The 55,264-nt window shown below is 65.3% G+C and carries 55 protein-coding genes and 1 tRNA gene (1 of these 56 cut by a window edge); 34 read left to right on the forward strand and 22 right to left on the reverse strand.

What is annotated here, in order from left to right; translation table 11 throughout:
- Positions 1 to 169: 169 nt before the first annotated feature.
- Positions 170 to 964, forward strand: a complete 795-nt coding sequence (locus D619_RS0109090; protein WP_017668274.1) for a hypothetical protein — start codon at positions 170 to 172, stop codon at positions 962 to 964.
- Positions 965 to 970: 6 nt separating this feature from the next.
- Entirely contained in the window at positions 971 to 2,821 is a 1,851-nt protein-coding gene (locus tag D619_RS0109095) for an AAA family ATPase (protein WP_017668275.1), read from the forward strand.
- Between the two features lie 33 nt (positions 2,822 to 2,854).
- Here the strand turns inward: D619_RS0109095 and D619_RS0109100 are convergent, their stop codons facing one another.
- A complete protein-coding gene (locus D619_RS0109100; RefSeq protein WP_017668276.1) occupies positions 2,855 to 8,359 on the reverse strand; it encodes a DUF4011 domain-containing protein in 5,505 nt (1,834 codons plus the stop codon).
- Between the two features lie 1,054 nt (positions 8,360 to 9,413).
- On the opposite strand from D619_RS0109100, the gene D619_RS0109105 reads away from it, so the two are divergent.
- On the forward strand, positions 9,414 to 10,961 hold the full coding sequence (locus D619_RS0109105) for a hypothetical protein (protein ID WP_152417392.1): 1,548 nt from the start codon (positions 9,414 to 9,416) through the stop codon (positions 10,959 to 10,961).
- Positions 10,958 to 11,575 carry a hypothetical protein gene (locus tag D619_RS0109110; protein WP_017668278.1) on the forward strand — a complete coding sequence of 206 codons (618 nt, stop codon included), beginning with the start codon at positions 10,958 to 10,960 and terminating at the stop codon, positions 11,573 to 11,575. Before D619_RS0109105 ends, D619_RS0109110 begins: the two co-directional genes overlap by 4 nt.
- Before the next feature lie 140 nt (positions 11,576 to 11,715).
- Here the strand turns inward: D619_RS0109110 and D619_RS0109115 are convergent.
- The 6 genes from D619_RS0109115 to D619_RS0109140 all read right to left on the reverse strand — a co-directional run bounded on the left by D619_RS0109115 (position 11,716) and on the right by D619_RS0109140 (position 17,620).
- A tRNA-Lys gene (locus D619_RS0109115) sits at positions 11,716 to 11,791 on the reverse strand.
- A 133-nt stretch (positions 11,792 to 11,924) separates the two neighbouring features.
- Positions 11,925 to 13,034, reverse strand: coding sequence for a rod shape-determining protein RodA (gene rodA / locus D619_RS0109120; protein ID WP_017668279.1), 1,110 nt, complete (start codon positions 13,032 to 13,034; stop codon positions 11,925 to 11,927).
- A 5-nt stretch (positions 13,035 to 13,039) separates the two neighbouring features.
- On the reverse strand, positions 13,040 to 15,043 hold the full coding sequence (gene mrdA, locus D619_RS0109125) for a penicillin-binding protein 2 (RefSeq protein WP_017668280.1): 2,004 nt from the start codon (positions 15,041 to 15,043) through the stop codon (positions 13,040 to 13,042).
- Positions 15,036 to 15,596 carry a rod shape-determining protein MreD gene (gene mreD, locus D619_RS0109130; RefSeq protein ID WP_017668281.1) on the reverse strand — a complete coding sequence of 187 codons (561 nt, stop codon included), beginning with the start codon at positions 15,594 to 15,596 and terminating at the stop codon, positions 15,036 to 15,038. Before mreD ends, mrdA begins: the two co-directional genes overlap by 8 nt.
- A gap of 4 nt (positions 15,597 to 15,600) precedes the next feature.
- The gene (gene mreC, locus D619_RS16225; RefSeq protein WP_020480444.1) at positions 15,601 to 16,557 is read right to left on the reverse strand and encodes a rod shape-determining protein MreC; all 957 of its coding nucleotides are present in this window, start codon (positions 16,555 to 16,557) and stop codon (positions 15,601 to 15,603) included.
- Positions 16,558 to 16,579: 22 nt separating this feature from the next.
- Positions 16,580 to 17,620 carry a rod shape-determining protein gene (locus tag D619_RS0109140; protein ID WP_026090887.1) on the reverse strand — a complete coding sequence of 347 codons (1,041 nt, stop codon included), beginning with the start codon at positions 17,618 to 17,620 and terminating at the stop codon, positions 16,580 to 16,582.
- Between the two features lie 155 nt (positions 17,621 to 17,775).
- Here D619_RS0109140 and mutL point away from each other — a divergent pair, with 155 nt between their 5' ends.
- From mutL to bfr, 3 genes are all read left to right on the forward strand, one after another.
- A complete protein-coding gene (mutL, locus tag D619_RS0109145) occupies positions 17,776 to 19,608 on the forward strand; it encodes a DNA mismatch repair endonuclease MutL (RefSeq protein WP_026090888.1) in 1,833 nt (610 codons plus the stop codon).
- Positions 19,609 to 20,010: 402 nt separating this feature from the next.
- Entirely contained in the window at positions 20,011 to 20,184 is a 174-nt protein-coding gene (locus tag D619_RS0109150; RefSeq protein WP_017668285.1) for a (2Fe-2S)-binding protein, read from the forward strand.
- 117 nt (positions 20,185 to 20,301) lie between these two features.
- Complete coding sequence (gene bfr, locus D619_RS0109155) at positions 20,302 to 20,781, forward strand: bacterioferritin (RefSeq protein ID WP_017668286.1); 480 nt, start codon at positions 20,302 to 20,304, stop codon at positions 20,779 to 20,781.
- A 77-nt stretch (positions 20,782 to 20,858) separates the two neighbouring features.
- Here bfr and D619_RS0109160 read toward each other — a convergent pair whose 3' ends face one another.
- A complete protein-coding gene (locus D619_RS0109160) occupies positions 20,859 to 21,956 on the reverse strand; it encodes a tetratricopeptide repeat protein (RefSeq protein WP_020480445.1) in 1,098 nt (365 codons plus the stop codon).
- A 294-nt stretch (positions 21,957 to 22,250) separates the two neighbouring features.
- On the opposite strand from D619_RS0109160, the gene fabD reads away from it, so the two are divergent.
- From fabD to D619_RS17900, 8 genes are all read left to right on the forward strand, one after another.
- Positions 22,251 to 23,189, forward strand: a complete 939-nt coding sequence (gene fabD, locus D619_RS0109165; protein ID WP_026090889.1) for an ACP S-malonyltransferase — start codon at positions 22,251 to 22,253, stop codon at positions 23,187 to 23,189.
- A gap of 13 nt (positions 23,190 to 23,202) precedes the next feature.
- Entirely contained in the window at positions 23,203 to 23,943 is a 741-nt protein-coding gene (fabG, locus tag D619_RS0109170; protein ID WP_017668289.1) for a 3-oxoacyl-[acyl-carrier-protein] reductase, read from the forward strand.
- Positions 23,944 to 24,204: 261 nt separating this feature from the next.
- Positions 24,205 to 24,441 (forward strand): acyl carrier protein, encoded by a 237-nt coding sequence (locus D619_RS0109175; RefSeq protein WP_017668290.1) that lies wholly within the window; start codon positions 24,205 to 24,207, stop codon positions 24,439 to 24,441.
- 214 nt (positions 24,442 to 24,655) lie between these two features.
- Entirely contained in the window at positions 24,656 to 25,918 is a 1,263-nt protein-coding gene (gene fabF, locus D619_RS0109180; protein WP_017668291.1) for a beta-ketoacyl-ACP synthase II, read from the forward strand.
- Positions 25,919 to 25,926: 8 nt separating this feature from the next.
- Positions 25,927 to 26,889: an endolytic transglycosylase MltG gene (mltG, locus tag D619_RS0109185; RefSeq protein ID WP_017668292.1), complete on the forward strand. Its 963-nt coding sequence runs from the start codon at positions 25,927 to 25,929 to the stop codon at positions 26,887 to 26,889.
- Positions 26,886 to 27,497 carry an ElyC/SanA/YdcF family protein gene (locus tag D619_RS0109190; RefSeq protein ID WP_017668293.1) on the forward strand — a complete coding sequence of 204 codons (612 nt, stop codon included), beginning with the start codon at positions 26,886 to 26,888 and terminating at the stop codon, positions 27,495 to 27,497. Before mltG ends, D619_RS0109190 begins: the two co-directional genes overlap by 4 nt.
- The gene (locus D619_RS0109195; RefSeq protein WP_020480446.1) at positions 27,497 to 28,222 is read left to right on the forward strand and encodes a lysophospholipid acyltransferase family protein; all 726 of its coding nucleotides are present in this window, start codon (positions 27,497 to 27,499) and stop codon (positions 28,220 to 28,222) included. The genes D619_RS0109190 and D619_RS0109195 overlap by 1 nt, the downstream gene beginning before the upstream one ends.
- Positions 28,219 to 29,199 (forward strand): hypothetical protein, encoded by a 981-nt coding sequence (locus tag D619_RS17900; protein ID WP_017668295.1) that lies wholly within the window; start codon positions 28,219 to 28,221, stop codon positions 29,197 to 29,199. The genes D619_RS0109195 and D619_RS17900 overlap by 4 nt, the downstream gene beginning before the upstream one ends.
- 57 nt (positions 29,200 to 29,256) lie before the next feature.
- On the opposite strand, the gene D619_RS0109205 is transcribed toward D619_RS17900, so the two are convergent.
- The 3 genes from D619_RS0109205 to hisC all read right to left on the reverse strand — a co-directional run bounded on the left by D619_RS0109205 (position 29,257) and on the right by hisC (position 32,377).
- A complete protein-coding gene (locus D619_RS0109205; RefSeq protein WP_017668296.1) occupies positions 29,257 to 30,225 on the reverse strand; it encodes a CsgG/HfaB family protein in 969 nt (322 codons plus the stop codon).
- 125 nt (positions 30,226 to 30,350) lie between these two features.
- Positions 30,351 to 31,262: a prephenate/arogenate dehydrogenase family protein gene (locus tag D619_RS0109210; RefSeq protein ID WP_017668297.1), complete on the reverse strand. Its 912-nt coding sequence runs from the start codon at positions 31,260 to 31,262 to the stop codon at positions 30,351 to 30,353.
- Positions 31,262 to 32,377, reverse strand: a complete 1,116-nt coding sequence (gene hisC, locus D619_RS0109215) for a histidinol-phosphate transaminase (RefSeq protein ID WP_017668298.1) — start codon at positions 32,375 to 32,377, stop codon at positions 31,262 to 31,264. Before hisC ends, D619_RS0109210 begins: the two co-directional genes overlap by 1 nt.
- Before the next feature lie 63 nt (positions 32,378 to 32,440).
- On the opposite strand from hisC, the gene D619_RS0109220 reads away from it, so the two are divergent.
- Genes D619_RS0109220 through D619_RS0109230 form a run of 3 tightly spaced genes read left to right on the forward strand, consistent with a single transcriptional unit; the run spans position 32,441 to position 34,531 of the window.
- The gene (locus D619_RS0109220) at positions 32,441 to 33,544 is read left to right on the forward strand and encodes a homoserine O-acetyltransferase (protein ID WP_017668299.1); all 1,104 of its coding nucleotides are present in this window, start codon (positions 32,441 to 32,443) and stop codon (positions 33,542 to 33,544) included.
- Complete coding sequence (gene metW / locus D619_RS0109225; RefSeq protein WP_017668300.1) at positions 33,541 to 34,134, forward strand: methionine biosynthesis protein MetW; 594 nt, start codon at positions 33,541 to 33,543, stop codon at positions 34,132 to 34,134. Before D619_RS0109220 ends, metW begins: the two co-directional genes overlap by 4 nt.
- Positions 34,135 to 34,147: 13 nt before the next feature.
- Positions 34,148 to 34,531, forward strand: coding sequence for a DUF1905 domain-containing protein (locus D619_RS0109230; protein WP_017668301.1), 384 nt, complete (start codon positions 34,148 to 34,150; stop codon positions 34,529 to 34,531).
- A gap of 144 nt (positions 34,532 to 34,675) precedes the next feature.
- On the opposite strand, the gene D619_RS0109235 is transcribed toward D619_RS0109230, so the two are convergent.
- The 4 genes from D619_RS0109235 to D619_RS16230 are packed head-to-tail and all read right to left on the reverse strand — an operon-like array spanning position 34,676 to position 37,846.
- A complete protein-coding gene (locus D619_RS0109235; protein ID WP_017668302.1) occupies positions 34,676 to 35,080 on the reverse strand; it encodes a PaaI family thioesterase in 405 nt (134 codons plus the stop codon).
- On the reverse strand, positions 35,080 to 35,613 hold the full coding sequence (locus D619_RS0109240) for a class I SAM-dependent methyltransferase (protein WP_017668303.1): 534 nt from the start codon (positions 35,611 to 35,613) through the stop codon (positions 35,080 to 35,082). Before D619_RS0109240 ends, D619_RS0109235 begins: the two co-directional genes overlap by 1 nt.
- A gap of 5 nt (positions 35,614 to 35,618) precedes the next feature.
- Positions 35,619 to 36,791: an acetyl-CoA C-acetyltransferase gene (locus D619_RS0109245; RefSeq protein ID WP_017668304.1), complete on the reverse strand. Its 1,173-nt coding sequence runs from the start codon at positions 36,789 to 36,791 to the stop codon at positions 35,619 to 35,621.
- A complete protein-coding gene (locus D619_RS16230) occupies positions 36,788 to 37,846 on the reverse strand; it encodes an alpha/beta hydrolase (protein ID WP_193743287.1) in 1,059 nt (352 codons plus the stop codon). Before D619_RS16230 ends, D619_RS0109245 begins: the two co-directional genes overlap by 4 nt.
- An 81-nt stretch (positions 37,847 to 37,927) precedes the next feature.
- Between D619_RS16230 and phaR the strand changes: the two genes are divergently transcribed.
- Positions 37,928 to 38,527: a polyhydroxyalkanoate synthesis repressor PhaR gene (phaR, locus tag D619_RS0109255; protein ID WP_017668306.1), complete on the forward strand. Its 600-nt coding sequence runs from the start codon at positions 37,928 to 37,930 to the stop codon at positions 38,525 to 38,527.
- 214 nt (positions 38,528 to 38,741) lie between these two features.
- Positions 38,742 to 39,230, forward strand: a complete 489-nt coding sequence (gene dksA / locus D619_RS0109260; RefSeq protein ID WP_017668307.1) for an RNA polymerase-binding protein DksA — start codon at positions 38,742 to 38,744, stop codon at positions 39,228 to 39,230.
- 54 nt (positions 39,231 to 39,284) lie between these two features.
- Here dksA and D619_RS17640 read toward each other — a convergent pair whose 3' ends face one another.
- Complete coding sequence (locus D619_RS17640) at positions 39,285 to 39,443, reverse strand: YdcH family protein (protein ID WP_017668308.1); 159 nt, start codon at positions 39,441 to 39,443, stop codon at positions 39,285 to 39,287.
- 223 nt (positions 39,444 to 39,666) lie between these two features.
- Between D619_RS17640 and D619_RS0109270 the strand changes: the two genes are divergently transcribed.
- Together D619_RS0109270 and D619_RS16235 are read left to right on the forward strand one after the other, a co-directional pair.
- Positions 39,667 to 39,864 (forward strand): DUF465 domain-containing protein, encoded by a 198-nt coding sequence (locus D619_RS0109270; protein ID WP_017668309.1) that lies wholly within the window; start codon positions 39,667 to 39,669, stop codon positions 39,862 to 39,864.
- 13 nt (positions 39,865 to 39,877) lie between these two features.
- Positions 39,878 to 40,435, forward strand: a complete 558-nt coding sequence (locus D619_RS16235; protein WP_017668310.1) for a tetratricopeptide repeat protein — start codon at positions 39,878 to 39,880, stop codon at positions 40,433 to 40,435.
- Here D619_RS16235 and D619_RS0109280 read toward each other — a convergent pair whose 3' ends face one another.
- Positions 40,436 to 40,921 (reverse strand): Hsp20 family protein, encoded by a 486-nt coding sequence (locus D619_RS0109280; RefSeq protein WP_033373350.1) that lies wholly within the window; start codon positions 40,919 to 40,921, stop codon positions 40,436 to 40,438.
- A gap of 124 nt (positions 40,922 to 41,045) precedes the next feature.
- Here D619_RS0109280 and D619_RS17300 point away from each other — a divergent pair, with 124 nt between their 5' ends.
- From D619_RS17300 to D619_RS0109320, 8 genes are all read left to right on the forward strand, one after another.
- The gene (locus D619_RS17300) at positions 41,046 to 41,444 is read left to right on the forward strand and encodes a DUF1465 family protein (RefSeq protein WP_193743288.1); all 399 of its coding nucleotides are present in this window, start codon (positions 41,046 to 41,048) and stop codon (positions 41,442 to 41,444) included.
- Complete coding sequence (locus D619_RS0109290) at positions 41,441 to 41,854, forward strand: VOC family protein (RefSeq protein ID WP_017668313.1); 414 nt, start codon at positions 41,441 to 41,443, stop codon at positions 41,852 to 41,854. The genes D619_RS17300 and D619_RS0109290 overlap by 4 nt, the downstream gene beginning before the upstream one ends.
- A gap of 71 nt (positions 41,855 to 41,925) precedes the next feature.
- On the forward strand, positions 41,926 to 42,672 hold the full coding sequence (locus D619_RS0109295) for an ABC transporter ATP-binding protein (RefSeq protein WP_017668314.1): 747 nt from the start codon (positions 41,926 to 41,928) through the stop codon (positions 42,670 to 42,672).
- Positions 42,672 to 45,212: an ABC transporter permease gene (locus D619_RS0109300; protein ID WP_017668315.1), complete on the forward strand. Its 2,541-nt coding sequence runs from the start codon at positions 42,672 to 42,674 to the stop codon at positions 45,210 to 45,212. Before D619_RS0109295 ends, D619_RS0109300 begins: the two co-directional genes overlap by 1 nt.
- Positions 45,212 to 46,243, forward strand: coding sequence for a carotenoid 1,2-hydratase (locus tag D619_RS0109305; protein WP_020480448.1), 1,032 nt, complete (start codon positions 45,212 to 45,214; stop codon positions 46,241 to 46,243). The genes D619_RS0109300 and D619_RS0109305 overlap by 1 nt, the downstream gene beginning before the upstream one ends.
- A 54-nt stretch (positions 46,244 to 46,297) precedes the next feature.
- The gene (locus tag D619_RS0109310; RefSeq protein WP_017668317.1) at positions 46,298 to 47,533 is read left to right on the forward strand and encodes a Coenzyme F420 hydrogenase/dehydrogenase, beta subunit C-terminal domain; all 1,236 of its coding nucleotides are present in this window, start codon (positions 46,298 to 46,300) and stop codon (positions 47,531 to 47,533) included.
- A 66-nt stretch (positions 47,534 to 47,599) separates the two neighbouring features.
- Positions 47,600 to 47,878: a type II toxin-antitoxin system Phd/YefM family antitoxin gene (locus D619_RS0109315; protein WP_017668318.1), complete on the forward strand. Its 279-nt coding sequence runs from the start codon at positions 47,600 to 47,602 to the stop codon at positions 47,876 to 47,878.
- Positions 47,875 to 48,216, forward strand: a complete 342-nt coding sequence (locus D619_RS0109320; RefSeq protein ID WP_017668319.1) for a type II toxin-antitoxin system RelE/ParE family toxin — start codon at positions 47,875 to 47,877, stop codon at positions 48,214 to 48,216. Before D619_RS0109315 ends, D619_RS0109320 begins: the two co-directional genes overlap by 4 nt.
- A 27-nt stretch (positions 48,217 to 48,243) precedes the next feature.
- On the opposite strand, the gene D619_RS0109325 is transcribed toward D619_RS0109320, so the two are convergent.
- Positions 48,244 to 49,215: a protochlorophyllide reductase gene (locus D619_RS0109325; protein ID WP_020480449.1), complete on the reverse strand. Its 972-nt coding sequence runs from the start codon at positions 49,213 to 49,215 to the stop codon at positions 48,244 to 48,246.
- A gap of 73 nt (positions 49,216 to 49,288) precedes the next feature.
- On the opposite strand from D619_RS0109325, the gene D619_RS0109330 reads away from it, so the two are divergent.
- From D619_RS0109330 to D619_RS0109340, 3 genes are read left to right on the forward strand one after another with little or no spacing between them, the layout of a single operon-like run.
- On the forward strand, positions 49,289 to 50,371 hold the full coding sequence (locus D619_RS0109330; protein WP_017668321.1) for an alanine racemase: 1,083 nt from the start codon (positions 49,289 to 49,291) through the stop codon (positions 50,369 to 50,371).
- Positions 50,368 to 51,243 carry an S-methyl-5'-thioadenosine phosphorylase gene (gene mtnP, locus D619_RS0109335; RefSeq protein ID WP_017668322.1) on the forward strand — a complete coding sequence of 292 codons (876 nt, stop codon included), beginning with the start codon at positions 50,368 to 50,370 and terminating at the stop codon, positions 51,241 to 51,243. The genes D619_RS0109330 and mtnP overlap by 4 nt, the downstream gene beginning before the upstream one ends.
- Positions 51,244 to 51,269: 26 nt before the next feature.
- Entirely contained in the window at positions 51,270 to 52,133 is an 864-nt protein-coding gene (locus D619_RS0109340; protein ID WP_017668323.1) for an alpha/beta hydrolase, read from the forward strand.
- Here the strand turns inward: D619_RS0109340 and lptA are convergent.
- Genes lptA through D619_RS0109355 form a run of 3 tightly spaced genes read right to left on the reverse strand, consistent with a single transcriptional unit; the run spans position 52,108 to position 53,883 of the window.
- Positions 52,108 to 52,596: a lipopolysaccharide transport periplasmic protein LptA gene (lptA, locus tag D619_RS0109345; RefSeq protein WP_017668324.1), complete on the reverse strand. Its 489-nt coding sequence runs from the start codon at positions 52,594 to 52,596 to the stop codon at positions 52,108 to 52,110. The two genes, D619_RS0109340 and lptA, sit on opposite strands and share 26 nt — an antisense overlap.
- A gap of 2 nt (positions 52,597 to 52,598) precedes the next feature.
- The gene (gene lptC / locus D619_RS0109350) at positions 52,599 to 53,243 is read right to left on the reverse strand and encodes an LPS export ABC transporter periplasmic protein LptC (RefSeq protein WP_017668325.1); all 645 of its coding nucleotides are present in this window, start codon (positions 53,241 to 53,243) and stop codon (positions 52,599 to 52,601) included.
- Between the two features lie 25 nt (positions 53,244 to 53,268).
- The gene (locus D619_RS0109355) at positions 53,269 to 53,883 is read right to left on the reverse strand and encodes a ribonuclease D (protein WP_017668326.1); all 615 of its coding nucleotides are present in this window, start codon (positions 53,881 to 53,883) and stop codon (positions 53,269 to 53,271) included.
- A gap of 62 nt (positions 53,884 to 53,945) precedes the next feature.
- Here D619_RS0109355 and D619_RS0109360 point away from each other — a divergent pair, with 62 nt between their 5' ends.
- Entirely contained in the window at positions 53,946 to 54,290 is a 345-nt protein-coding gene (locus D619_RS0109360; protein ID WP_243442632.1) for a ribose-phosphate pyrophosphokinase, read from the forward strand.
- Between the two features lie 3 nt (positions 54,291 to 54,293).
- Here the strand turns inward: D619_RS0109360 and D619_RS0109365 are convergent, their stop codons facing one another.
- Positions 54,294 to 55,264: the 3' portion of a DUF6600 domain-containing protein gene (locus D619_RS0109365; RefSeq protein ID WP_026090901.1), read on the reverse strand. The gene runs 400 nt beyond the window's last position; 971 of the gene's 1,371 nt are visible here — the last part of the coding sequence; its start codon lies beyond the right edge, outside the window; its stop codon occupies positions 54,294 to 54,296.

The raw sequence follows: 55,264 nt of genomic DNA on the forward strand, positions 1-55,264 counted from the left end.
ATCTTCTTGGCCTTCCATTCCCGCTACCGCCCCTCGCGGAACAACAACGCATCGTCGCCAAGGTCGATGAACTCATGGCCATCTGCGAGACCCTGAAAGCTCACATTGCAGACGCAGGCGAAACCAGCCGGCACCTGGCGGACGCGATCACAGAACGGGCGGCAGTCTAATGCCGTGGCCCGAATTCACCGAGCTTTCGTTCGGTTACTGCTTCCTTCGGGAGCTGGAAACCAAATACACAACCGGCGGGCGTTTTCCCAGGGCGCCCGATTTCATCAGCCAGTATGCTGAAAAGACCAAGGGCTACGACGTTGAAGTCGCCATGGACGGTGCCGTTCCTCTGTTCATCCAGCTCAAGCGGTCGATGGTGATACGCTCGGCCAACGCTCGCGAGTTCGCGTCGCCATTCTTCAAGAGCAAGCCGGCGCTCAGAATGAACCTGCACAGCAACGACAGTTTCGCGCAGCACATAGCTCTGCAGAAGCTGGAGCAGGCCGGAAACCATGTGATCTATGCGACCAGCCAGATCGAAAATCCGCAGGAGCTGGTCACGCACACCAAAAGTCGTACCATGGTCACCAAGGCCTCAGCCATCTTCAGCCCCTCGACCATCATGCTTCCGAACGTTCACGAACAGCACCATGTAAGCTTCTACGCAAACACCAATTGGGCGGTATTGTTCTCCGAAAAGGGGCAACGATTTGAGCGCAAGTGGGCCGACGGTGCCGTTTGGTTGGCCGAGCTGCTTGAGACTTCGCGAGGACGCGAGGAGAATGAAAGGGCGATGAAGCTAGCAGAGCAGGTGCTGATGGAGGCATTCGACAGAACTGCTGGCAGTCCGCCTGCCATGATCATGGATGCCGTTGGTAGCCTCGACGGCGCTGCGGCCAGGGTTTCGGTGCTGGCCCAATATATGCTTGATGCCCAGCTCACGTTTCTGAAGCCGCCAGTGGAAGGCGAGTAGAGCCTAATGCGTCTCCGCTCCGTCTGGATCAGCCAATACAAGAACCTGCGTGATTTCTCGATCGGGTTTGATGGCGATGGCTCGATCGATATCTTCGTCGGCAGGAATGGCTCGGGGAAATCAAACTTCCTCGAGGCCATTATCGAAATCTTTGACCACGTGTACGAGCCTGGAAAAGGCTCCGAACAACCAAGTTTCGACTATCAAATCGAGTTTTCCGTCAATGGCCAGGATGTGGCGTTGCGGTGGCAAGACGGGCAGCTTTGGGTGAATGGCAGGGCCCGCAGCAGCGTGCCCAAAGAACTGAGGCCCCAGAATGTCATTGTCTATTATTCAGGCCAAAACCCGCACGTGGCCAGCTTGGTTAAACGCTATGAGGATCGCTTTCGGAAGCGGTTGCGCGGCGTGGATCTGTCAGAAAGTCCGGCCTTCATTGGCATAGGACCGGAATACAAGAAGCTGCTGATCCTCCTGTTGCTGTTGCTGCCGGAGGACCGACCGGCCCGGCGCTTCCTGTGCGCCAAGCTGGGGATCCTGGGCACTCGAAATGAGGTGGTTCTAACGATCGGGCGGCCAATCACCGCTATGAGAAGGAACTTTGATCACCTCGATCCGGGCGATTTATTCTGGGGTTTGCTTGGCGTAACGCGGACCTTTCTGATGGACCTCATCGCGTGCATCGAGGACGGCGCCACTCCGGGGGCGCTGCACGACCGGCAAAGCGATCTCTACAGCATCCCAATTAGCGTTCCGCTGTTCCGCAGGGTATTTGATGGCCGGCCTCCACATGAATTGTTTCAGCTGTTCAGCAATCTGAAGATGCTGGGAATGCTGGACGATATTGCCATGACGGTTACGCTCAATGGCCTTGAGCTGTCCGATCTCAGTCTGTTCAGTGATGGCCAGTTTCAATCGGTATATCTCTTCGCCATTGCCGAACTGTTCAAGGAACGGGAAAGCATCACCCTGCTAGATGAGCCAGACGCGTTTCTGCACCCCGAGTGGCAGTTCGAGTTCCTCAATCAGACCAACGATATCTCGGAGGCCGCTGCCCGCTCCAATCACATCCTGATGAGCAGCCACAGCGCTGTGACGCTGATCAACAGTGTGTCGCCTCGGGTGAAGTTCTTCGAATTGCAGGATGGGGCGGCGCGTTGCTACCCCTTGCCGAAGCGGCTTGCGATCGAACGGCTCAGCAACGCGCTTATCCGGTACACAGAAAGTGAGCAGCTTCTCAGCATCCTGAATGCCATCCAGATCGAAAACAAGCCGGTGATGTTCACCGAGGGTAGCATTGATCCGATCATCATCAAGGAAGCCTGGTACCGGCTTTACCAGACCGAGCTGCCATTCATCCCGTTTTATGCTTTCAGCTGCACATACTTGTCGCAGCTTTTGCGAGACGATCGCATTATTAACGATATGGGCGGGCGGCCCGTTTTCGGATTGTTCGACTTCGATCAGGCCTTCAATCAATGGAATGGATTGGCAGGCGAAGTGATTGAAGCCAACTTCGTCAATGGCGCCTGCAAGCGATTGGGTAATCGCAATGCCTACGCCTTTCTTATCCCTGTGCCGCTGAATCCAGCTGTCCGCGCCCAGGTATTTGTGAACGGTAATGACGGCACCACCTTTGGCGATCAGTCGCTTTGTGAGATCGAGCATCTCTTCTTTGGAGATGCGTTAACAGCTCCATACTTTGAAAATCAGCGGGCGCCCGGTGGAGGTAACAAGATCGTCTTGAAGTCAGACGCCATGAAGGAACGGTTCGCCCGTGATGTTGTGCCTAGGCTTGATGATCGGTTCTTCGAAGTGTTTCGTCCTATGTTTGAACGCATTTGTGCGATCATAGGGTAAGGCTGATATTCTATTGCGTACTGGACGTAAGAATTATTGATTACCAACGCTGACCTTCGCGCGACGTGCGACCTCCCTTACGCAGGCATAGATGTCGTGGTTCCGGAACCGCTCGCCTGTACGTGCTACTTCCCCTTCAAACTCGGACTTCGTCACGATAAGAGCCCCGCCATAGATACGGGGAGCTCCCATGGCACGTGAGATCACTTCAACCGAGCCGGCGCGATCTCCATCGATGACAACGGCGTAGCGTCGGCCGGGCAAGACTTCATACCAGTCGATGCCATCAAGCGGTCGCATTTGCTTGCCGAGTGGTTCTTCGACCTCGGTCTCCTCGTCTGCGGTCATATTTTTTGACGGAGTGGCTACCGCGGCAGGTGCTTGCGCCTCGTTTGGCGGAGCGAGTTCGATCAGCTCCTGCTCGGGCGCCAAGTCTTCGGGCGACGGTTCAGTCCGGGGCCGGCTGGCAAAGGCTGCCGCGGCCTTGGCACGCCATTCCTCGAGATTGTGGAGCAGCTTCGCCATCTCGTGATCTGGATCAGCGAACCAGTCGGTCGACCAGATGCGATGGATCCGCCAGCCCATGTTTTCCAATATCGTCTGGCGGATCCGGTCGCGGTCGCGAACGCTCAGCCCAGTATGCCAGCGGGCGCCGTCGCACTCGACGCCAGCAATGAACCCAATCGGATAATCAGGATGGCGTACGCCCAGATCGATGCGGAAGCCTTCAACGCCGACCTGGGGGACCACATCATAGCCATGTGCCCGCAGCTTCTCGGCGACGAACATCTCAAAGTCGCTATCGAAGTCGCCGCCAACCTCACTGTCGGTTGCAGCGCCTTTCATAGCGTAGGTGAGGTAGGACTTGAGGGCCATCACCCCTTTGCTCGATTTCTCGGTGATCTTGATGTCGTTCGGGCGCAGGGAGGTGAACACGCGCGTCGACAGCTTCGCTCGGGTTACAAGCACATTCAGCCGTCGCCATCCCACCTGCTGGTTCATCGGGCCGAAGCGCTGCATCACCGTCCCGTTTTTGTCTGGCCCATACACGGTGGAAATCAGGATAATGTCGCGTTCGTCACCCTGCACATTCTCGAGATTTTTGATGAAGAACTCCTCAATTCCGTTGTTGTGGAAATCGATATAGGCGCGCACCTCGGGCTCTTCGAGCTGCAGGCGATTGAACTCATTCTGGATGAGTTCGGCCTGCTTGGCGTTCATCGTCGCGATGCCCAGCGATCGCTCCGGATAGGCGCGCATAAGGCGGAACGCCTCTTCAATGACTGCTTGGGCCTCCTCCTGGTTGATCGAGGCTTCATAGGTGCCGCCGACATATCGGGACTTGACCCCCAGTAGCTCGTCGTCGGTCGTAGGGCTGGGAAACACGATCAGGTCCCGCTCATAGAACTCGCGGTTCGAGTACTGGATCAGATCCTCGTGTTGGGACCGATAGTGCCAGCGCAGCCGACGCTTGCGGCGGAGGCGCTGATTGGCCAAATCGAGGATCGACTCCGAGTTCACGACGACGGTTTCGTCCATGTCTTCATCATCATCGGTACCGGAGGCCGAGAAAAAGTCGCTAGGCGGCAATTGGTTGGCATCCCCCACCACCACAATCTGTTCGGCCCGCATGATGGCCGAGACAGCGAATTCGGGCCGCATCTGGGAGGCTTCGTCGATCACCAGAAGGTCGAACGTTAGGTCGCCCGGCCGGATGAACTGGGCTGCCGAGGTAGGCGACATCATCCACACCGGCTTCAACGCCTTCAGGGCAGCCGCCGCCCGATGGGTGACCTCACGCAGAGACGTGCGTGGGCGACGCAGCCCTAATTCGTGCTGTAGCAGCGCTGCGTCCGTGAAACCGCCAACCGGACCGCTGTCCTTTCCGCGCGGCGGCTTATCTGAGAGGCGGGCGGCTACGATGGCCGCCGCTTCCAGGTTCTGGAGTTCCTTGTCGAGTGCCACAAACGCGCGACGGGCGCCATCCAGCGTAAGGCTGCCGAGCCGGCCCAATTCCGCGCCCGATCCGCCGACGTAGCTGCGCACGAGGGATCGCACCACGATCCATTCATAAAGATTTGCGAGCTCGTCGGGCGCGACGTCCCCAGCCACGGCCGAAAGCGCGTAGGCGTCGAGGCCAGCTTCACGCAAGGCAGAGCGATATTTCAGCAAGTTGGCACAGGCCCTGACGCCCGCTGCGTCACTGGACATCGACGCCAAATGGTCGGCTAGCTCCGACCAGCTTGTTGCCAGTTTCGTGGCATCAATCTCGGCCAAAATGGCAAACTTTGTAGCCTCGAAATCCCATTTGTTCTTAGCCTCCTCAATCAGAGGTGTAACTTCGGCCAGACGCGTTAGCAGTCCCAGCGGCTTATCTGCCCGGCGTGCCGCCTCAGCAATCGAAAGTGGTCCAGCCAATGCATTCAAAGCATCAACATGGTCCAACACTCGCTTCAGGGGGGCAGGATTACGCCTGACGGACGAGGCCCAGTCGAAGCCTGATTTCTCAGCTTGGAGGGCATGGTCGGCTTCCGCGCGCGCCAATTCGCCGATGCGATCGGCAAGTAGCTTGCCTCCGCGTCTGATCATCCCGTCTGCCCGCGCGCCAACCTTATGCAGGGCTTCTACCAGTCTTTCGGCCTTGCCTCGACTTTCAACGATGGTGTTTTCAAGCGCCGGCCAGGACAATGGCGCCGACAGCATGGCCAAGTGGGGGGCAGCAAGTTCGGTCACCCGGCCCGCGATGGCGGCTGCCCGCGAGCGGTCTGCAGCACCCAAACGCAACCAGCCTATAAGCATGTCTGCCGCACCGTGCGCCCGCAGTTGCTCTTCCGCGCGGACAAGTGCGCTAGACGCACCAAGGGCGGCCTCCCAATCTGCGTCGGCACCGGTCCACAGCAAGGCGGGAAACAGCGATCGCGCTGGGCTATCGTTACGAAAACTGCTTGTAGTTCGGTGATGCCGCGCAGCCCTACGCAGCATTTCAATGGCCTTCGGGCGCTCTTCGGTGCCCTTCAGCCACCGCCTTGATCGCCGATCGGAAGCCTTGAATGCGCCATCGAACAGGCGCGCAAACATGCCGGCCTGCTCCAACACGTCAGCCGTGCTGGTGAGCTCCGATGAGCCTGCCTCTAGTCCTTCGGGCGTCAGAAGCGCGGTAAGTGCCTCACGCTCGCGCCGGATCTCGGCTGCAGTGCCCGCTTCGCGCTCAAGGGCAAGACGGGCAACCGGTTCCAGCAACGTGGGACTGGCTATCGCGGCTGTCGCCGATGGCATCTCGCCCAAAATGCTCAGCGCTGCCATGACGGCTGGCGTCGAAGAGCTCAGCAGCTGCACGGGCAGGGGGATTATCTGGGAAAGCGCGCCTATTTCAGCCTGGATTCGTTCCACGGCTTCCTCAGCCGCCCGCAATTGCGCCAACTGATCATGGACCTGGGAGATGGCGTCCGGAATGTCATCCATGTCTGCCAGCGCGCTGCAAAGTGCCGCGACTGCATCGTTCGGAAGCTCGGCTGGTGCCTCGACATCAAGCTCCAACTGTCGTTTGCATTCATGCCAGCGGTCCATCAGCTCATGTAATGCTTTTAGTTCGCCATATTGGCGAAGTGCACTTTGCAGCAGAAGCTCGTCGAGGCCGGATGGAGCGGTGATATTTCGGAGCTGGTCAACGGCGGGCCCAACATTCGATCGCGGCCCGGGCCAAGTGATGCCCAACGATGTCAATTCTGCTTGAAGGTTCGCAAGTGTCCTTGCCGCCATCGCGGCTGTCCCTGCTGCGGCCAACTCATCTGCCTGATCAAACGGGTTCAGCCGCTCAGCCGCCATCCACAGCGTCTCGCCGTTGGAAGTGCGAAGCGCGGCAAGGGCGATGCCAAAATCCGAAAGGGCTTCGCGGCGTTCCTTCAGGGTCGCCGCATCAAGGCTTTCAATGTCTTTCGGCTCGAGGCCATTGGCGACTGTGTCGATCCCGGCGGGAAGCAAGCTACGAAGGCGGATTTCTCGCCACGAGAGTTGATAAGCCGTTTTACCGAGTGACCCCAGCGGCTCGCCAATCAGGGAAAGGTATCGCCGGATGAGGTCGCGCTTACGAGCAAGCTCTGCTCGTGTGTCCGATAGACGGGCTGGATCTGCAGAGGGTCTGGCGTTCAGGCGCTCCCGCAGGCCTGCATAGACCGTATCACGCTTGGCCGTGTCTCCATGGAGTTCCAACAGCAGGGGGCCCAAGCCGGACTGACGCAGGCGGCTCGCCACCACGGAAAGCGCAGCCTGTTTCTCGGCCACGAACAATACCCGCTTCCCGTCTTTCAACGCGCTGGCGATCATGTTCGTGATTGTCTGCGATTTGCCGGTTCCCGGTGGCCCCTCAATGGCCAGGGACTGGCCCTCCGCAACGTCGATAAGGGCGGCGTGCTGGGAAGCGTCGGCGGGCTGGATCAACGGCGGTGCCTTGCTCGCCAGCGGCTCGCGGTCGATATCCGGCGTTTCCAGCGGAGCCGGCTCACCGTCGAAAGACCGAGCATTGAGCAGGCCGGGCAGCAATGTGTGATTGGCAAAAGCCTGCGGCGGCCAGTTGCTCGGGTCCAGGTCCTTCCACAAGATCATGCGCGGAAACGGCAGGATGGCGACGGTGGCAAAGCGTCGAAGCGACAGCCGTCGGCCTTGGGCAAGAATCTCTTCGAGGCGCGCGAAATACTCCTCCGGGCTCTCGTCCTCGCCAAGTTCCGGTGTCTCCAGCCCCCAATGTTGGCGCATCTTCTCCTGGAGTGCGACATTGACCTCGAGGTCTTCGTCTCCTTCGACAAGCGTGTACTCGTAGCGGCCGCGTACCACCCTCTGCTCCAAGTGGACCGGAAGCGTCAAAATTGGTGCGTGGTGCTGCACGTCAGATGCATCATCCTCGTACCATTGGACGAATCCGAGGCAGAGAAACAGGGTATGCAGGCCGGTCTCACGCTGGTGGGAGCGGTACTTCTCGTAGATCGTCTTCAGACGCTTGCCGAGCTCCTTTGTCGTGAGCAGGACGCGAATACGGTTGTCTTCATGGTGTTCGGCAACATCATCGTCATCGGAGCCGCGGAGGTCGAAGGAGGGATCAAAGCCATGCGCCTTGGCCAATGCCTTTACGTCGAGAGCTTTGCCATAATCGAGAGCTGGTAAGCCGAGTTGGTGGCGAACCGCCTGTCTCAACAATCGCTCGGCTGACTGCCACTGGCGCATGTCCGCCTCGTCATCACCTAACTTTTCGGTTGCCGCCAGGAACAGTGGATCAGTTAGACGCGCGCGCTCATAAGCGATTTGAAATGCCGGCGTACGCTCGTCCTGGGGGGTAATGTCCTCGTCCGGCAATGGTTCGAACTGCAAAGGGCCTTCCTGAAGCGCTTTAAGCAAAAGGTCTGGCCGCTCATCGACAATGCGAATATGCGAGGTTGAGCGGCCTCCATGCTTGAATGCAATCAAAGGGTTGCGTTTCCCCAGGTCGATCAATTTGGTCCGGAGGCCGGCAACGGCCTCATAGGTCCATCTCTGCTCGTCTGTCATGGGTGGCGGTTCCGGCGTACTCTGCTTCGGACGGGCTGATGGTTCGTCCGTGTCGGACCGGTTGGACGATCTTGACGCGCTTGGGACAATTCTCGCCGTTACGGGAGCTTTGACTCGAGCGATTGCTGGCGAAGTGGGTGCTGACTTTACCGGAACGATCGTTTGAGTTGGGCGCTGCTGCAGCAAGATTTTCTCAACGCGTGCCATCAACGTGCGGGCAGCGAGTGTCTTCCGGTGTGCTAGCTCGGTCCTGATTAACTCAAGTTCAGACGCGCTCTTCAGGTTCCGCTCGGCCATCGCTTTCAATTCATCGGTCGTTTTACTGAGAAGTGGCCGAGCCATCCTTGCCTCACATCATGGCATTTTAGGTTCGACCTTATGGCCGTTCCGACGCCAGTGCCTAAAGTGTGTTGTATGGTCGCCGATTTTCCGTCTGATGACCATTTTCTTGCTTGCATGCCGCGCTTTTGAAGTGATGGCAACCTTGTCGAGAAATGAACTCCTATGTTTGCATCCCTTTACCGTGGCCCGGAGCACTTCCTCCTGCGTGAGGCACCTCGGTAACCGTTGGCAGAGCGACCCCGCCGTTGGGGACGCTCATTCCATCCCCAGTTTATCCACCAAAAATAATTACTGAATCTACCAAAAATTTTTCCAGATTTGGTTTGAAGTCACAGGCGCCTGCCGACACATTCCAGCCATCGAAAGGAGCCAACCATGTCGGATCGTCAGTTTCTCGGTGCAGGAGAAAACCTCACTCGTCATGCCCGTGAGCGCATGCAGCAACGCGGAGTACGGGACGTGGAACTCCACGCATTCCTGAATCTTTCCTTGCTAGTGAAGGGGTGCGGAGACGGCTGTGATGCACTGATGCTTGATCGCAGGGATGCGTGCAGCCTTATTCATGAGGGGTGTCCACCAAAGCTGGCTGAGAAGCTCTGTCGCCTTCGTGTGATCATCGCAGAGGACGGTGCGATCGTTTCTGTCATGCCGCGCTGGCGTCGTCGCCCAACTCGCCCCTCAGGTAGTCGCCCGCGCCAGGAGATGCATCGCCATGGATGACAATGTCTTACATGTTAGGTTCAATCGGCCTGAAGCCGATGCGAACGAGCGTCTACCCCGCGAGCAACGCGACAGGATTGCATGGCGCGAAACCTGGCTGAGGGCATGGCGTATGGAAACTGGTGTAGACCAGCGCAAGACACTCGATCGCATTGAGCGGGCCCACATGGCAGCCGCCTTCCGCAGTCTCGTTCTGAAACTGAAGACCGCTGATGGCAATCGGCTTGCGAAGGTGCAGGAAGCGCTCGAGAACGCATCTGAGAACATGAGTGATGTTAACTATCGTCGGGAAAGGGGCTGCCCGCAGGATCTTCTGACCCTTTTGGCCAAGGCTGGCAGCAAGCGCGAGCGGACCTATCGTCTCGAGCGATTTGACGGCCGTGACCCCGATAACCTGCGCGGGAAGCTGATCGATTGGCTTGCTGTCGTTGAGGCGATTGGGGAGCAACTTGGGGTTCCAAGCGAACAGCAGGTGGCCCAGTTTGTGGCCGAGGTGCAAGATCGCCAGCGTCGGAAGCCTGTGGACCGTCCGGTGACGGGGTTGGCGGAAGCCTACGCCGAACTGTATGCCGATCTGGCCGAAGACCTGCGCCGGATCTGCGCCGAGGTTGCACGGCAGCATGACATTGCCAGCTATTATCATCTTGCTGATCAGGCCGCAGCTTGGTGGCTCGATGCCAAGTTTCAGTTCAACGAAGGAGAAGCAGACGGGTTTGCGACTGAGAACTTCATGACTGGCAGTTGGCGCCCGTTATCTGATGATGCCCCTTTTTTCGAGAATGCTGGCCTCGGCCCACTGGGCGACATTCTAGTGTACGTGCCCCTTGGGGGGGTGGATTTCGGCCAAGTCGAGGTGACTGGCGAAGACAAGGGGCATTTCTATCTCGCCCCTGATGATGAACCCGTGCGGATCTCGCTGGAGTTCCACATCCATCTGGTTCTTAGGCCAGACATACCGGAAAGCGACCAAGTTGGCGGGCTCCTGCTTCAGCCCCACGTGGCCGCATGGCCAGACCAAGCGACAAACGAAATCGCAGATATGGGGCCGCATTATCCGTTGCCAACTCCGATTTGGGTGTCGGATGCAGGCAAGCAGTTCCTGGCGCGCAAGCTGCCGCGCCCGAGTAGCACCTATCTGCAGGCAATGCGCCGTCTTGCATTCGTGCACTGTGGTGAAATCCGCATCGAGCCTCTGACGGCTGAATCCTGTCAGGATTGGCTCTGTGCGATTACAGCCGAATCGAATCGCGAGTGCGACGAGTTCTTTCCCTGGCCCCGCGGCGAATGGTCTTGGCAACAGCCAACCGCGCTTCCCACCTTCACGTTGGGTGGCTCAATCCAGTTGAACCTCTTGATACCTGATCACTCCGACGAAGTCGGTCACCGCATCGATCAGTTGCTACGCCTTGAAGCCGCTCGGAAAGTCGCATCAGCCCGTGCAGCGCTCGAACAGCGCAAGGCCGCTTATCGCGCGCAGCGCAATGGCCCCGACAGGAGCAGCGCCCTGCCGCCCATTCCCGATGAAGGAGAAGTCCAATGAACAGTGCACAGATCGATGAGGCCGCTCGCCGGCTGGGCTACCGGCTTGGCTGGCGGTTCATGACCTGCCCGGCGGCTTGGCGGCATGAGGCAAAGCTGTTGCTCGTCACCCTCAACCCCGGCGGTGACCTGGTTCATGGGCCGTCTTGGTCGCAGGAGGAGGGGAGCGCCTATCTTGTCGAGAGCTGGGATGGCTGTTCGCGCGGCGCCAGCCCGCTGCAGCGGCAGGTGCAGGCCATGTTTGCATTGGCGGGCTGTGCGCCCGAGGAGGCCTTCTCGGCCCACCTGGTGCCCTTTCGCAGCCCGTCGTGGAGTGATCTCGAGCACCGACAGGAGGCTCTGAGCTTCTCTCGCGAGCTGTGGCGCTGGCTGCTGCCACAAGTGTCCGCCACGCGCGTGGTTTGCCTAGGCCAGGAAGCCGGGCGCGAGATCGCTGCGTTGACGGGCGCGCGGGACCTGGAAGCGATGCCAACCGGCTGGGGAAACATCCAAGCCTATCGTGGTCCAACAGCCGATGGCCGCGAACTCATCATCCTTCCGCACCTGAGCCGCTTCAAGTTGTTCAACCGGCCACAGTCGCAGCCCCTGCTGCGGCGGATATTCCGGGCGGAGTGATCGGCGAGGCAGGCTTTCGCAAGGCGCCATCCGCGCCGACTCCGAGCCGTCGCCGCGTGCTTACTATGTGCTTACTGGCGGCGTTTTCGGGGGCAAAATCGCCATCCGGATCGGGTCCAAAAAATTCAATGATTAGAGGGTGGTGGACGCACCAGGGCTCGAACCTGGGACCCGCTGATTAAGAGTCAGCTGCTCTACCGACTGAGCTATACGTCCAAACGCTGTGGAAGCGTGTGATCGGGCGGCGGGGCCGTCCGGTCGGGAGCGGGCGATTAGCAGGGGGGTGGGGGGTTGTAAACCGGTTTTTTGTGAAAAGGTGCCGGTTGCGGCGCCATGCGGCGAAGCATGTTCAATCAAAGCGGGGGCGATTGGCGCGGGCGATACCCATGATCAGCCCAAAAAGGATCATCACGGTCATCATGGCGCTGCCGCCCCAACTGATCAGCGGCAGCGGGATGCCCACAACAGGGGCAAGGCCCATCACCATCATCATGTTGATCGCCAGATAAAAGAACCAGGTGGCCGTAAGCCCCAAGGCCAGCAGGCGCTGGAATTGGCTGCGCGCATTGATCGCCGTGCGGATGCCCCAGGCCAGCACCAGGCCGTAGAGGATCATCACCAGCAAGCCGCCCATCAGGCCCCATTCCTCCGCCATCGTCGCGAAAGCGAAATCGGTGTGGAGTTCGGGGAGATAATCCAGGTGGCTCTGGGTGCCGCCCAGGAAGCCCTTGCCGGAAAGACCGCCGGAACCGATGGCGATCTTGCTTTGGGTGATGTGATAGCCGGCGCCGCGCGGATCGCTTTCGGGATCGAGGAAGATCAGCACGCGTTTTCGCTGATAATCATGCAGCATGGACCAGGCCACCGGCAGCATGGCCGCCACTGCCGCCGTTGCCGCACCGAACAGCCACAGCCGCACGCCAGCCAGGAACAGCACCACCACGCCGCCAAACAGGATCGAAAGCGCCGTGCCCAGATCGGGTTGCAGCATGACCAGCCCCACCGGCATGGCGATCAGCGCCAGCGCCGGGATCAGCACATCAGGTCGGCTTTCATAACCCTTTGGCACATATTGATAATAGCGCGCCAGCACCAGTACGATGGCCAGCTTCATCATCTCCGATGGCTGGAACTGCATGATGCCGATGTCGAGCCAGCGTTGGCTGCCGCCGCGCACAGCGCCGGCCAGTTCCACGCCAACCAGCGCCACCAGCAGGGTGAGATAGATGGGCCAGGCCAGGGCCAGCCAGCGTTCCGGTGGCACCATAGCCAGCGCCAGCGCCCCCACCAGCAGGATGGCAAAGCGCACGCCTTGTTTCAGCGCCCACGGGTTCAGCGAGCCGCCGGCGGCTGAATAGAGCACGGTGAGGCCGATGCCGGCCAGCGCGCAGACCAGCAGCACCACGCTCCATGGCAGATGCCCCAGTTCGCGGCGCCACGGTCCGTTGAGCAGATCCATCCGCCTTACTCTGGCTCGCGCGGCGGCTGCGGCGCGTCGGGATCGGCAATTTCGAATAGGGGCGGCTTGATGTCGAGTTTCAGCCAACTGGGCATCATCGCTCTGGTTTCGGTGGCGATGCTGTCGGCCGTTTCGCGAACCTCGCGGGCGGCGCGGGCGCGCGCGGCTTCGGCCTCGATCGGCGGCAGGATGGCCAGCGCGCGTTCGGGTTCAAACAGGAAGCTGAGCACGTCACGCGCGATGGGCGCGGCATAGCGGCCGCCGGCGATGCCATGTTCAAGGATCACGGAACAAGCGTACCGTGGCGCGCCGGCCGGCGCAAAGGCGACAAACAGCGCATGGTCGCGCTGCTTCCACGGCAGGGCTTCGTTGCGGATCACGCCGGTGCGGCGTTCGGCAGCGGAAATGCGGCGCACCTGGGCGGTGCCGGTCTTGCCGGCGAACAGCACGTCGCCAACCGGGCTGCGGGCGGCGCGCGCGGTGCCATGGCGGGCGTTGACGACGTCCACCATGCCCTGGCGCACCAGTTCCAGGTGCCATTCCGGGATGCCCAGCGACGGGAATTCGGCGGGAGATCCTTCGCCGATCAGGCGCGGCATCACGGCCTTGCCGCTGGCCAGACGGGCCGTCATCACCGCCAGCTGCAACGGATTGGTGATGATATAGCCCTGGCCGATGGCGGCGTTCAGCGTTTCGCCTTCGCGCCAGTTGCCCTTCCTGGGGTCGGGGCCAAAGCGGCGCTGCTTCCACGCCTTGTCGGGCACGATGCCATCGGCCTGACCGGGCAGCGGCAGGGGATATTCCTGGCCCAGCCCGAGCCGGCGCGCCATGTCGGCAATGGCGTCAATGCCCACCCGGCGCCCCATGGCATAGAAATAGGTGTCACAGCTGAGCGGTAGCGCGCGGGCCATGTCCACCGTTCCATGGCCGCGCCGGGCGTGGCAGTGCCAGGTGTTGTTGCCCAGCCGATATTTGCCGGAACAACCCACGCTTTCGGCTGGATCAATGCCGGCCTTGAGCGCCGCCAAAGTGGTCACCATCTTGAAGGTGGAGCCGGGCGGATAGAGACCCATGGCGCTCTTGTTGAGCAGCGGCGTGTGATCATCCTTTTGTAGGGCGTTCCACAGCGTTGCCGGGACGCGCCGCGAAAAGATGTTGGGATCATAGGCCGGCATCGAGACCATGCACAGCACATCGCCGGTGATGCAGTCCATGACGATCACGCTGGCCGAATTGTCCCCCAGCCGGCGCGCGGCATAATTCTGCAGATCGCGGTTGATGGTGAGGCGAAGCGTGTCGCCGGGTCGATCGGGCTGTGTCCCCAGTTCCCGCACCAGCTCGCCGCGGGCGGTCATTTCCACCTGCGCCGATCCGGCCTGTCCACGCAGTCGCTTGTCTTCGAAACGCTCGATCCCGTCCTTGCCGATGCGAAAACCCGGATAGATCAGCAGCGGGTTCTTCTCCTCGCGATATTGTTCGGGTGTCGGCGCGCCGACATAGCCGACCAGGTGCGCAAAGCGATCGGCCTCCGGGTAGAAGCGCGAAAAGCTCTGCACCGGGGTCACGCCAGGCAGGGTGGCGAGGCGCACGTTGCAGGCGGAAAATTCCGGCCAGGTGAGATTCTGGCGCACCACCACGGGCATGAAGCTGGGTTGGCTGGCGCAATCATCGCGAATCCGCTGTTCTTCGCCGACGTCGATGTCGATCACGGAGCGGATCGCGATCAGGGCCGCGTCAAGATCATCCACTTCAGCCGGGCGCAGCTCCAGCCGATAATCGGGGCGGTTGAGGGCAATCGGCTTACCGTTGCGATCGACGATCCAGCCGCGGCGGGGCGGGATCAGCCGATCCTGGATGCGGTTTTCCTGCGCGCGCAACTGGTAGCGTTCGCCTTCGAACACGGCCAGCCAGGCCATCCGCCCGGCCAGCAGCGCGCCGGTGCCGGCCATGCCCGCGCCCAGCAGCAGGGCGCGGCGCGAGAAGGCCATGCGGCGAACCGGATCATCCATGGCGCCAAAGCGGTGCGGTGGCCGCCAGCTTGCGTTGAATGGCAGCACACAGGCGCGCCACCAGCGGCCATGCCGCCACGCTGGTCAGCCATTGCCACAGCAGCGGCAGCGCCGGTGTCGGCCGCCCGGCCAGTGCCATCAGCGGCCCGGTGAGCAGCGCAAAGCCGAACAGTACGCCGGCCACCAGCAGCCAATCAAACAGTGACCCATGGCGCCCGAACAACTGGCCTGCCATGCGCATCACTCCGGTGGCCAGCGCGAATAGTGTGGCATTCACGCCCAAAGGCTGCCCGAACAGCAGATCGGCCAGCATGCCGATGCAGAAGGCCACCCATGGCGGCATCAGCCCCGGTTGCAGCATCGCCCAGACCAGCACCCCCATCAGCGCCAGGTGGGGCATGGCCGGCACGCTGATCGGCAGGGGCGCCAGCATCAATACCAGCAGTGCCACGCTGGCCAGTGCCGGCACCGCATAGCGCCACAGCGACAGCAGCCAGCGTCGGCGCTCTTCCGGGGTCATCAGCAGGGCTGGGGGTGGCGGGCTGGCGATCATGGGATCAGTTCGCCGGCGGTTCGTTGGTGCGCAGGCGCGGAGGTGGCGCGCCGCGGGTGCGGGCTTCCACTGGCACCGGTGCATCGAATACGGGGCCCTTTGGCTGGGTATCGGGGATGGGCAGCCAGGCGCGTTCCACCGTGATGAAACCGCCGCCCAGCGGGCTGGCCGCCAGACGGATCACCGGGCCATCACTGCGTGGATCCACCACCACGCCCACCGGTACGCCGGGCGGATAGACGCCACCATCGCCGGAGGTGACGATGCGATCACCGGCAACCAGCACCAGTTCCGGCCCGATGCGATCGGTGAGCAAGAGGGTCGGAAGGTTGCGCCCGACGGCAAGCCCGGCCTGGCCGGTGCGCTCGACAATCACCGGCACGCGGCTCAGCGGATCGGTCAGCAGCAGCACCCGGGCCGACTGGTGGCCCACTTCCAGCGTGCGGCCGACGAGGCCATCGGCGCCAATCACCGGCATGTCGCGGGTGATGCCGTCGTTGCTGCCCACGGCCAGCATGGCGGTGCGGGCAACGCTGCCCGACGTGGCCGCCGCGATGCGGGTGGTGGCCACCACCGTCCGCGTGGGCTCCCGTACGGCCATCAGCTGCTTCAGTTGGCTCAGTTCGCGCTGGCTGTTGCGCGCGGCGCGCAGCCGGGCATTGGCCTTGTCCAATTCGGCTTCGAGCTGGTCAGCGCGGCTGACGGCGCCGAAATAATCGCTGAAATCGCCCGCCAATTTGCCTGCGCCATCGATCGGCGCGCGCACCACCGACCACAGGGGCGCAACGATATCGGTGGCCGCCGCGCGCACGCCGCTGGCGGTTTCGGGATTGACCCGCGCCACCAGCAGCAGGATCAGCCCGGCCGCGATCACGCCGCCCGACACCACGGCCGAAACCAGCGCGAGATTCTGCTCCCGCCGGATGGCGGTGGGGCGGCGAGGGGCGGGAGTCCAGTCCATGGGTCCCCTGGGGCGAGCCGGCTCAGGCCGTGATCAGGACACCGCGATACATCGGATCTTCCAGCGCGCGGCCGGTGCCGATGGCAACGCAGGTGAGCGGTTCGTCGGCCACGCTGACCGGCAGGCCGGTGGCTTCGCGCAGCACGACATCCAGATCGCGCAGCAGCGCGCCGCCGCCGGTGAGCACGATGCCCTGATCGACGATGTCGGCTGCCAGTTCCGGCTGGGTGTTCTCCAGCGCGGCGCGCACGCCTTCGACGATGGTTGCCACCGGTTCGGCCAGCGCTTCGGCCACCTGGCCCTGGTTGATCTGGATCTCGTTGGGCACGCCGTTCATCAGGTCGCGGCCCTTGATGAACACCGTCTCGCCAATGCCATCGGCCGGCTTCTTGGCGGTGCCGATTTCCTTCTTGATGCGCTCGGCAGTGGCTTCGCCGATCAGCATGTTGAAGTTGCGGCGGACGTAGTTGATGATGGCTTCGTCCATCTTGTCCCCGCCCACACGCACGCTGGTGGTATAGGCAAGGCCCTTCAGCGACAGCACGGCGACTTCGGTGGTGCCGCCGCCGATATCGACGACCATCGAACCAATCGGTTCGGTGACGGGCATGCCAGCACCGATCGCGGCGGCCATCGGCTCTTCGATCAGATAGACCTGGGTGGCGCCGGCATTGTTGGCGGCGTCACGGATGGCGCGCTTTTCCACGCTGGTTGAACCCGACGGCACGCAGATGACGATTTCCGGGTAACGGCCGAAGCGGCTGGTCTGCACCTTCTTGATGAAGTGCTTGATCATCTGTTCCGCAACATCGATGTCGGCAATCACGCCGTCACGCAACGGGCGGATGCATTCGACGTTGCCGGGGGTGCGGCCCATCATCACCTTGGCTTCATTGCCGACGGCCTTGACGATCTTGTTGCCGCGGATGGTCTCGATGGCGACCACGCTCGGCTCGTTCAGAACGATGCCGCGGCCACGCACATAGACGAGCGTGTTGGCGGTTCCCAGATCGATGGCCATGTCCTGAGACAGGAAGGAAAACATCCGGCTGAAAGGCGACATATTGGGGGCTTTTACCAAGGCATGAGGATGGGATTCGCGAACCTGCGCGACCAATCTGCCGCCTTTGGCCCCGAATGGCCGATTCTGCAAGGGTGAAGGGCAAAGTGGAACGCGCGGGGCATGACAGTGCGCTCAACTGCCCCTATTACACGCCGGTGCCCATTCGCCGCCTGCCTGAAACCCTGATCAACCGCATCGCCGCTGGCGAGGTGGTGGAGCGGCCGGCAAGTGCCGCCAAGGAACTGGTGGAAAATGCGCTTGACGCCGGTGCCCAGCGCATCCGGGTGTCGCTGGTGAATGGCGGCATTGATGGCCTGGAAGTGGCCGATGATGGCATCGGCATGGCGCCTGACCAGTTGCGGCTGGCCGTGGAGCGTCACGCCACATCGAAACTGCCCGACGAGGACCTGCAAGCCATTCAAACCATGGGCTTTCGCGGTGAGGCGCTGCCGTCGATCGGCTCGGTCGCCACCCTGTCGCTGACCAGCCGGCCTGATGGCGGCGAAGGCTGGCGGCTGGTGGTGGACAATGGCCGCATCGTGCAGGATGGCCCGGCGAGCGCGGCGCCGGGCACGGTGGCGCGGGTGGACGGCCTGTTCGCCGCCGTCCCGGCCCGGCGCAAGTTCTTGAAATCAAACCGTTCTGAGCTGGCGGCCTGCCTTGATCATATCCGTCGGCTGGCGATGGCGCGGCCCGAAGTGGGTTTCGTGGTCGAGCATGAGGGCCGGCGCCTGCTCAACCTGCCGCCGCTGCCCGATGCTTCCCCGCAATCGACGCTGGCGCGGCTGGCGGCGATCATCGGCCCGGAGTTTGCCGGCAATGCCGTCGCGGTCGATCTGGCGCGCGAAGGGCTGCACCTTGCCGGCCTTGCCGGCATTCCGACGTGGAACCGGGGCGTTTCCGATCACCAATATCTGTTTGTAAATCAACGCCCTGTGAAGGATCGCCTGCTGGTGGGTGCCCTGCGCGGGGCCTATCAGGATCTGCTCGCCCGCGATCGTCATCCGGTGGTTGCGCTGTTCCTTGATGTCCCTTCCGACTTTGTCGATGTGAACGTCCACCCTGCCAAGACCGAAGTGCGCTTCCGCGACGCCGCCCAGGTGCGCGGCATGATCGTTTCGGGCCTGCGCCGCGCCCTGGATGAAGCCGGACACCGCGCCAGCACCCAGGTTTCCGGCGCGGCATTGGCGGCGTTCGTGTCGGAACCGCTGCCGACGGCTGCCGCTGCGTGGCCGCCCGCTGGCGGCGGTGATCCAGCGGCTGGCGGCATGATGGCTTTTGCTGGCGGCACAGCGCCGGGCGCCAGCTGGTCCGAAGCGCCGCGCCTGTTCAGCCAGTTGCCACCGGCTTTTGCCCCCGCACACCCCCCCGCACACACTCCCGCCGAACCCGCCCCGCCGCCGCAACAATTCCCGCTCGGCGCCGCGCGCGGACAGGTGGCGGCAACCTATATCGTCGCCGAAACCGACGACGCGCTGATCATCGTCGATCAGCATGCCGCCCATGAGCGCCTGACGCTGGAACGCATGAACCGCGCCCTTGCCGGCGGCGCGGTCGCGTCCCAGGCGCTGCTGGTGCCGGAGGTGGTCGAACTGGACGAGATCGCCGCCGGCCGTATCACCGATCGCGCCGACGAACTGGCCGAACTCGGGCTCGAGGTCGAAGCCTTTGGCCCCGCCGCCGTCCTGGTCCGCGCTACCCCGGCGCTGCTCGGCACATGCGACGTGAAAGGCCTGATCACCGATCTCGCCGACGATCTCTCCGCCTTCGGCCGCGCGCTGAGCCTGAAGGAACGGCTGGACGGCGTGGCTGCCACCATGGCCTGCCACGGCAGCGTGCGGGCTGGCCGGCAGCTTTCGATTGCCGAAATGAATGCCCTGCTGCGCGAAATGGAAGTCACCCCGCACAGCGGCCAGTGCAACCACGGCCGCCCGACCTGGGTAAAGCTGGCCAAGACCGACATCGAGAAACTGTTCGGGCGGCGCTGAAGGCGGCGCCGGCCGGCAAATGTCTATCCTGCTGCCCGGTCAAAGGCGGCGGCCAGCGCGTCGACCAATGTTCGTGCCTGCCGAAGGGTCTGGCGGCGCGGGTGGTAAAGCAACCCTATCGATCCGGTGTCAGCTTCGAGGTCAAAGCAGCGCGGCAGCCCTGCACTCTGCCTCGCATGAATACACGGCAGCAGCGCCGCCCACCGAAAGCCGGATTATCTGATCCTGCTCACGCCTGTCGTCGGCTTCCTGGTGCGGACGAGGTGCGCGCCCACGTCGTGGGACGGATGGGCGGGCACGCGCGCACCGCACCACTTCTGCGGATAATGCGAACCACTTGCATTAACAGCCGCGATGGTTGATAACGCTTCGCAACAACGTCACTTGATTCGCGAGACTGCCGTGTTCGTCTGTGTCTGCAATGCACTGAAGGAACGTGATGTGCGCGATGCTGCGCGCCTGGCCGGCAAGTCCTGCCCCAAGGCCGCCTATGCGCAACTGGGCCACAAGCCCAAGTGCGGCCAGTGCCTTCCCTTTGCCAAGGAAGTGATCGAGAACGCCCGCGCCTGCGGCTGATCCGGCATAGGCTGCTAATGCAAGTGCGTTGCAGTAATAAGTATCAGAAAAACAACGCTTTTTCTTGACCTGAATCAAGAACTGCGCCATGGCGATCCCAGCAAAGGGAGACTGGCCATGCGCGGTGACGCCAAGGTGATCGAATTTCTGAATGCCGTGCTCAAGGGTGAGCTGACGGCGGTGAACCAATATTGGCTGCATTATCGCCTGCTCGACAATCTGGGCATCAAGAAGCTCGCCGATTACGAGCGGCACGAATCCATCGACGAGATGAAGCATGCCGACAAGCTGATGGAACGCATCTTCTTCCTGGAAGGTCTGCCCGGCATGCAGGCGCTCAATCGCCTGCGCATCGGCGAGACGGTGGAAGAGGTGCTGCAGGCGGATCTGGAGCTGGAATTCGAAGCCATCGCCCTGTTGAAGGATGCCATCGAACATTGCGAGAAGGTGCGCGATTACGCCTCGCGCGATCTGTTCGCCGAAATCCTCAGCGCCGAGGAAGAGCATGTCGATTTCATCGAGACGCAGCAGGACATGATCCGCCAGATGGGCCTGGCCAATTATATCCAGCTGCAATCGCGGCCGGCGGGCGACTAAGCCGTTCGCTTCCGCCCAAAACGAAAAAGGGCCGCCGTGGCATGCCACGGCGGCCCCTTTTCCATGTCGAGGACTGATCAGCCGCGCGTGGCGGCGTACAGGCTCCACAGGCCGGCGATTTCGCCCATGCCGCTCTTTTCATTCACGCCCTTGAACGCGGCGATCGCGGCGGCCTTCTGGCCGCCCTTCACAGCGGCAATGCCCTTGAACACGCGGGCATAATCGGCATCCAGACCGTTGGCGGCAATGGCCTTGTCATAAGCGGCCATCGCCTTGGCATAATCGCCCAGGCCCAGATAGGCGTTGCCGCCCTTGAAGGCGGTGGCCGGCGAAGCGGACAACTTGAGCGCTTCCGGGCCCTCCTTGGCAACGCCGGCTGCCGCGGCAGCAGCAAGCTTCTGGCTCATCGGGTCGGTGCCGCCGCCGGTCTTGTCCAGCGCGGCCTTGGCCACGGCGGCCTGGCCGTTGATCAGCGCCAGACGGGCGAAATCCTGCAGATCGGTCGGGCGTTCCAGCGTGCCGGTGGTGAGCATCAGGTGATAAAGCGCCAGCTTGGCTTCCGAGCGCATGTTGTGGCCCTGCAGTTCGGTCAGCAGCACCTTCCAGCGCTTCGGCGACGGGTCCGACTTGATCAGGCGGTTGATGGTGGCGAGATAGCCCTTCTTGTCGCCCGACTTGAACTGGGCGCCGGCCAGATTTTCCAGATACACGGGCTTGGCGCCGTTGCTGGCGATCAGCTTGTTGTATGCAGCGATGGCGGCCTTGTGATTGCCCTGGCGGGTCATTGCCTGCGCCACCATGATCTGGCTGGCCTCACCGGGGCAGTTGCGGGCGATGGCGACGGCCTTGTCCATCTGGCCAGCGCGATAATAGAGCGGGCCGAGCTGGTTGCAGGGGGCGCCAACCTGTTCGAGAGCCGCCGCAGCCTGGCCAAATTGGCCGACAGCGGTGAAGGCGAAGCCGGCCATCTGAGCGGTCTTTTCGCGCTCTTCAGCGGTGGTGGCGGCGGCGCGGGCCTGGCCAATGGCGGCGGCGACACCGGCCGCATTGCGCGACTTGGCGGCGGCGGCGGCGGCGTTGAGCGCCTTGCCCACGGCAGGCGACACGGCGGCCACGGCCGGGGTGGCAACAGCCAACAGGCTGGCAGCGATCAGCAGGCGGGCATCAATCTTCATTGGCAATCCTTGGCTGTTCTCGTCCAAAATCCCAGAACCGGATGCCTGGGTGGCAACCGACCCGCGAAACAGAATGGTCTTGCCGGGGTTTCGGGCCGATGAATGGCCATCGCGAATCCCCCCCGGCCCCTCCCTGAGCGCGAATGGCAGCCCATAACGGAAGTTTTGTGCCATGCAACCGGGCAAAACGCCCCGGTTGGGCTTAGTGTCGCAGCCGTTCGGGCCGGGCGGTTGCATGGGCGCGATGAAGCGCCTAATCGGCGGCGCACAACGAGATCCATCGGGAGAGGGACCATTCGCGCTTTCATCTTTCCGGGCCAGGGCAGCCAATCGGTGGGCATGGGCAAGGGCCTTGCCGATGCCAGCCCCCATGCCCGCGCCGTTTTCGAAGAAGTGGATGATGCACTGGGCGAACGCCTGTCGCGCCTGATGTGGGAAGGGCCGGAAGACGAACTGACCCTGACGGCCAATGCCCAGCCAGCGATCATGGCGGTGGGCATCGCCTGCCTGCGCGTGCTGGAAAACGAGGCTGGCGTGCGGCTGGCGGACAAGGCGGCGTTCGTGGCCGGGCACAGTCTGGGCGAATATACCGCCCTGTGCGCTGCCGGCAGCCTGGGCCTTGCTGATACGGCCCGCCTGCTGCGGCTGCGCGGCACGGCGATGCAGGCCGCGGTGCCGCCGGGCGTTGGCGCCATGGCGGCGCTGCTCGGCCTCGATTTCGAAACCGTGCAGGCGATCGCCGCAGAGGCGGCGCAAGGGCAGGTGTGTGCGGCGGCCAACGACAATGCCACCGGGCAGGTCGTGGTTTCCGGCCATGTCGAGGCCGTGGCCCGCGCCATGAACCTGGCCAAGGGCAAGGGTGCGCGTCACTCCGTGCTGCTGCCGGTGTCGGCGCCATTCCATTGCCCGCTGATGCAGCCGGCCGCCGATGCGATGGCCGCAGCATTGGCCGCAGCACCGCTGACCGCGCCAACCGTGCCGCTGGTCGCCAATGTCACCGCCGCGCCAGTGACCGACCCGGCCGAGATTCGCCGCCTGCTGGTGGAACAGGTGTGCGGCACCGTGCGCTGGCGGGAATCGGTGCTGGCCATGGCGGCGCTGGGCGTCACCGGTTTTGCGGAACTGGGCGGCAAGGTGCTGGGCCCGATGATTCGGCGTATCACCCCCGATGTGCCAACCATCACCGCGGCCGACATGCCTGGCGTGGAAGCCATTGCCGCTGCGATTGCCTGAAGGAGCTATTCCCATGTTTGATCTGACCGGCATGACCGCGCTTGTGACCGGCGCCTCTGGCGGCATTGGCAGCGCGATTGCCAAGGCGCTCGGCGCGCGCGGGGCCCGCGTTGCCCTGTCCGGCACCCGCGCCGAAGCGCTGGCTGCCGTGGCCGCCGAATGCGGCCCCGATGCCGTGATCCTGCCGTGCAACCTGGGCGACAGCGCCGCCGTTGATGCGCTGGTGCCGCAGGCGGTGGAGGCCCTTGGTGGCCGGCTGGACATATTGGTCGCCAACGCCGGCATCACGCGCGACAATCTCGCCATGCGGATGAAGGACGAGGAGTGGGCAGACGTGATCCGCATCAACCTCGAAGCCACCTTCCGCCTCTATCGCGCCGCCGCCAAGCCGATGATGAAGCAGCGTTTTGGCCGGCTGATCGCCATCACCTCGGTCGTGGGCGTCACCGGCAATCCGGGCCAGGCCAATTATGCGGCGTCCAAGGCCGGGCTGATCGGCATGTCGAAGGCGCTGGGCCAGGAACTGGCGTCACGCAACATCACGGTGAATTGCGTGGCGCCGGGGTTCATCGTTTCGGCGATGACCGATGCGCTGCCGGCGGCGCAGAAGGACGCGCTGACGGGGCGGATTCCGGCCGGAAGGCTGGGCGAAGGCGCCGATATTGCGGCGGGGGTGGTGTATCTGGCGTCGAAGGAAGCTTCGTACGTGACGGGGCATACGCTGCACATCAATGGTGGGATGGCGATGCCCTGATGGGCGCGGCCGGCGGCGGAGCCGCCGAGTCCGCTCCGGGCTGCAAGGAAGAAGAAGGAAGAGCGTGGCGGAGCCACGCCGTCGAAGCTGTTCTGCCGGCTGTGGCCGGCAGCCAGCCCGGCCGAGCTTGTGCGAGTCTGGCGGCGGCACGCCGCCAGCCGCACGGCGCTCTTGCCACAATTTCGCCATCACGCTATCGCCGGCCAGTAACTGCAAACCAACCCACGGCGAACACACCGCCGCCAACATAGGGGACGAAAAATGAGCGATGTCGCCGAGCGCGTGAAGAAGATTGTTGTCGAGCATCTGGGCGTGGAAGCCGACAAGGTGACCGAAGCCGCCAGCTTCATCGACGATCTGGGTGCCGACAGCCTCGACACCGTCGAGCTGGTGATGGCCTTCGAAGAAGAATTCGGCGTGGAAATCCCGGATGATGCCGCCGAAAAGATCCTCACCGTGGCCGATGCGATCAATTTCATCGGCGCCAACGGCAAGTGATTTCCGGCTGAAGGCCGCGGCTGCCGCGGCCTTCACGCCATGTTGACAGGGCTGGCCGCCCGTTTGAGAACGATGGGCCGGCAAAACAGGGAACGGCCCATCGCTTGCACACAGGCGGCGGGCCGTTTCGTGCCAAATGGGCCAGCCTTTTCACGGGCGGCCCAACCCCCAGCACCGGCAGGGCAGGCCGGTCGCGCAGAAGAATGGAATGCCGATGCGCCGTGTCGTCGTCACTGGTCTGGGCCTGGTCACCCCCTTGGGGGCGAATGTCGAAACCACCTGGGCCAACATCCTGGCCTCGCAATCGGGCGCCGGCCCGATCACGCGCTTTGATGCCTCCGATCAGCTGTGCCGCATCGCCTGCGAAGTAAAGGCCGGCGACGGCACCGGGCTCACCTTCGATGCCAACAAGCGCGTTGATTACAAGGTGCAGCGCCAGGTCGATCCGTTCATCGTCTATGGCATCGATGCGGCCGGCCAGGCCATTGAAGACGCCGGCCTGACCGACATGAGCGAGGAAGAGCGTTTCCGCGCCGGCTGCTCGATCGGCAGCGGCATCGGCGGCTTGCCGGGCATCGCGTCGGAATCGATCGTGTGCCATGAAAAGGGCCCGCGCCGCGTGTCCCCGCACTTCGTGCATGGCCGGCTGATCAACCTGATTTCCGGCCAGGTTTCGATCAAATATGGCCTGATGGGGCCCAACCACGCGGTCGTCACCGCTTGCTCCACCGGCGCCCATGCCATCGGCGATGCCGCCCGCATGATCGCGCTGGATGATGCCGATGTGATGCTGGCCGGCGGTTCCGAAAGCGCGCTGTGCCCGCTGGGCATCGCCGGTTTCGCTCAGGCCCGCGCGCTGTCGACCAATTTCAACGACGATCCGACCCGCGCCAGCCGCCCCTATGACAAGGATCGCGATGGCTTCGTGATGGGCGAAGGCGCTGGCGTGGTGGTGCTGGAGGAATATGAACGCGCCAAGGCGCGCGGGGCGAAAATCTATGGCGAAGTGATCGGCTATGGCCTGACCGGCGATGCCTATCACGTGACGGCGCCGCATCCGGAAGGGTCGGGCGCGTTCCGTTCGATGCAGATGGCGCTGCGCAAGGCCGGCCTGAACCCGGCAGACATCGATTATATCAACGCCCACGGCACCTCCACCCCGATGGGCGACGAGCTGGAACTGGGCGCGGTGAAGCGGCTGTTCGGCAATGCCATCGACAATGTCTCGATGTCGTCCACCAAGTCGGCCATTGGCCACTTGCTTGGCGGTGCCGGCGCGGTGGAAGCCATTTTCTGCCTGCTCGCCCTGCGCGATCAGGTGGCGCCGCCGACGCTCAATCTCGACAATCCGTCGGACGCCTGCATCGGCGTTGACCTGGTGCCGCACGTGGCGAAACAGCGCCGCATCCGCGCCGTGCTCAACAACTCGTTCGGCTTTGGCGGCACCAACGCGACGCTGGTGATGCGCGGCGTTTGAGCCGGGCGATGCGCCGCGCCTTTCTGGCCTTTGTCGCCTTGCTGTTGCTGGGCGTGGCGATCATGCTGATCCCGTGGTTCGGCTGGGGCAATGTCAGCGGGCCGGCGCAATCGTTCGAGGTGAAGCGCGGCGCCAGCCTGTCTGGCGTGGCGCGTGATCTGGAGACCGCCGGTCTGGCAAAATCCGCCTGGCAATTCCGCGTGCTGGCGCGCGTGCTGGGCGATGACGCACCGGTGCAGGCCGGGCGCTATCGGTTGCGCGCCGGCACGCCGTGGCGCGATATCCTCGCCACGCTGCAGAAGGGCGAGGTGGAGCGCTTCACCGTCACCATTCCCGAAGGCTGGCCGGCAGTGCTGGTGGCGGAACGGCTGAACGCCGTATCGGGGCTGACAGGCAAGGCGAGCGTGCCGGCCGAAGGCAGTATCTTGCCCGACACCTACGAATATCAACCCGGCGAGGACCGCGCCGTGCTAATGAAGCGCATGCAGACGGCGATGATCAAGACCCTGGCTGATCTCTGGCCCAAGCGCACCGCGCGCGCGGTGGTGAAAACGCCGGAACAGGCCATCGTGCTGGCCAGCATCGTCGAGAAGGAAACCGGCAAGGCCAGTGAACGCAGAATGATTGCAGGCGTTTACAGCAATCGGCTTGCACAGGGTATGAAGCTGGATGCCGATCCCACGGTGATTTATCCGATTACCGCCGGCAAGCCGCTGGGCCGCCGCATCCGCCAATCGGAACTGCGTCGCGACACCGGCTACAATACCTATCTCAAGCCCGGCCTGCCACGCGGCCCCATTGCCAATCCGGGGCGCGACAGCATCATGGCCGTGCTCGACCCGGACGACACGCAGGCGCTCTATTTCGTCGCCGATGGCAGCGGCGGCCATGTCTTTGCCAAGACTCTCGCCGAACATAACGCCAATGTGGCGCGCTGGTTTGCCCTGCGCCGCCAGCGCGGTGAGATGTGAGCCGCAAGCCCGCCAGCCGTGGCACGTTCGGCCGGTCAGCGCCGGCAAAGCGCCGCAAGCCGAGCCTGCTGATGTGGCTGGCGCGCGTCGTGGCGCTGCCGGTGCTGGCGTGGATGCTCGGCCTGATCTGGTTCAGCCTCACCCTGCCCGGCGCGGCGCCGCTGGGCCTGAAGAGCGATGGCGTGGTGGTGCTGACCGGCGGCGCCGGCCGCTTCCGACGCGGGCTGGCGGTGGTGGAATCCGGCGCGGCGCGGCGGATGCTGGTTTCGGGCGTGGGCGAAAAGACCAGCCGCCGGCAACTGGCCGCGGCCTTCGGGATTGCCACGCGCCGGCTGCGCACCACCGATCTGGGCTATCAGGCGGTCGATACACGCTCCAACGCCGAAGAAACGGCGCGCTGGGTGGCTGAACATGATTTCAAATCGATCCGGCTGGTGACCAGTGCCAGCCACATGCGCCGCGCCCGGCTGGAATTGTCGCGCGTGCTGCCCAGGGGCGTGACCGTATTGTCCGATGCCGTGCCATCTGAACCCAAGGCGCCGGGGCTGGCGTTTGAATATACAAAATGGTTGGCACGGCGTGGGGCGCTGCTGCTGGGGGCGGCGTGATGCGCCATCACCCTCTGGCGACCGCGCTGGCCTTCGTGCGGACCGTCATTTTCCAGCTTGTCTTCCTCGGTGGATCCCTGCTGCTGGTGCCACTGGCGCTGCTGCTCGGCCTGCTCGGTTCAGGCGGAAGCCTCTATATCGGGCCGAAGTATTGGGCGGGCTGGTTCCGCCTGACCAGCCGGGTGATCACCGGCGTGCGGATCGAGATTGAAGGCGAGATTCCGCCCGGGCCGCAGCTGTTTGCGCTGAAACATGAAAGCGCGGTGGAAGCCATCCTCACCCTCTGGTGGTTTGAACGGCCGGCCGTGGTGATGAAGCAGGAACTGCGCCGGATCCCGATCTGGGGCCTGGCTTCGGCCCGGCATGGCTCCATCTTCGTTGATCGCTCCGGTTCGGCGAGCATGCTGCGCGAAATGATGCGGCAGGCGCAGGCCGCGGTGGCGCAGGGCCGCCCGGTGGTGATCTTTCCGGAAGGCACGCGGGTGCAAGTGGGCGAAACCCCGCCGCTCGCGGCCGGATTCGCCGGGCTCTACAAGATGCTGAAGCTGCCGGTGGTGGCCGTCGCGATCGACAGCGGCAGCGTCTGGCCGAAAAGCTTCATCAAATATCCCGGCACCGTGCACATGAAGGTGGCGCCGCCGATCCCGCCCGGGCTGCCCCGTGCCGAGGTGGAAGCACAGGTGCATGCCGCGATCAATGCCTTGCAGGCAGAGGGCCGCACATGACCCGCCGTTGGCCGCTGCTGCTGTCGTTGCTGCCGCTGCTGCTCGGCCTGGCAGTCTATGGCCAGTTCTGGCGCGGCTGGGCGGCAGACTTTGAAACCACGCTGGGGCGCTGGTTTCCGGGCAGCGGCGCGCAGGTCAGCGGCTTTCCCTATCGGCTGGAGGCCGAGCTGGCCGGCGTTTCCCTGGCCCACCAGGGCGGCACGCAGCTGGCGCTGGCGGTGCAGAAGCTGCGGCTGAACCGCGGGCCATGGCGGCCGGAATTGACCGTGCTGCAGGGGCAGGAGGTGGCGCTGGCAGCGGCGGCGGCCGGGCTGTCGGCCAAGGTTTCGGCGGCATCGGCCACCGCCAGCCTGAAGCTGGTGAACGATGCCAACGGGCTGCAACGCCTGGGCCGCCTTTCGATCATCCTGCCCGGTGCGCGCGGCACGCTGGCGCCTGGTGGCAGCACGGCATTTCGGGCCGAGACGCTGGAACTTCATGCCCGCGAGATGTTCGGCGCGCAGAGCCTGGCCGAACCCGCCAGCCCGCGCCTGCCGCAGCGCGGCCAGTTCGTGGTGGGGGCTACCGGCTTCGCCGCAGGGCAGGGCGCGCCGATCAGCCTGGCCGCCGATCTGATCGTGCGTGGTGGCGGCCGGCTCGACGATTATCGCCGCTGGGCCGATGGCGGCGGCAGCCTCGATCTGGTGATGACCGGCAGCGATGCCACTGGCGAGATCTTCAAGCTGGATGCCAGCGTGGTGCCGCTGGGTGCCAGCACCCGGCTGGCGGGCACGATCGCCACGGTTTGCCCGCTCACCGTGCAGGCGGCCATGAACGGCACCGCTCCGCCGGCCGAACAGCGGCTGCGCGCGCCGATCACGCTGGCGCTGGAAACGTCACTGCCGCTCACGGGAGTGGCCGCGCTGACGGGCCTTCCCGCCGATCTGGCGACCAGGGCGCGGCGCGGGCAATTGCCGGCCTGCCCCCGATTGCGCTGAACGGCAGAACGGCCACCCGCCGGGCTGGCGGATGGCCGTGCTGTTTGGCGTGCGCTGTTACCTGGCGATGCCGATGGCGATTTCGCTCACCCAACCCTTGGTGCCAAGTTCATCGGTGACTTCCCAGAAGCCGCCTTCCTTGTTGCCGGTGGGATAGAGCATGGCGCCGCCGTCGAGCGGCTTGATCACCTTGGCTGAAAGCGCCGGGCCGGCGAACATGCGACCGGGGTTCTTCATCACCACGGCACGTTCGGCCTGTTGGCCGCCGGCGGCGGCTTCCAGCCCGCCCAGATCGCTCACCAGCTTGGTGAAGGCATCCAGATAGGCCAGCGCCACGACCTGGCCGATTTCGGTATCGGCATAGCCGCTGGCACCGCCGGCACCGAGGACGCCGCCGCCAAAGATGCCGCCACCGCCGCCAAAGCCGACATCCTTCTTGGTGGCCTGGCCTTCGGTGACAAATTCTTCCGACGACTTGTTGTTGACGACTTCCAGCGTGACGTTGGCCGAACGCTTCTTCACATCAAGCCCGCCAAGCAGCGCGCCACCCACGCCCGGCACCACGGCGCCAAGCAGGGCACCAACGCGGAAACCGCCCTTGTTGCGATTGGCGGTGACGATGTTGGGGATCATGGTGAAATCGGCCTGCACCATCTGGCCCTTGCCAATGGTGCCGCCGCCGCGCATTTCGCCGCCGGCCGCCAGCGACCGTTCGGTCTGCATGGCGGCCATGCCGCGCTGCGAGCGGTTCACCAGGCGGAAGCAGCCGGATTTCTGGGCATAGACGCGCAACAGCGCTTCGGGCGAACCCAGGCCCAGGCCTTCCCACCAGCGCACTTCCGGATCGCTGATGCCCATGGTGCCGATCGGTTTGGCACAGGTGGGCAGTTCGGCGGTCTTGGCAGCGCGCTGCTTTTCGATGCCACCCTTGCGGCCGGCGTCGATCTGGGCAGTGGCTGGTGCGCTGGCCACGACAAGGCTGAGCGTGGCCATGGCAGCAAGGCTGTTGAGCAAATTGGTCTTCATGAAAATCCTCGAACTGGTTCCAGAGGGTTGGCGGCCGTTATCGACCTGCCACCCAGTTACGCGACCCCGATATCCCGGTTGCGATTATCGCATGCAGATACGGCGGCTTGTAAAGCCGAAAATGCTCAATCCGGCGCATGCCGGCCGAAATCGGCGGCGTCGGTATCCTGGCCTTCATCGACGATGGAGCGGCGAATGGCGCGGGTGCGGGTGAACAGGCTTTCCAGCGCATCGCCGTCGCCCCAGCGGATGGCGCGCTGCAGGGCGACCAGATCCTCGGTGAAGCGGCCCAGCAGTTCCAGCACGGCATCGCGATTGCCCAGGAACACATCGCGCCACATCACCGGATCGCTGGCGGCGATGCGGGTGAAATCGCGGAAGCCCCCCGCTGAATATTTGATCACTTCCGATTTGGTCACCTCCTCCAGATCGCTGGCGGTGCCAACGATGGAATAGGCGATGAGGTGCGGCAGATGGCTGGTGACGGCGAGCACGCGATCATGGTGGGCCGCATCCATCACGTCCACCTTGCTGCCCAGCCGGCGCCAGAATTCGGACAGGCGCTCCACCATGGTGGCATCGGCGCGCGGCGGCGGCGTGATGATGCACCAGCGGCCCTTGAACAGGCTGGCAAAGCCGGCATCCGGCCCGGATTTTTCGGTGCCGGCCACCGGGTGCGCCGGGATGACATGCACGCCGGGCAGCGCGGCGCTCAGCACCTTGAGCACATTTTCCTTCACCGAACCCACGTCGCTGACCACCGTATCGGGGGCCAGTTCCGGGGCGATTTCAGCCGCGACTGCTGCCATGGCGCCCACCGGCACGCACAGGATCACCAGATCGGCATCGATCACCGCCGTGCCGGCACCATCGGCGACATCATCGGCCAGGCCCAGTTCGGAAACACGCATCCGGACGGCCGGGCTGGCATCGCTCACCACCAGTTGCACGGTGGGCATGGCGGTGCGGATGGCGCGGGCCAGCGACGAGCCAATCAGGCCCATGCCGATGATGGCGACACGCGAAAACGGCAGCATCAGGCGCTGGCTCCGGCGCCTTCGACATAGTCGCGCAGGGCGGCGGCGACGGTGCGGGTTTCCGTTTCGGTGCCGATCGAAATGCGCAGGCAGCGCGGCATGTTCTGCACCGCGAGGTAACGGCAGATGATGCCGTGATCGAGCAGATACTGGTTGCAATCCGCGGCCGACACCGGGCCGCTTTCGGGGAATTCGATCAGGATGAAGTTGCAGGCCGAAGGGATGGCGCGCAGGCCGGCGTTGCCGAGCGCTGCGATCTCGCCTTCCAGCCAGCCGCGCAGGCGGATGGTTTCGCGGCGCACCATGGCGAGATGGGCATCGTCGCCCAGCGAGGCAACCGCGGCAGCCTGGCCGGTGGTGGTGACGTTGAACGGCCCGCGCACCCGTTCCATGGCGGCGATCAGCGGCAGGGCGGCGACGGCCCAGCCAACGCGCTGGGCGGCAAGGCCGTGTATCTTGGAGAAGGTGCGGGTAACGATCAGATTGGGCAGCGTCTGTGCCAGCGCCAGCCCGTCTTCATATTCCCCGTCAACGAATTCGGCGTAGGCGCAGTCCAGCACCAGCACGACATCGCTGGGCAGGCCCGCGATCAGGCGGCGCACGTCGGCCGCCGGCAGCAGCGTGCCGGTCGGGTTGTTGGGATTGGCGACATAGATGACCCGCGTGGCCGGCGTGATGGCGCGCAGGATGGCATCGATATCGCCGGTGTAATCCACATCCGGCACCACGACCGGCGTGGCGCCGACGCGGCGGGTGGCGCCTTCATAGACCGCAAAGCCGTGGCGGACATGGATGATCTCGTCGCCCGGCCCGGCAAAGCTGGAGGCGATCATGTGCAGGATCTCGTCGCTGCCGGTGCCGCAGATGATATGTTCGGGCTTCACGCCATATTTGCGGCCCAGCGCCTCGCGCAGCGCGGTGGAGGCGGGATCGGGATAGCGATGGCCATCGGCCAGCACGGCCTGCATCGCGGCCACCGCCATGGGGGACGGCCCCCACGGATTCTCGTTGGACGACAATTTCGCCACGACGGGCGCGCCCGCGCTCGATTTGCCCGGCACATAGGCGTGCATGGCTTCGATCCACGGTTTCATCTGGGGTGCGGCACTGGTCATGCAGGCGCGTTAGCGAATATCGCTGGCACAGTCACCCCCGCAGCATTATTGGCCTTGCCCCTGATGGATGAACGCTTTGGCCTTGATCGCCGTGTCACCCTGCCGGGGGAGTTTCCGCTGGCGGGCGGCGGCGTGCTGCCGGAACTCACTATCGCCTATGAAACCTATGGCAAATTGAACGCGGGCGGCACCAATGCCGTGCTGATCTGCCACGCGCTCACGCTTGATCAATATGTGGCCAGCGCCCACCCGCGCACCGGCAAGCCGGGTTGGTGGACGCGGCTGATCGGGCCGGGCAAGCCCGTGGATCCGGCAGACTGGTTCGTGATCTGCGCCAATGTGCTGGGCGGCTGCATGGGATCGACCGGGCCGACGAGCATCGATCCGCGCGACGGCCAGGCCTATGCCATGCGCTTCCCGGTGATCACCATTGCCGACATGGTGGCGGCGCAGGCGCGGCTGCTCGATCATCTGGGGGTGGGCACGCTGGCGGCGGTGATCGGCGGTTCGATGGGCGGCATGCAGGCGCTCACCTGGGCCGTGCATCACCCGGCGCGGGTGAAGAAGGTGGTGGCCATCGCGACGGCGGCCCGCCATTCGGCGCAGAATATCGCCTTCCACGAAGTCGGCCGGCAGGCGATCATGGCCGATCCGATGTGGGCGGGCGGCGCATATGCTGCCGCCAGGCCGCCGGCTTCGGGCCTTGCCGTGGCGCGCATGGCGGCGCACATCACCTATCTGTCGGAGGAAGGGCTGACCGAGAAATTCGGCCGCCGCCTGCAGAACCGCGATGCGGTGTCATTCGGCTTTGACGCGGATTTCCAGGTCGAATCCTATCTGCGCCACCAGGGCCTCAGCTTCGTCGAGCGCTTCGACGCCAATAGCTACCTCTACATTACCCGCGCCATGGATTATTTCGATCTCGCCGAACCGCACGGCGGCAATCTGGCGCGCGCCTTTGCCGGGGTGCAGAGCCGCTTCTGCCTCGTCTCCTTCACCTCGGACTGGCTCTATCCCACCGCCGAGAGCCGCCGCATCGTGCGGGCGCTGAACGCCGCTGGCGCGCCCGTGTCGTTCGTGGAGCTGGAAAGCCCGTTCGGCCATGATGCCTTTCTGCTCGACGCGCCGGAGATGAACCGGGTGATTGACGGGTTCCTCACCGCATGACGCCGGTTCCGCTGCGCCCCGATCTGGCTGCCGTGGCCGCTGCCGTGCCGGAGGGCGCGCGCGTGCTCGATATCGGCTGCGGCAATGGCCAGTTGCTGGCCTGGCTGCGCGACACCAAGGGCGTTGAAGGCCGCGGCATCGAGCTTGATCCCGGCGACGTGGCCGCCGCCGTGGGGCGCGGCCTGGCGGTGGTGCAGGGCGATGCCGATACCGATCTGGCCGATTATCCCGATGCCGCGTTCGACGTGGTGATATTGTCGAACACGCTGCAGGCCATGCACCGCCCGGCAGCGGTGCTCGCCGAACTGGTCCGCATCGGCCGCAGCGCCATCGTGTCCTTCCCCAATTTCGGCCATTGGCGGGTGCGAATGAGCCTGTCCGTGGGTGGTCGCATGCCCGTCACCCGCAGCCTGCCGGTGAGCTGGCACGAAACGCCCAACATCCATTTCTGCACCATCGCCGATTTCGAGGCGCTGGCCCGTGACATGGGGCTGACGGTGGAGCGCCGCGCCGGGCTGGCTTCGGGCCGGCAGGTGGCGCTGTGGCCCAATCTGCTGGCCGATACCGGGGTGTTCGTCCTGCGCCGATAGGCTATCGTGAGGCGTGGACGACGATCTTGATCCCGAACTGATCCGTTTCCTGCGGGAAGAACTGGGGCATGATGTGCCCACAGGCCGCGAATGGACGTTCACCGGGCCGTTGTGGATCTGGAAGGGCAAGGCGGCGGACGGCAAGCCTTCGCCGATGAGCTGGCATTTCCTCACCATCACCGGCGATGTCGCGGCGGGCATCCGCGCGGCCGCACCGGGGCGCTCGGCGGCGTGGGGGTCGGTGTATGTGAAGGTGATGCTGGGGGCTACAAGATGGGCGACCTCGGTATTCCCGTCGAAGGACGTGGGCGGCTACCTGCTGCCGGTGAAGGCGGCGGTGCGGAAGCAGGAAGGCGTGGGCGAGGGCGACGTGGTGACGGTGGAATTGTCGCTCTAGCGCCCCCCCCCAATACAGTCCTTGTCATGCTGGCGCAGGCCAGCATCCATCGTGCCGATTGAGCCCTGCGCTGCCACCCATGCGCCCGACTCCAAAGTAGATGCTGGCCTGCGCCAGCATGACGGGGCTTTTTGTGAGTGGAGCCTAGATCGCCATTTGCGTTTGCGTCGTCACGCTGGCCAATTTGCCTTCGGCGCTTTCCACCCGCGTTACCCACACGCTGGTGCGCCGGCCAACGTGCAGCGGCGTCGCGGTGGCCACCAGCGTACTGCCCACCGGAATCGCCCCCATCATGTTGGTTTTCGATTCGATCGTGGTGGTGGTCTTCGCTTCGGGCGGCAGCACCTGGAACGCCCCGCAGGCGCCGGTGAAATCCGCCAGCGCCATCAGGAATCCACCGTGCGCGGTGCCGCCCGCCGTGCAATATTCGGGCTTGATGACGGCGTGGACAACCACGCGCTCCTTGCCCATCTCCTTGATCTCGAAACGCAGGTGCGCCGAAAACGGCACACGCTTGATCACCTCGGCAAACGCGGCTTCGTCCATCATCAATTCACCATTCTGGGCACCATCGCCGGATCGGCGGCGCCGACCAGCACGGGCTTCTGCCAGTCGGTCTTGGCGACGAGCACGACATGATGGCGTTCGGGCAGCGTTTCCACCCGCCAGTCCAGCACTTCGAACATGGCTTCATCCAGCCGCAGCTGCAGCGGCTCGCGCAGCCAGCCGATATCCTTGATGTGCCACGGCCGCCGCGCCCGCACGATCAGCACGGCAAGGCCGGCCGGGCTCAACACCCGCCACAATTCGCGCAGCATCAGCCGCGGCTGGATCAGCGGCGCGGAGAGCAGCACCTTGTCGAACAGGGCCTCGTGGAAGGGCAGGTGATGCGGATCGGCGCGCACCGTGCCTGGCCGCAATTCCTCGTCGCTCGCCGCCACGCAGGCCACATGTTCCCAGCCCTCCAGCGCCAGCCCCACCCGTTCCGGCGGCTGGCCGAGCACCAGCAGCCGGCCCGACGGATTGTCGGCGCGATGGCCGGCAAACAGCCGCTCGACGGGCGTGGCTTCGCGGATCAACATGCGGTTCAGCGTTCGACGGCGAGGGCGATGCCCATTCCTCCGCCAATGCACAGCGTGGCGAGGCCCTTTTTCGCATCGCGGCGGCCCATTTCGTGCAGCAACGTCACCAGGACGCGCGCGCCCGATGCGCCGATCGGGTGGCCGATGGCGATGGCGCCGCCGTTCACATTGAGCTTGGTCGGATCGAGGCCGAGTTCCTGGCCCACGGCCAGCGCCTGCGCGGCAAACGCCTCGTTGGCTTCGACCAGATCCAGATCCGCCACGCTCCAGCCGGCCTTGGCCAGCGCCTTGCGACTGGCCGGCACCGGGCCGATGCCCATCACGGCAGGATCGACGCCCACGCTGGCAAAACCGGCGATGCGCGCCAGGATCGGCGCGCCGCGGCGGTTGGCTTCGGCTTCGCTCATCAGCACCAGCGCGGCAGCGCCGTCGTTCAGGCCCGAGGCGTTGGCGGCGGTGACGCTGCCATCCTTCTTGAAGGCGCCCTTCAGGCCCGAAACGCTGTCCAGCGTCACGCCATCGCGGATATATTCGTCGGTATCCACCACGGTGTCGCCCTTGCGGCCCTTGATGGTGACCGGTGCGATTTCAGCCGCAAAGCGACCCGCAGCACGCGCCGCGCTGGCCTTGTTCTGGCTGGCGACGGCGAATTCATCCTGGGCGCTGCGGCTGATCTGATACATTTCGGCGACATTTTCCGCCGTGATGCCCATGTGATAGCCGTTGAAGGCATCCCACAGCCCATCCTTGATCATCGTATCGACCAGTTCCATGTGGCCCATCTTCTGCCCGGCACGCAGCGCCTGGGCGTGATTGGCAAGGCTCATCGATTCCTGGCCACCGGCGACCACGATGCCGGCATCGCCATTGGCAATCGCCTGAGCGGCCATGGCAACGGCGCGCAGGCCGGAACCGCAGACCTGGTTGACGCCATAGGCCGGGGCCTCCAGCGCGATGCCGGCGGCCATGGCGGCCTGCCGCGCCGGGTTCTGGCCCTGGGCGGCGGTCAGCACCTGGCCCAGGATGACTTCGCTCACCTCGCCCGGCGCCACGCCGGCATCGGCCAGCGCGGCTTCGATGGCGGCCTTGCCGAGCAGATGGGCGGGCGTGCTGCCGAAACTGCCCATGAAGCTGCCGACGGCGGTGCGGCGGGCGGCAGTGATGACGATATTGCTCATGGATCTTCCCCTGAAATGGCGAGTCGTTTTGTACAGCCTAGGCCGGATTGCCGCGCTGCACCATCAGCGACGGCCTGTTCTGCGGCGAAGAATGTCGTCAGCGCCGCCCACAGCCTGTCGGGCGCCTGCCGTCCCACCACCATGCCGACATGGCCGCCAGCGATATCGAGCCGCGACGCGCTGCCGGGCGGGCTGAGAGCGGCGGCGGCGGGCACGATGCGATCGCTCAGCGCCACGGCGTCGAGGATCGGGATGGCCGGCACCGGCGCCAGCGTGGCTGCCTGGCCGCCGAACAGCGCAGCCATATCGTGCGCCACCGCCAGGCTGAGCGGCGCGCCGCCATTGGCCCAGTCCTCCAGCCGCACGAAATCGGCGAGGGTGGCCGCATCGGCCGTGGCCAGCCGCTCATATTTGGCGGCAAGCCCGGCGGGATCGAGTGACCAGAAGGCTGGCTGCAGCAGATCGATCGGCAACTGGCCCATGGTCTGCGCCAGGGGTTCGGCACTTGCCCACCAGCGTGCCAGGCCGGCCCGCGCGGCAGCGTCATAGCCGGCGAAATTCCACGGTGTGGCGATCAGCGCGAGACGGGTGGCGGCGACCTGCCCGGCCAATGCCAGCGCCAGCGTGCCGCCCAGGCAATAGCCCATCAGGCCAACCGGCTGCGCCAGGGACTGCACCAGCGGCGCCAGTCGTTCGCGCACCAGATCGGCAAGGCCCAGCGGTTCCGGCTGCGGCCCCCAATCGACCAGCAGCGGATCAAGCCCGGCGGCTTCGAAATGGGCAAACAGGCTGCGGCCGGGCAGATCCAGCACGTCGGGCGGATTGATCAGCGATGGCACCATCACCAGCGGCCGTGGGCCGATCCGGCCGCGCAGGGTGACGCCGCCAACCCGGGCGACCTCGGGTCGCGGCGGCAGCGGTGGCGGGCGGGCCGCCTGCTGATAGCGGGCCAGCCCGGCAAGCGCCGCGGCCAGCCGGGCCGAGTCGCCAGCGCAGGCGCCTTGCAACGCGGCGAGGAAAACGGGCAGGGGGTGTGGGCCGGGGGCGCGGGTCATCAGCCATTGCCGCCCTGCGGCATTGCACCGCAACATTCGGATATGCTAGGCCCAGTGCGACAATTCATTCCGGGAGCCGTCATGGCCAATGCCTCTTCCTCCCCTGATGCCAAGGCCGGCAATTCCGGCCTGGCGCCTGTGATCATCAAGAAATACGCCAACCGGCGGCTCTACAATACCGAAACCTCCAGCTACATCACGCTCGATCATCTGGCCGGGATGACGCGCGAAGGCCGCGATTTCCAGGTGTTCGATGCCCGCACCGGTGAAGATATCACCCGCAGCGTGCTCACCCAGATCGTGATGGAAGGTGAAGCCGGCGGCCAGACCATGCTGCCAACCTCGTTCTTGCGCCAGATCATCGCGCTCTATGGCGATTCGATGCAATCGATGGTGCCGCATTATCTCGAAGCCTCGATGGCGGCCTTTGCCGAGAACCAGGCGATGTTCCGCAGTGCCGCGCTGAAGCCGTTCGAACAGCTGGCGCGTCAGAATCTGGCGATGTTCCAGGCCGCAACCGAGATGATGACCGGTGGCCTGCTGCGCGAATCCGGTAGCAAGGCCGCCGAAAAGCCGCCGGAGAAGCCCCCGGAAAAGCCTCTGCCCAGCGCCGAGGACGTGGCCCAGCTGAAAGACCAGCTCGCCGCCCTGCAAGCCCGAATCGACGGGTTGAAGCGCTGAACCGACCGCCGCGTGCGAATTTCCGGCACGTCGGCCATTGTGAAACCTTCATGACAGCCAAGACAGTCCGTTTCACCGCTTGCCCGAGGGGCTTGTGCGGTTTATGGGGCGCCCAGGGAGTGGTTCTGCCGGAGGGGTCTGGCAGGGCAGAGGTTCGGGGCTGGTTGCTGTCCCGCATGGGGTGGCACATCGGCACCGTTTTTGGGGTGTTGGTATGAAGAGCGAATCATATGGATCGTTTTCCGGGCCTGGTACCAACGATGATGGGCCGCTGATCGTGCCGGCCGATGGTGACGATCTGCCCGCGGATTATCGCCCGAGCGCGAACGAAGAGTTCATGAATCCGCGGCAGCTGGCCTATTTCCGCAAGAAGCTGCTGGCCTGGAAAGACGAGATACTGAAAGAATCGGAAAGCACGCTGGAAGCCCTGAAGGCCGAACCGCTGCGCGAACCCGATCTGACCGACCGTGCCGCCAGTGAAACCGATTGGGGCATCGAGCTGCGCACGCGTGATCGCCAGCGCAAGCTGATTTCCAAGATCGATGCCGCGCTGCGCCGCATCGAAACCGGTGATTATGGCTGGTGCGAAATGACGGGTGAGCCGATCAGCCTGCAGCGGCTGGAAGCCCGCCCGATTGCCACCATGACGATCGATGCCCAGGAACGGCACGAGCGTGATGAGAAGGTGAGCCGCGACGAGTGAGCGATTTGGCCGCGGCCCCGGTTTGCAATCCGGGGCGCGGCCGCTTTTTCGCGATCAGTGGTTGGTGCTGATCTCGTCCTTGAGCTTGAGTTTTTCCCGCTTCAGCCGGCGCAAGGTCGTCGGATCGGGCAGGGGCCGCTTCAGTTCGGCGGCAAGGCTGGCATCCAGCCTGGCATGACGGGCAATCAGATGTTCCCGGTGGGCATTGGCCATTGGCACACTCCCTCTTGCATCCCCTGCCGGCAACGACCGGCAGCGGGAACAGCAAGTGCACCATGGAACCGCGGCGCTGTCCATGCCCCATGTGGCGATTCACCGCCGGTTTGGCATGATTTCGTCGCAGCGCCACTGCCCTCTTGCCGGCCGACGGCAAGAGCGGTTAACGCAAGGGTCAGCGGCCCGCTGGCACAGGTGCGGCGCCGAAGGAGCGTGCAGGGTGGATGAAGTCGAGATCCGCGACCGCATCGAGATGCTGAAGCAGGATCACCGCGACCTTGATGCCGCGATCGACGCGCTGCGCTTGCTGCCCATGCCCGACATGATCCAGTTGCAACGCTTCAAGAAGAAGAAGCTGCTGCTGAAGGATGAAATCGCCATGCTCGAGGATCTGCTGATCCCCGACATCATTGCCTGACAGGGGGGATCCGGTGCGCCGGGTGCTGATCCTGCTCTGCCTGCTGGCCGGCCCGCTGCGCGCGCAGGAGGCAACGGGCGAAGCAGCGCTGGCCGCGCCGTGCCGGGAAGCCGCCGAAGCCGCCCGGCCCAGCGGCAGCCAATTGAGCCGCTGCGATCGCGCCATCCGCCAGCCCGGCGTGCCGGCGCCGGTGCGGCTGGCCATGCTGATGAACCGCGGCATCGCCCTGCTGCGCGCCGGCAAGCTGGCCAGGGCCGAAGCCGATTTCGATCTTGCCATCCGATCCGCCCCGGGCCTCGCTGAAGCCTGGATCAACAAGGGTGTCGTGCTCGCCCGTCAGCCCGGCCGCGAGACCGAGGCGGTGGCGCTGATCAGCCATGGGATCGAGATCGGCCCAAAGGAGCCGGCCCGAGCCTATTTCGCCCGCGCCCAGGCACTGGAAGTGGCCGGCAAGCTGCGCGAAGCGATGGACGATTATGCCGCCGCCGCCAGAGCCGATCCGGACTGGCCGGCGCCCGCCGAGGAACTGAAACGGTTCCGCGTCGAGCGCCGGAAGGTGCTGAGGGGCTGATTACTCGGCGGCGAGCCGGGTTTCGGCCGTCACGTTCAGCGCATCGACCGCAGGGGCGATCTCCACCTTGCGCGCGCGCTTGTGTTCCGGGATCTCGCGCACCAGCTCGATGTTGAGCAGGCCGTTTTCAAAGCCGGCGCCGGTCACCTTGATGGTGTCGGCCAACTGGAAACGCCGCTCGAAGGCGCGCTTGGCGATGCCGCGATGCAGGAACAGGCGACCAGAGCCATTGGCCTTGGCATCGGCTTCCGGCGTCGCCTGGCCAACCACGATGAGGGTGTTTTCCTGCACCGTGATGTCCAGTTCATGGCGACCGAAACCGGCCACCGCCATCTGGATGCGATAGGCGCCGTCGCCCAGCTTCTCGATATTGTAGGGGGGATAGGCGTCGCCGGGTTCGACGCGCCCGGCCAGTTCCACCAATCGGTTCAGATTCTCGAATCCAATGGACGAACGCAGCAAGGGAGAGATATCAAATCCACGCATGGCAAAATCCTCTTCAAGCAAAGATGCCGTTGATCCCGCCCACCATGGGCCGGGAAGCGCCGACGCCCCTTCTGGCAGCGTCGGCAACCTGAATCTGGGCAGCGTTGGGGCTGTTTCAAGGGGCGTGGCTGCAAGAGGACGCAAACCAAAGCGGGTGCTGCCGCTGCGCGCGCATCTCGATGCGCTCTATCACGATACGATTGCTGTTTCCGAAGCTGCCCGGCGCTGGTTTGACGGGCCTGGCCGGTTGTGGAGCGAGGAGCTGCCGCCGCCGCAGCGGCTGGCCGTTTCGATGGAAGCACTGGGCGTGACGACCCGGCTGCTCGGCGTGATGAACTGGCTGCTCCACCCGGCCCATGATGGCGAGGTGAAGGCCCTGCAGCCGATCGATTGTCCGGAACCGCCGCCGCTGCCGGCCGATCACCCCTTGCTTGCGACCGAAGGCGGCCCCATTGCCATGGCCAGCCGCCAGGCGCTGGCCCGCGCCCACCAACTGATCCGCGATAACGGAGACACGCCATGAACCCTTTCCACCTTGCCATCCCGGTTGATGATCTGGCGGCGGCCCGGCAGTTCTACGGTGCGGTGCTTGGCTGTCCCGAGGGACGCTCGTCGGAAACCTGGATCGATTTCGATTTTCACGGCCATCAGCTGGTGGTGCACAAGGCGCCGCGATCGGCCGTGGTGCGCAATCCGGTTGATGGTGACAGCGTGCCGGTGCCGCATTTCGGCCTGGTGATGGATTGGGCCGGCTGGGAATCGCTGGCCACCCGCATCAAGCACGCTGGCCTCGCCTTTGAAATGGAACCGCATGTGCGCTTTGCCGGCAAGCCGGGCGAGCAGGGCACGTTTTTCCTGTTCGATCCGGCCGGCAATGCGCTGGAATTCAAGGCGATGCGCAATCCGGAGAATTTGTTCGCCAAGCAGGCGTGAGCCTGTGGCGCGGGGTGGGCAAGTCGCCACACCCGGCTAACATTCGCCCGCTTCTGGGTTAAAGCCCAACCATGCGACCCGACACCCCCTCCGCCGGCCCGGCGGTGGCTGCCCCCGTGCTGGCAGCCACCGTGCCGGCAGCCCCAGTCCTTTCGGCAGTTGGGCTGACGCGCGCCGTGCCGCTGGCCGGGGGCGGGCGGCGGACCTTGTTTTCGGGCGTCAGCATCGCGCTGGCGCCGGGCGAAGTGGTGGCGATTACCGGCGAATCCGGGGTGGGCAAATCGACCCTGTTGAACGTGATTGCCGGGCTGGACATGGCCGATGCCGGGGAGGTGCTGATCGGCGGCAGGAATGTCGCCGGGCTTGCCGAGCCGGCGCGGGCGGCGTTGCGGGCGACGGCGCTGGGTTTCGTGTTCCAGGCGTTCCATGTGCTGCCGCACCTTTCCTTGGCGCGCAACGTGGCGCTCCCTTGCCTGCTGGCCGGCATGAATGCCGCCGATGCGCTGGCCCGGGCGGAAGCGACTCTGGCCGAAGTCGGCCTGGCCGGACGCGGGCCGGACTGGCCGGCGGTATTGTCGGGCGGGGAATTGCAGCGCGTCGCCATTGCCCGTGCGCTGGTGCATCGCCCCGGCCTGGTGCTGGCCGATGAGCCGACCGGCAATCTCGATCCCGAAACGGCGGGGCGCATTCTCCATCTGCTGCTGGCGCAGGCGCGTGATCGCGGCGCGGCCGTGCTGATCGTTACCCACAGCGAGATGGTGGCGGCTGCGGCGACCCGCGTGCTGCGCCTGTCGGCCGGCGGGCTTTTGCCCAGCTGATGCAGCATTGGCAGGCAACGGGCTGGCTGATCGCCGGAGAATGGCGGGCGCATCCGGTGCGGATTGGCCTTGCCGTGCTGGCGATTGCCGTGGGCGTGGCGCTGGGTTTTGCCGTGCATATGGTCAACAGCGCGGCGCTGGCCAGTTTCGGCCGGGCGGTGGCCAGCGTGCAGGGTCGGGCCGATCTGGCGGTGCGGGCCCGATCGGCAGCGGGGCTGGATGAAGCGCTGTATCCCCGGCTGGCGCGGCTGCCCGAGGTGCAGGCGATCAGCCCGGTGGTGGAACTGCCGGCCAGCTGGGGCAGACTGGCGCGACCGGGTTCGCAGGCTAGAGGCGGACGTTTCACGCTGATCGGGCTTGATCCGCTGCGGGCGCTGCGCGTGACGCCGGGGCTGGTCGGCCTGTCGCGGGCGGGCCAGTCCGGCGTGGGCAGCCGGCCGACATGGCAAGGCGATGCGGTGTGGCTGTCCCCGGCCTTGCAGCGCGCCACCGGGCTGCAGCCGGGCGACGCGTTCACGCTGACAGCGGCGGGCCGGCAGGCACGCTTCACCGTGATGGGCCGGCTGGCCTCGGCCGGCGACGAAGCGCAGATGGCGGTGATCGACATTTCGGAGGCACAGTGGCGGTTTGGCCAGGTGGGCCGCCTGCAACGGCTTGATCTGAAGCTGGCGGAAGGTGCCGGCGCCCGCCTGGCCGTACAGGCAGCGCTGCCGGCTGATGCCGTGCTGGCAACGCCCGAAGCCGAAGCCAGCCGGGCCGACGCACTGAGCCGCGCCTATCGCGTGAACCTGGGCATGCTGGCGCTGGTGGCGTTGCTCACCGGCGGGTTCCTGGTGTGGTCGGCGCAGGCGCTCAGCGTGGCGCGGCGGCGGCCGCAGTTCGCGCTGCTTGGCGTGCTGGGCCTGCCGCGGGCCGGGCTGGTGCGGCAGTTGCTGGCGGAAGGCCTGCTGCTCGGGCTGGTCGGCGCTGCGCTGGGCGTGGCGCTGGGCCATGGGCTGGCGGCGCTGGTGGTTGATCGTTTTGGCGGCGATCTGGGCGGCGGCTATTTCAATCGGGCGCAGACCCGGCTGGGCTTTGATCTGGCCGCAGCGTTCGGTTTTGGCGCGCTGGGGCTGGTCACGGCGCTGGCCGGCAGCATTGCCCCGGCGCTGGCGGCGGCGCGCACGGCCCCGGCGCAGGCGTTGAAGGGCCTGGGCGATGTGCCTGATCCGGCCACCGCACCGCGCGCCTGGCCCAGCCTGGCCCTGCTTGCGGCGGGTGGCCTGGCGGCACTGGGGCCGGCACTTTGGGGCCTGCCGCTGCTGGGTTACGCCGCGATGGCGTTGCTGCTGGCCGGCGGCGTGGCGTTGATGCCGGCGCTGGCGCGGCTGCTGCTGGCGCCTTTGGCGCGGCGGGGGAGCGCCTGGTTGCCGCTCGATCTGGCGGTGCGCCGGCTGTGGGGTGTGCCGCAGGCGGCGGCGCTGGCACTTTCCGGCATCGTCGCCTCCACCGCGCTGATGGTGGCGATGGCGGTGATGGTCGCCAGTTTCCGCCAGAGCGTTGATGATTGGCTGATCGCGGTGCTGCCATCAGACCTGTATCTGCATCTGGAAGCCGCCGAAGCTGGCGGGCTGGCCCCGGCCGATCAGGCCCGGCTGGCGCAGGTGCCCGGGCTGGAAAGCGTGCGGTTCCAGCGGGTGATTTCGGTGCGGATCGCGTCTGATCAGCCGGCCGTGGCGGTGATGGCGCAGAGCGGCGACCTGACCATGCCACTGACCGCCGCGGCCGATGCAGCGGCGCCTGCCGGTACCACGCGCGCCCTGATTTCCGAGCCGCTGGCCTGGCTTTATGGCTGGCGGGTGGGCGAGGTGCACAGCCTGGTGATCGGTGGCCAGCAGCGGCGCCTGTATGTGGCCGGCACCTGGCGCGATTATGCCCGGCAGTGGGGCGCGATCATGCTGCCGCTGGCGGATTATCGCCGCCTGACCGGCGATGTCACCGCAACCGAGGCGGCTTTCGAACTGAAGGCCGCCGCGGATGCCCAGACGGTTCAAGCCGCCTTGCAAGCCGCGCTGCCGGCCGCCGTGCAGGGCCAGGCGCAATTCGGCCGGCCAGCGGAGATGCGGGCCGTGGCGCTGACCATTTTCGATCGCAGTTTCGCCGTCACCTATGCGCTGGAAGCCATCGCCATCATCATCGGCCTGATCGGCGTGGCGACCAGCTTTTCGGCGCAGGTGCTGGCGCGCATGCGCGAATTCGGCATGTTGCGCCATGTTGGCGTGCCGCGCCGGCAGATCCTGCAGATGCTGGGGCTGGAAGGGGCGGGCCTCGGCCTGATCGGGGCGCTTTCGGGCCTGTCGTTGGGGTTGGTGATGGCGCTGGTGCTGGTGCGCGTCGTCAACCCGCAGAGCTTTCACTGGACGATGGATCTGGCGCTGCCGTGGCCGCTGCTGGCCGGGCTGGTGGCGGCGCTGGTGATCTGTGCCGGTGGCACGGCGGTGATCGCCGGGCGGCGCGCGCTGGGCGGGCAGGCGCTGTTGGCGGTGCGGGCGGATTGGTGATGCGGCGTCTGCTCCTGTTACTGGCGCCCTTGCTGCTGGCAGCGACGTTCGCGCCGGTGCGGCCGGGCGTGCCGATGCGCTTTCCGGCCGATCATGGCGCCCACCCCGAATTCCGCACCGAGTGGTGGTATGTGACGGGCTGGCTGAACACGGCGCAGGGCAGGCAGGGATTTCAGATCACCTTCTTCCGCACGCGGCCGGATATCGACACGCCGAACCCTTCCGCCTTCGTGCCGCGCCAGGTGATCTTTGCGCATGCGGCGCTCGCCGATCCGGCACGCGGCAAGCTGCGCCACGCCGCCCGCATTGCCCGCGCCGGCTTTGGCCTGGCCAATGCGCGCGTGGGCGACATGGATGTGACGCTGGACGATTGGCGGCTGTGGCGGGGCAGGGACGGCCGGCTGCACGCGAAATTGGCCGGGGATGGTTTCGCCTTCGATCTGGCCTTCACGCCGACGCAAGGCGTGATCCTGCAAGGGCAGGGCGGTTTCAGCCGCAAGGGGCCGGGGGCCGGGGAGGCGAGCCATTATTACAGCTGGCCGCATCTCGCCGTTGCAGGCCGGGTGAACGGCGCGGCGGTGACGGGCACGGCCTGGCTCGACCGCGAATGGTCATCGACGCTGATGAACCCCAAGGCGGTGGGCTGGGACTGGCTGGGCCTCAATATGGACGATGGCAGCGCCGTCACCCTGTTCCGCATGCGCGACAAGGCAGGCAGCGCGCTGTGGGCCGGCGGCAGCCATCGCAGCAAGGCCGGCGTGCTGACCGTGCTGAAGCCCGATGATGTGCGCTGGCAGGCCGGCGGCTGGTGGCAATCCCCGCGCAGCAAGGCGCGCTGGCCGGTGCGGCCCACGGTGGCGCTGCGGGTGGGCGCGGCGTGGCGCGAGTTGCCCGTGGTGCCGATGATGGCGGATCAGGAGCTGGACAGCCGGATGAGCGGCGGGCCGGTCTATTGGGAAGGCGCCGTGACGGTGCCGGGCGGGCGCGGCTATCTGGAATTGACGGGCTATGCTTCTCCCTTGCGGATGTGAGGGGCAAGAAGCTAACAGCGCAGCCAGGCAGGGGTGCTGAGATTGGGGACACATGTGACTGACACCGGCCTGATCGCGCCTGATTTTGCCCCCGCCGCCCCGCGCGGCCTGTGCACCGATTGCGGCGTGTCGCGCACGGCAACGCCCAATGATTGCGGCACCGCCTGCCAGTTCATCAAGCCCGATTATGCCGCGATGGAGGCCCAGGTGCATGGCCGCGCCCGCGATGAATCGCGCCCGGATGAACTCTTCTTCGGCCCGTTCCAGCGCATGGCCAAGGCCCGGCTGAAGCAGCCGCTGGAAGGCGCGCAATGGACCGGCATCACCAGCCGGCTGGGCCAGCGCCTGCTGGAAACGGGCGCGGTGGACGCCATCCTGACCATGGCACCCGATCCGGACGACAAGTGGAAGCCGCGCCCGGTGCTGGTGACCAAGCCCGAAGCCATGGCCGCCGTGCGCGGCATGCGCATGGGTTATGCGCCGCTGCTGGCGCTGCTGGAACCGGCGCGCGCGGCGGGCTTCAAGCGCATCGGCATCATCGGCATCCCCTGCCAGATCCATGCGCTGAGGCGGCTGGAGGCCAAGCTGGGCTTCGAGCGTATCTACGTCATCGGCACGCCGTGCAGCGACAACACGACGACCAGCAATTTCCACGAGTTCCTGAGCCTGCTCTCCGACAAGCCCGACAGCATCACCTACCTGGAATTCAAGGCCGATTATCATGTCGAACTGCGCTTCGACGATGGCCGCCGCAAGGATATCCCCTTCCTGATGCTGCCGCTGTCAGACCTGCGGCCGGACTTCTTCCCGCTCACCTGCCGCACCTGCGTGGACTACACCAACAGCCTGGCAGACATCACGGTGGGCTACATGGGCGGCACCGGCGAACAATGGCTGCTCGTCCGCAACGATCGCGGCGCCGAATTGCTCGGCCTGCTCGGTGACGAAGTGGCGCTGACCGAACCCGATGACAACGGCAAACCCGATGGCTCCAAGCGCGCCGGGCCGGTGAAGGGCTTCCTCGCCAACACCGAACGCGCCGCCGGCGGCCTCCCCTTGCGCCGCATGCCGAAATTCATCCGGCCGCTGGTGGGCAGGCTGATGCCGCTCGTCGGCCCCAAGGGCAAGGAATTCGCCCGCACCCGCGTCGAGATGAAAGCCATCGAAACCATCCTCCACCTGCGCCGCGAAGCACCCGGCATGATGAAGAACATGATCCCGCCGCACGTGTGGACCCTGGTGGCGCGCTATGGGCTGGTGCCGGGGAAGGGCGAGACGAAGGAGGGGTGAGGCCCCTCTGGCAATCGGCGCCGGACTAGACTATATTCGGTCTCTATTCAGTCCGGGAGCTTCTCCATGCGCTATTCCACGCAGGTGCGTCCGGTCAGCTACCTGAAGGCCAATGCCGCGGACGTGCTGACCGATCTCAACGAGCGCCGCGAGCCGGTGCTGATCACCCAGAACGGGCAGGCGAAGGCCGTCCTGGTCGATGTCGTCTCCTTCGAGGAAACCCAGGAAACTCTGGCGCTGCTGAAAATTCTCGCTCTCGGCCAGCGGGAAATCGAGGCCGGCGAAACGGTCGACGCCCGCACCGCCATCGCCGCCCTCAAGGATCGCCTCGCGCCGTCCGCATGACGACCCGCTACACGGTCCAGCTGACCCGCAGCGCCGAACGCGACCTCGCCACGATCGCCGGTTATCTGGCGCAATCGGCCTCACCCGCCATCGCCGCCGCCTTCCTCGACACCATGTTGGATCGTATCGCTGAACTGGAACAATTCCCCGAACGCGGCGCCATCCCGCGCGAACTCGAAGCGCTGGGCATCACCAGCTTCCGCCAACTCAGCGCCAAACCCTGGCGCATCATCTACCGTATCAGCGAAACCACGGTAACCATCCTGCTGATCGCTGACGGACGCCGCGACATGCAGACCCTGCTGGAACAGCGACTGCTGCGGTCGACGACATTGTAGGGGACGTCAGGCTTGCCTTCGATCCGGTCAGGCCAGCCCCACCGCCTTCATCGTCAAATCCCACAGCCGTTCGTTGCGCGCTTCGTTGGTGCCGCGCGTCGACAAGGGCTGGGCAAACGGCATGCGGCCTTCTTTCTGGCGGTTGCCCCAGCTCCAGTGGACGCCGGATTGGCTGGCGAAGGCGGGGTCGGCGATGACTTGCGCCGTGCGTTCGCCGGCGAGGGGTTGGGAGACGTAGCCCTTGGTGATGTTTTTCTGGAACCAGGGGAAGATTTTCTGGAAGGCGGGTGGGGTGTGGCGGAAGAGGAGGGTTTCGGCGACGCAGCCGGGGTAGAGGGTGTTGAAGACGATGCCGGTTGAGCCCCAGCGTTTCTGGAACTCGCGGCTCATGATCATGCAGGCGAGTTTCGAATCCTTGTAGGCCTTGCCGGGCTTGAACGGTTTGCCGTCGATCATGGCGATGGGGGCCTGGAAGCCGGCTGCGAGGCCGGCGAGGTCGCCGAGGTCAGCCGGGGCGGGGATGGGGATCTTGCCGCCGAATTCCTCGCTGTTGGCCGTCACCGTGCCGAGCGTGATCAGGCGTGGCGGCGAGGCGAGGCGGCCCTTGGCCTGCTTCAGATCGTCGATGAGGAGGTGGGCGAGGAGGAAGTGGCCGAAATAATTGGTGGCAACGCTGATTTCATAGCCTTGCGCGCTGCGCATCGGCGCTTCGAGGCGGGGCAGGTAGACGGCGGCGGTCAAGAGCAGCGCGTCGAGGGGGAGGCCGGTGGCGTGGAATTCGTCCGCGAACTTGCGCACGCTGGCCTGATCGCCCAGATCGATGGGCATGATGCGGCGGCTTTCGGCCGGGATGCCGATTTCCGTCGCGGCGGCTTCGGCCTTGGCGAGATCGCGGCAGGCCATGATGACGAGCCAGCCGCGCGTCGCCAGCGATCTGGCGGCCCACAGGCCAACGCCCGACGAGGCGCCGGTAATGATCACCACTGGTTGGATGGACATGAAGTCTCCGTAATGCGCGGCCCTGTTCGCCGCGCTCTTTGACTCAAACCACTGCGCACGGCAAGTTTGTCGCATGCAGTCGCTTCCCGATTTCCTTGCCCGTGTAAAGCCGCCGATCACACCGGCGTTGGTGGTGCGGCGCGCCGTGATGATGGCGAATCTGGCGGCCATGCAGGCGGCTTGCGCCGAACGGGGCGTGCGGCTGCGTGCGCATGGCAAGATGCACAAGTGCAGCGCGCTGGGCCGGCTGCAGATCGAGATGGGCGCGGTGGGCCTGTGCTGCCAGACGGTGGGCGAGGCTGAAACCTATGTGCATGCCGGGATCGGCGATGTGCTGGTGACTGCGCCGGTGCCGGCCTGGGGCTGGCTGCGGCTGGCGGCGCTGGCCCGCACGGCGCGCGTGGGTGCGGTGATGGACAGTGCAGCCCAGATTGCCGAGGCGGCCACGGCGGCACTGGCGGCGGGCGTGGTGCTGGATGCCCATGTCGACGTAGATCCCGGCATGGCGCGGGCCGGGGTGGCGCCTGCTGGTGCTGTGGCGCTGGCCGCGGCGATCGCCGGGCAAAAGGGCCTGCGCTATGCCGGCATCCAGGCCTATTGCGGTCATCATCAGCATCTGTCGCCGGCGGAACGGGCGGCGGCCCATGCCGAGTGGACAGCGCGATTGGTCACCGTGGTGGCCGAACTGCGCGCCGCCGGACTGGCTCCCGAACAGATCACCGGTGGCGGCACTGGCACGGCGGCCATGGATCTGGCTGCGGGCGTTTACACGGAGCTTCAGCCCGGCAGTTATGCGGTGATGGACGTGGAATATGGCGATCTGGGTGATCTGCCGTTTGCACCGGCGCTGTTTCTGGCGGCATCCGTGGTTTCGGCCAATCATGCCAGCCACGTGACCTGCGATGCCGGGCACAAGGCGCTGCATCCCAATGGGCCGATGAGCCGGGTCGTGCAGCCGGCGGGCAGCGTTTACAAGCCCATGGGCGATGAGCATGGCGCGATCGTGCCGCCCAGCGGGGTGGGCGAAGGCGATCTGGTCTGGCTGCAGCCCGGCCATGTCGATCCGACGGTGGCGCTGCACGATGCCTTCTTTGTGGCGGAAGAGGATGGCCGGCTGGAACGTTGGCCCATCGATGCGCGGCGGGCCAGCCTTTGAACTGGAAACTGGGTATCATCGGTGGTTCCGGCCTCTATGCCATCGATGGGCTGGAGGATGCGCACTGGGTGCAGGTGGAGAGCCCGTGGGGCACGCCGTCTGATGCCATTCTCACCGGCCGCATTGCCGGCATCGAGGTGTGTTTTCTGCCGCGCCACGGCCGCGGCCACCGCATCCCGCCGCATCAGCTCAATGTGCGTGCCAATATCGACGCGCTGAAGCGGCTGGGCTGCACCGATGTGCTGGCGGTGTCGGCGGTGGGCTCGTTGAATGCCGCCATGGCACCGGGCGAATTCGTGGTGGTGGACCAGTTCATCGACCGCACCAAGGGGCGGCCCTCGACCTTCTTCGAGACTGGCCTGGTCGCGCATGTGCCGATGGCCGATCCGACCTGCCCGCGGCTTTCGGCCCTGGCGGCGGACGCAGTGGCGGCGGCGGGTGGCACGGTGCATCGCGGGGCGACTTACCTGGCGATGGAAGGCCCGGCCTTTTCCACACGCGCCGAAAGCCGGCTGCACCAGGCGTGGGGCTGTGATCTGGTGGGCATGACGGCGATGCCGGAAGCCAGGTTGGCACGCGAGGCGGAGCTGCCCTATGCGCTGGTCGCCATGGTGACGGATTTTGATTGCTGGCACGATGGCGCCGATGTTGATGTGACCGACATCCTGGCCGTGATGCACGGCAATGCGGCGCTGGCGCGGGCCATGATCATGACATTGTGCGCCCGCCTGCCAGCGATGCGTGCGCCCAGCCTGATCGATACGGTGCTGGATAGCGCCATCATGACCGCGCCCGATGCGCGCGACCCGGCGATGTTGGCCCGGAACAGCGCCATCCTGTCGCGCTGGCTGGCAAAAGGGCGCACTGGCTGACGGCGTTCACGCTGCTATCAGGGGCCATGGATCGCATCAGCATCGCCACGCCGGCCGGCACGGTTTCCGCCCTGCAGGCCGGGCCACGGGATTTTCTGGGCCCGCGCCTGCATTTTGCCCATGCCACCGGCATGAACGCGCAACTGTATGAACCCGTGCTGGCGCCGCTGGCCGACCGGTTCGCCATCACCATCAGCGATGCACGCGGCCATGGCCATAGCGGCCTTGATCGTGATCCGGCCCACCTGACCAGCTGGGAGGATTTTGCCCACGATCTGCTGCGCCTGATCGACGTGATCGACCGTGGCAGCGCCTGGGTTCTGGCCGGCCATTCGATGGGGGCCACGGTGTCGTTGCTGGCCGCCGCCATGCGCCCGGAACGGGTGGCCGGGCTGGTGCTGCTCGATCCGCCGATGCTGCCGTTCGATGTGGCGGCAACGGTGCGGGCCGGCGCCAGCATCCCCAATCCGATGGCCGATCAGGCGGCGCGGCGGCGCGGCATGTTCCCCAGCCGGGCCGAGGCGCGGGCGGCCTATCAGGGCCGCGGCGTGTTCCGCACCTGGAGCGATGCCCATCTGGATGCCTATCTGGCCGGTGGGCTGATCGACACTGATGAAGGCGTGGAACTGGCCTGCCAGCCGGCGTTCGAGGCGGCGACCTTCCGCGCGGTGTCGCCCAATGTCGAGCCGGCGCTGGCCCGCCTGCAACGGCCGTTCGTCCTGCTGGCCGGGGCGGAAGGCTCGACCGTGCGTGATGCCGAACTGGCGGTGTTCGCAGCGCACCCGTTGTGCCGCAGTGCGACGCGCCTGCCCGGTACCACGCATTTCCTGCCGCTGGAGCGCCCCGAAGCGGTGCGCGCCGCGATCAGTTCTTTTTCTGCGGCACCGTGAAACGCCCGGTCACGCGGCCACCGGGATTGCTGGCCGAACGCGCGTCGAAACTGGTGGTGCGGCTGGCGAGGTTCCATACCACGCGCGCGCCTTCCAGATGATCGGTGCCGCGATCCAGCTTCACATTGCCGATCAGCGTCACCAGCTTGCCATTCACATCATAGACGCCGCTGTTGGACGTGGCGCGCATCGTATCCTGGCGCAGCCGCACATTGCCCAGTGCATCGAGCCGCTGCACCTGGGGATTGCCCGCACTGTCCTTGGCGTAACTGATGCGCACGCGATCGGCGTTGAGGATCATGCTGCCTTGCCGGATGACGACAGCGCCGGAAAAAATGGCTTCATTGCTGTCATCGGCGATGTCGATGCGGCCGGCATCCACATCGATGGGGGCGTTGCTGTCAAAGCGTTGGGCTGCCACGGGGCTGGCCAACAGCATCATGATCACGAAAGGCAGGCGCATTCCTATCCTCTGCCGCCGCGCTGGTTGATGCGCAAGTGAACATTGCCGATCAGGCTGACGCGATTGCCGGCCAGATCGCCGGTCATGCGGTTGCTGCGGAATGTGCCCACCGGCAGCCGGCCCGAAACCGGCGCATCGGTCTTCACGGTGCGGCGTTTCAGATCGATGGCCACGGTTTCGGCATCCAGCGTGTAGCCGCCATCTGATCGCAGCTTCACCGGGCCAGCGACTTCCAGCCGGTCTTCATCAATGAAATAGCGGCCCGAAGGCGCAGCGACCGTGGCCGGGCCGTCCTTGCCTTCCAGCCGGGCGGCGAGCTGCGTGAGCACCACCACCGGTTCGGCGCTAGTGCGCTGCACGGCGCTGCCGGCCGAAATCGAGAAGGCTTCGCCGTTCGCCGTCTTGCCGCGATATTCGGCGCGGTTCACCCGCAGCCGTTCCCTGGACAGCGCCACCTGATCCTTGGCCAGCAGGAAGGAAAATTCCTGCACGCCGATCAGCGGCCAGATCAGGATGGTGATGCCGATCAGGAAGGCCGCGGCCGGCAACGCCAGTTTCAGCACCGTCATGCGCCGATCATGCCCGCTGCCGGGCAGGGCTGCCAGCTGACGCCGCGAGAGCGGGCGGGGGATGGGCGTGGTGGCCATTTTGAGCGTGCGTTCGGTCAGGCGATCACAGGTGTGCGAAAATATCCTGCTCGGCCCAGCCGACCAGATCAAGTTCGGCGCGGGTGGCCAGGAAATCGAAACAGGCGTTGGCGATGTGGGTGCGGCCTTCGCGGGCCAGACGTTCCACCAGCACGGCGTGAGCGCGGTGCAGATAGCGCACATCGCTGGCGGCATATTCCTTCTGCGCGTCGGAAAGTTCGGCGGCGCCCCAGTCGCTGGATTGCTGCTGCTTGGAAATCTCGACGCCCAGCGTTTCCTTGAGCAGATCCTTCAGGCCATGGCGATCGGTGTAGGTGCGCACCAGTTTCGAGGCGATCTTGGTGCAGAACACCGGCGTTGCCCACACGCCCAGGAACTGGTGGATCACCGCCACGTCGAACCGGGCGAAGTGCATCAGTTTCAGGCGTTCGGGATCAGCCAGCACCGCCTTCAGATTGGGCGCGTCATACTGGCCGGGGGCAAAGCGCACCAGATGTTCATCGCCGTGGCCATCGCTGATCTGCAGCAGGCACAGCCGATCGCGGTGCGGATTGAGGCCCATGGTCTCGCTGTCCACGGCCACCGGGCCGGGGGCGAGAATGCCGGCGGGAAGATCGCCTTCGTGAAGATATACGGTCATGGTCGTCGGCCTAGCAGGCGCGGGCCTTGCTGTCATCTGCGCTGGCGCTATCCTTGGCCATGATGGTGACCGCTGCTGATTTGCCCGACGTGCGCGCGCTGCTGGTCGCGGCGGCGCGGAGTGGGCGCGATCTGTCCTATTCCGAAATGTTGCTGGCGCTGGGCTATCGCTTCAGCCGCCCAAAGATGCGCAGCCTGTGCCGGCTGCTCGACGCGATCGATGATGCCGGCCGTGCCGCTGGCGAGCCGGAACTGGCGGTGCTGGTGGTGCGCGAATCGGATCGGCTGCCGGGCCAGGGCTGGTGGGTGGGCCGCCGCGACGCGCCGGCCGATTGGACCGGGCCAGCCGCCCGCGCCTTCGTTGCCGAACGGCAGCAGGCAGCCTTTGCCTGGTGGGAAGGGCGCTGAACCCTAGCGCGGGTGCTCGTTGTTTTCCCCGTAGGACCGATGGTCATTGCCGCGCTGACCGCCATTTTCAACCGGCGCGCGGCGTGGTTCGGGCCGGGGCTCGGATCGGGCCTGCGGACGATATTCGGGACGCGGCTGGCCATTGCCTGCGCCCCAGTTCTGCCGCGGGGCACGCGGTTGGGCCTGGGGTTGCGGCGGGCTGGGCAACGCCATGCCGCCGGCCACCCGATCCGATACCCCGTCGCGCCGTCCGTTCCAGCCGCCATCACCACGATTTTCATTGGCGACGCGTGGCGGCCGGCCATCGGCGCGCCAATTGCCTTGATTGCCGCCATTCCAGCCGCCGGGAACACCTGGCTGCACGCCATCGCGGCGCTGGCCGTCGCGGTTCCAGCCACCACGCGGCTGGTTGCCATTCCAGCCGGGCTGTGGCTGGCCCGTCAGATCGCGGCCGATGCGGTCACCCACGCTGCCGGGTTGGCCGCGGCGCGGTTCACCGCGCCAGCCGTCGCCCCGGTTGTCCCAGCGCCGATCGTCACTCCGGCGGCCATTGTTCCAGCCCGGGTTGTTCCAGCCCGGATTGTTGCGGTTGCCGCCGCTCCAGCCCCGGTTCCAGCCATTGTTGCCGTTCCAGCCGCGATTGCCGCCATGGCCTGGCGCGCGCCAGCCCCAGTTGCGATCCCATGGCTGGTTCCAGCCCCAATAGGGCGCATGCTGCCAGCGGCTGCGGCCCCACCAATTGGCGCCGGTGTTCCACGGATAGATGCGGCCGCCAAAGCCGCGCGCATAAAGATTGCCGCGCGGCACCCACACCCACGACGGGCCATACCAGCTGTTCCAGCTGTCATAGCCCCAGCCGGAACCAAAGCCGAAGCCGACATTCCAGCTGACGCGCGGCGGGATCGGCGCCCAGCCCACCACATCATCGGCCTCGCGCCAGGCGACCCAGCTTGGCCCCCAGGTCACATCCGGCA

The sequence above is a fragment of the Sandarakinorhabdus sp. AAP62 genome (assembly GCF_000331225.1).
Lineage (GTDB): Bacteria > Pseudomonadota > Alphaproteobacteria > Sphingomonadales > Sphingomonadaceae > Sandarakinorhabdus.

What these genes read in the sequence shown, in the direction of transcription:
- D619_RS0109090 (WP_017668274.1), top strand. Translation starts at nt 170, where the DNA reads ATGCCGTGGCCCGAATTCACCGAGCTTTCGTTCGGTTACTGCTTCCTT.
- D619_RS0109095 (WP_017668275.1), top strand. Translation starts at nt 971, where the DNA reads ATGCGTCTCCGCTCCGTCTGGATCAGCCAATACAAGAACCTGCGTGAT.
- D619_RS0109100 (WP_017668276.1), bottom strand. Translation starts at nt 8,359, where the DNA reads ATGACAGACGAGCAGAGATGGACCTATGAGGCCGTTGCCGGCCTCCGG.
- D619_RS0109105 (WP_152417392.1), top strand. Translation starts at nt 9,414, where the DNA reads ATGGATGACAATGTCTTACATGTTAGGTTCAATCGGCCTGAAGCCGAT.
- D619_RS0109110 (WP_017668278.1), top strand. Translation starts at nt 10,958, where the DNA reads ATGAACAGTGCACAGATCGATGAGGCCGCTCGCCGGCTGGGCTACCGG.
- rodA (WP_017668279.1), bottom strand. Translation starts at nt 13,034, where the DNA reads ATGGATCTGCTCAACGGACCGTGGCGCCGCGAACTGGGGCATCTGCCA.
- mrdA (WP_017668280.1), bottom strand. Translation starts at nt 15,043, where the DNA reads ATGGATGATCCGGTTCGCCGCATGGCCTTCTCGCGCCGCGCCCTGCTG.
- mreD (WP_017668281.1), bottom strand. Translation starts at nt 15,596, where the DNA reads ATGATCGCCAGCCCGCCACCCCCAGCCCTGCTGATGACCCCGGAAGAG.
- mreC (WP_020480444.1), bottom strand. Translation starts at nt 16,557, where the DNA reads ATGGACTGGACTCCCGCCCCTCGCCGCCCCACCGCCATCCGGCGGGAG.
- D619_RS0109140 (WP_026090887.1), bottom strand. Translation starts at nt 17,620, where the DNA reads ATGTCGCCTTTCAGCCGGATGTTTTCCTTCCTGTCTCAGGACATGGCC.
- bfr (WP_017668286.1), top strand. Translation starts at nt 20,302, where the DNA reads ATGCGCGGTGACGCCAAGGTGATCGAATTTCTGAATGCCGTGCTCAAG.
- D619_RS0109160 (WP_020480445.1), bottom strand. Translation starts at nt 21,956, where the DNA reads ATGAAGATTGATGCCCGCCTGCTGATCGCTGCCAGCCTGTTGGCTGTT.
- fabG (WP_017668289.1), top strand. Translation starts at nt 23,203, where the DNA reads ATGTTTGATCTGACCGGCATGACCGCGCTTGTGACCGGCGCCTCTGGC.
- D619_RS0109175 (WP_017668290.1), top strand. Translation starts at nt 24,205, where the DNA reads ATGAGCGATGTCGCCGAGCGCGTGAAGAAGATTGTTGTCGAGCATCTG.
- fabF (WP_017668291.1), top strand. Translation starts at nt 24,656, where the DNA reads ATGCGCCGTGTCGTCGTCACTGGTCTGGGCCTGGTCACCCCCTTGGGG.
- mltG (WP_017668292.1), top strand. Translation starts at nt 25,927, where the DNA reads ATGCGCCGCGCCTTTCTGGCCTTTGTCGCCTTGCTGTTGCTGGGCGTG.
- D619_RS0109195 (WP_020480446.1), top strand. Translation starts at nt 27,497, where the DNA reads ATGCGCCATCACCCTCTGGCGACCGCGCTGGCCTTCGTGCGGACCGTC.
- D619_RS17900 (WP_017668295.1), top strand. Translation starts at nt 28,219, where the DNA reads ATGACCCGCCGTTGGCCGCTGCTGCTGTCGTTGCTGCCGCTGCTGCTC.
- D619_RS0109205 (WP_017668296.1), bottom strand. Translation starts at nt 30,225, where the DNA reads ATGAAGACCAATTTGCTCAACAGCCTTGCTGCCATGGCCACGCTCAGC.
- D619_RS0109210 (WP_017668297.1), bottom strand. Translation starts at nt 31,262, where the DNA reads ATGCTGCCGTTTTCGCGTGTCGCCATCATCGGCATGGGCCTGATTGGC.
- hisC (WP_017668298.1), bottom strand. Translation starts at nt 32,377, where the DNA reads ATGACCAGTGCCGCACCCCAGATGAAACCGTGGATCGAAGCCATGCAC.
- D619_RS0109220 (WP_017668299.1), top strand. Translation starts at nt 32,441, where the DNA reads ATGGATGAACGCTTTGGCCTTGATCGCCGTGTCACCCTGCCGGGGGAG.
- metW (WP_017668300.1), top strand. Translation starts at nt 33,541, where the DNA reads ATGACGCCGGTTCCGCTGCGCCCCGATCTGGCTGCCGTGGCCGCTGCC.
- D619_RS0109235 (WP_017668302.1), bottom strand. Translation starts at nt 35,080, where the DNA reads ATGATGGACGAAGCCGCGTTTGCCGAGGTGATCAAGCGTGTGCCGTTT.
- D619_RS0109240 (WP_017668303.1), bottom strand. Translation starts at nt 35,613, where the DNA reads ATGTTGATCCGCGAAGCCACGCCCGTCGAGCGGCTGTTTGCCGGCCAT.
- D619_RS0109245 (WP_017668304.1), bottom strand. Translation starts at nt 36,791, where the DNA reads ATGAGCAATATCGTCATCACTGCCGCCCGCCGCACCGCCGTCGGCAGC.
- D619_RS16230 (WP_193743287.1), bottom strand. Translation starts at nt 37,846, where the DNA reads ATGACCCGCGCCCCCGGCCCACACCCCCTGCCCGTTTTCCTCGCCGCG.
- phaR (WP_017668306.1), top strand. Translation starts at nt 37,928, where the DNA reads ATGGCCAATGCCTCTTCCTCCCCTGATGCCAAGGCCGGCAATTCCGGC.
- dksA (WP_017668307.1), top strand. Translation starts at nt 38,742, where the DNA reads ATGAAGAGCGAATCATATGGATCGTTTTCCGGGCCTGGTACCAACGAT.
- D619_RS17640 (WP_017668308.1), bottom strand. Translation starts at nt 39,443, where the DNA reads ATGGCCAATGCCCACCGGGAACATCTGATTGCCCGTCATGCCAGGCTG.
- D619_RS0109280 (WP_033373350.1), bottom strand. Translation starts at nt 40,921, where the DNA reads ATGCGTGGATTTGATATCTCTCCCTTGCTGCGTTCGTCCATTGGATTC.
- D619_RS0109290 (WP_017668313.1), top strand. Translation starts at nt 41,441, where the DNA reads ATGAACCCTTTCCACCTTGCCATCCCGGTTGATGATCTGGCGGCGGCC.
- D619_RS0109295 (WP_017668314.1), top strand. Translation starts at nt 41,926, where the DNA reads ATGCGACCCGACACCCCCTCCGCCGGCCCGGCGGTGGCTGCCCCCGTG.
- D619_RS0109300 (WP_017668315.1), top strand. Translation starts at nt 42,672, where the DNA reads ATGCAGCATTGGCAGGCAACGGGCTGGCTGATCGCCGGAGAATGGCGG.
- D619_RS0109305 (WP_020480448.1), top strand. Translation starts at nt 45,212, where the DNA reads ATGCGGCGTCTGCTCCTGTTACTGGCGCCCTTGCTGCTGGCAGCGACG.
- D619_RS0109315 (WP_017668318.1), top strand. Translation starts at nt 47,600, where the DNA reads ATGCGCTATTCCACGCAGGTGCGTCCGGTCAGCTACCTGAAGGCCAAT.
- D619_RS0109320 (WP_017668319.1), top strand. Translation starts at nt 47,875, where the DNA reads ATGACGACCCGCTACACGGTCCAGCTGACCCGCAGCGCCGAACGCGAC.
- D619_RS0109325 (WP_020480449.1), bottom strand. Translation starts at nt 49,215, where the DNA reads ATGTCCATCCAACCAGTGGTGATCATTACCGGCGCCTCGTCGGGCGTT.
- D619_RS0109330 (WP_017668321.1), top strand. Translation starts at nt 49,289, where the DNA reads ATGCAGTCGCTTCCCGATTTCCTTGCCCGTGTAAAGCCGCCGATCACA.
- D619_RS0109340 (WP_017668323.1), top strand. Translation starts at nt 51,270, where the DNA reads ATGGATCGCATCAGCATCGCCACGCCGGCCGGCACGGTTTCCGCCCTG.
- lptA (WP_017668324.1), bottom strand. Translation starts at nt 52,596, where the DNA reads ATGCGCCTGCCTTTCGTGATCATGATGCTGTTGGCCAGCCCCGTGGCA.
- lptC (WP_017668325.1), bottom strand. Translation starts at nt 53,243, where the DNA reads ATGGCCACCACGCCCATCCCCCGCCCGCTCTCGCGGCGTCAGCTGGCA.
- D619_RS0109355 (WP_017668326.1), bottom strand. Translation starts at nt 53,883, where the DNA reads ATGACCGTATATCTTCACGAAGGCGATCTTCCCGCCGGCATTCTCGCC.
- D619_RS0109360 (WP_243442632.1), top strand. Translation starts at nt 53,946, where the DNA reads ATGGTGACCGCTGCTGATTTGCCCGACGTGCGCGCGCTGCTGGTCGCG.